We start from the raw sequence: 57,671 nt of genomic DNA, 5'->3' as shown, positions 1-57,671 counted from the left end.
CCACTTCCGCCTGCTGTTATATCATGTAATCCGTAAGGAGCTAATAATTTTTTCCAACTTTGTAATAATTGAAGGTTCTTGTCATTAGCATCTATAGAGAAACCTCTAGGTGTGTGACCTCCAGAATCAGATTCTAAAGCACCAATATGATTTTCGTTGTTCAGTTTTGCTAAACGTGCATATTCTGTAGCACCACGTAAACCGTTTTCTTCGTTCATGAAAAATACAATACGAATAGTATTTTTAGGTTTAATGTTGTTCTTTTTTAATAAGTAAGCAACTTCTAATGATTGTACAATTCCTGTTCCGTCATCATGAGCGCCATCACCTAAATCCCAAGAATCTAAATGCCCACCAATAACCATAATTTTATCAGGGTTTTCACTTCCTTTAATTTCTCCAACAACATTGTGTGACGGAGCGTCTGGTAGTGTTTCACAGCTTTGTTTTAAGTAAAACTTAAGTGTTGGATTCTCTTTTAAATGCTTGCTTAAGTTTTCGGCAGCTCTTGAGCTAATTGCAGCCGAAGGAATATATTCTGATTTAGGAATGTCTCCATACCCCATTGATCCGGTATGAGGATAATCATCTATTCCGTTTGTCATTGAGCGAACGATAACTGCTTTTGCGCCGAATTTACCAACAGCTGCTGCTCCGCCAAAACGCTGACCGACACATCCGCCGTAGGCTTTAAAAGTGTGAATTAAAGTATTGTCAAAAGCACCATTAAAGAAAACGATTTTACCCTTGGCTTTATCTCCTAATTTTTCAGCCTCTTCTAAGTTTTTTACTTCGATAACTTCTGCTGTAATTCCGCCAGTTGGTGTTGCAATAGAACCTCCTATAGCACAAACAGGAACATTAATTTCTACTCCGTTAAAGCTATAATTTGCAACTTCTTTTTCTCCACGAACCCAATGCGGTACCATAACAGGTTGTAGCCAAACAGAGTCTAAACCAACTTCGTTCATTAATTTTTCACTCCAAACAACAGACTTTGCTGCTCCTTCTGAGCCGGATAAACGGCTACCTACATTTGTAGTTAAGTCTCGTAACCATTCGTACGATTTTCCTTCGGTTAAGGCGGCGTTGAATAAGTGTTTTATTTGAGTTGAATCTATTTTTTCTTCAGTAGAAAAAACATTAGAAGTTAAAGGTGTTTCTTTTTTTTCTGTATTACAAGAAATTACAAACAACCCTGAAATTAATAAGAGAGATAATTTTTTCATTTATGACACTGTTTTAAAGTGCCATAAATGTAAGTTTTATATTTTTAATCGTAAAGTGATCGTAAAGATTTTGATTTGTAGTTGTTTACTTTAAATTAAGCCTAACTATTCTTTGTAAATAGTTAGGCGTAATTATATTTAGATTGTTTTTTTAGAAAAGAGAATCAAATTTCCAAGTTAAACCTCCCATTGCTTGGAAACCTTGTACATTAAAATTATTAAATCTTTGGTAACTGTTATTTAGCGCATTATTAAGGTTTAAAAACACAGAAAACGAGTCGTTAAAATGGTATCCACCATTAAAGTTAATGTCAAAATAACCATCTAAGTCTATAGTTGAGAAATTTTGCGAAGGCAATACTTCGTATAATTTTCCTTTTCGTTGGCCGACAAAAAAGAAGTTAGCACCTGCAAACCATTTTCTTGTTTTATACGTTCCGAAAAGTTCTCCTTTTATTTTTGGAGCGTTCCATGCTTCAAGCTCATTAGTTAATGTAAACTTATTAAATTGACCGTTTAAGCCTACACTTAAGTTTTTAATTCCGTCGAAAGCAATTTCACCAAAGAAAGATACTTGTTTAATATCGTCGTATGTGGTGTTAAATGAGTTTCCGTAATCATATCCGAAGAAAGAAAAAGCATCTGTTCCTGCAATATTATTTCCGTTAGATTTTGATTGGTTTAAAGCAAAAAAAGCATTGTTTTCAATATCGGCATAACTTGCTTTTAAATTATAACTAAACTGAAAATCTAACTTTCCTCTTATTCCTGCAAAGAGATCGTATTTCTTGTTGGTTTGCTGTATGTTTTGAGTAGGAGAGACGTACGGATTTTTTGTTGATAATGATTTGTAAGTGTTTGTTTCTAAATCTCCTGAAGCACCAATAAAAACGCTTGCAAAATCGTTTACAATAGGATAAGAGATTTCTAAATCAGGATACACAAAGAAATTTGTATCGTTATTCTCTAAATCTAAAGAGACATACGTTTTTGCTCCTATTTTTATAGCTAAATCTTGTACTTTAAAATTATACGTTGGGTGAATACCTGCAGTAGCAAAACTATGTTTTAACTCGGTTTGAGTTTCGTAGTTTTTTTCAAATTTAGTTCCTAAATAACTTAATGTTGTGTTTATATATAAATCATTTAACTGACGGTGAAAATTATTTAATGGAAATTTAAATTCCGCATTTGCATCAATTAAAAACTCATTACTACTTAATGCATCTGTAAAAAATGAAATACTACCATTTGCTTCAGTAAGATTAGAATCATCGAATTTAATGGTCCCAAAAACCTTAAAGTAAGTATAGGCTTGTTCTTCTTCAATATTGCTAATAGTAGCGTTAGTAAAAGGTATGTTTGTTGGTAAACCATACCAATTGTGCTTGTTTCGTTCAGCGCTTATACCTGTTTTCCAATTTAAATAACGTTCTTGTTGTGCATAAAATAAGTTTAAACTCATATCGTAATATGTACTACTAAGAGCTGTGTTTTCAACAGGGTCTGCAGATAGAAGAAATTTTAAATGCGCTCCGAATTCACTATCGTAACTTTCGTTTCTTCTAACATAAGCTTCCAAAAAAGGAGTTATTTTATTACCGAAACCAACAGATAAGTAATTAGGATATAATAGTTCTCTTTTACCTAAATCTACTTTTTTCATCACACCACTTTTTGGAATAAAAGTAGAGGCAACAGGGACTGAAAATATTTTGTATTCTAATTCTTTTTTCTGTGTTTCTTTTGTGTGTTTTATAATAGGTTTTTGCTTTATTTTAAAAGCATCGGTAATTTTAGGAACGTATGATGTAACTACATTAACTACCTCTGTTTTTATAATAGTGTCATTTGCTTTTTCTGTGGTTTTCTTTTCTTGTGCATTTGCAATTGATATTGCAAATAAAACAAATAAACCTAAGTGTTTCTTCATTGATATAATCATTGAACTCTTTTTTGTATTTAACAAATTTTAGTTTTGGGTAGTTACCGATTCGTTTGTTTTTGCTTCTTTATTTTTTATAGAACGAAGCTCGTTTGTAGCTTCTTCTGTAACATCTTTGTATTGCGTAAAGTTTTTAATAATGTTTTCTAAGATGTAGGTTGCTTGGTAAGCATCTTTTAAAGCATAATAATTTTTAGCCATTACAATGTAACTTTTAACTCCCCAGTATTTGTAAGAAGAATAGTTGGCTATTAAATTTTGCACTGCTTTGTTAGATGCTTCATAGTCTTTATTTTCATTTAAAAAGAATGCATTATAGTACAAGCTTTCAGCTTTTAGTTCGCCAGTAGCTTTTTTACTAACTTCATTAAAAAACTCTTCAGCGGTTAAAAAGTCATTGGTTTTAAAAGCGGAACGCGCATAGATTATTTTAGCATCTTCAGCAACGTTTGTATCTATTTTATCGGTTCCTAAAACCTTTTCGGCATAGGTAATAGCGTTGGCATATTCTTTTTTATTATAATACCCTTTCATTAAATTACTTTGCGCAAATATTATGTTCTGCGGATAATTAGCTACGGTTTCTAATTGCTTTAAAAGTTGTATTCCTTTATCCCAATTTTCTTCTTCTAAATAGATATTAGAAAGTTTGGCTAATGATTCTTCAGAAAATTCACTTTTATTTTGATCTACAACATAGGTGTAGTGTGGTACTGCATTTTTAAATTGCTTGTTGTTATTATACGATTGCGCTAAATAGAAATGAGATTTTAAAGCATGTAATCCGTTAGGGAAAGTTAAAAGATATTTATTGAATCCTTCAATGGCTTTTGCGGTATCGTTTTCTAAAAACTTGTTTTCTGCAGATTGATAAGTAGCATTGTCTAATTCTGCATCTGTAACATTTATAAATTTTACGTTTTTAACCCAAACAGCATATTCATCTACTTTACCAATATCAATATATACATTTTTAACATTGGTAACAGCCTGTTTTGCTTCTTTAGAGTTAGGGTGCTTCGCAACAACTTCTTTATATTTTTCTAAAGCTTTTTTATTTTGATTACTGTTATAGTACAACAATCCTTGACGTAACAGCACATTAGGAATATAGTTGCTATTAGAATGTTCAGATAATAAACGATTGTACGTTTTTTGAGCTTTTACAGCATTGTTTGTTGCAGTATAGGTTGTAGCTAACTGAAACAAAGCATCATCTTGTAGTTGAGAACCTCCGTAATCGTTAACAAGCGTTTGTAAGTCTTTTATTTTTGAGTCATTTTGCCCCATAAATCCATAACTCATCGCAGTTTGGTATTGGGCGTAATCTGCACCTACACCGCCTTCGTTAATTACTTTTTTATAAGAGTTAATTGCTTTTAAGTAGCTTTTAGAAGCATAAAAAGAATCACCTAATCTATTTGAAGCATCATCATTTAAATTATTGTCATCTAATTTTATCGCTAAAAATTGTTGAAAATGTTTTGCAGCATTTTCATAGTTTTTTTGTTTAAAATAAGTGTAAGCAATATTATAATCTAATTTTTTTGTATCTTCTAAATCTTTATTTGTAATTAATAAAAAACTGGTTAAGGCTTTGTCATAATTACCTAATAAGTACTCTGTTTCAGCTAACCAAAAATTCCCTTTATTATTAATTACGGAGTTTGCAGAAAGAGTTGCTTTGTAAAAATAAGGTTTAGCAGCAGCTAATTTATTTTCATTAAATAATTGAATACCTCTATACAACGATACTTCATTTGCAATGTTGTCGTTTTCTACAGACTTTACACTACTTAAATAATCTAAAGCGCCTTGGTAGTCTTGTTGATGTAAATAAGAGGTAATTAATAATTCGTTTATTTCAGATGCATTTGGTGAGTTTGGATATTTTGCTAAAAAACCTTTTAAAACATCCGGAACACTCTCATAAGGGTTTCCTTGTTCGTAACTCAATTTTGCATAACTTAACGAAGCACTTTCAGTTATTTTAAGATCAAATTCCATTTCGCTTGCATTTTTAAATGCATTTAAAGCTGCTGGTTTTTTTTGCAATTCTAAATAACATTCACCTAAATGATAGTAAGCATTCTGAGCAACTTTATTGTTACCGCCAATAATTTTATTAAAATTACCAATAGCCTCTTCATAGTTTTTTTGCTGATAATAAGCGTAACCTAAATAATAATAATCGGTATTAGTCCACTTCCCATTTTTACCTTCATAGGCTGTTAAGTAAGGAATTGCCTGATCGTATTTTTTAAGATTAAAATAGCTCTCACCAATTATTTTAGAAACCTGAGAAATTTCTTTTTCATCTTTTGATTCTTTTAAAAGGTTTTCTCCAATTTTCACAGATTTATCAAAACGCCCAGCTTTAAAACTAATATCTAAAATATAGTAATTTGCTTTTGCTTGGTAAGTAGCATCGTTTGCTAGCTGACTTAAATTATCTTCGGCTTCACCAAAATTTTCTTGTTTGTAAGCAATATACCCGAAGTAATAACGTGCATCATTACCATAAATAGGGTTTCCTAACAAGGTTTGAAAACGAGATTTGGCATCTTTTAAATAATTAGATACCAATAAAGCATAACCCATTTTATAATTTAACTCATCTCTTTCTGGTTGACTTAATAACTTGTCATTTACTTTTTGATACCATTTTAACGCGTGTGCAGCTTTTCTGTTAGCAAAATAATAGTTACCCACATTTATAAAAGCCTTCTCTTTTTTGTTATTATAAGGGTGGTTTTCTACAAATTCTAATACTTTATCATCTGCATTGTCTTGTGTTAATTTTATAGCACACATTGCATCATAATAATCGGCATCAGCTTTTCGATTTTCATGTTGATTAGCATTTCTAGAAACTTCACTAAACAGTTCTTGCGCAGCGGCGTAGGCTTTGTTGTTGTAAAGTTTTATAGCTTTGTGGTAATCAGATGTAATTTCTGAATTAATAGCAGACTCTTGTGCCGTTATGGTTATTGAAAAAGCGATTAAAAATAGTGAAAAACAACTTTTTTTTAAACAAATAAATCTCATATATCTTAGTTCTCTAAAAGGTATAACGCACCTTTTCTGTTTTTGTTGGTAAACAATGCATCAAAAATAAGAAATGTTATAGAATTAAGTAATAAAATTTTAGATTTGTAAAAACGAATCGATATATGGAAAGACCTGTTTTACATCTTGAAAATGCTGATATTTATCAGCAAGACAACTTAGTATTATCAAAAATTAACTTCAGATTAAATAAAGGTGATTTTTATTACTTGATAGGAAAGACAGGAAGCGGAAAAAGTAGCTTGTTAAAAACCTTGTATGGCGATTTGCGTTTACAAAGAGGTTTGGGTGAAATTGTAGGTTTCGATTTAAAGAAAATGAAAGAGAATGATATTCCTTTTTTAAGGAGAAAATTAGGGATTGTTTTTCAGGATTTTAAACTTTTAAATGATAGAAACGTTTTTGAAAACTTAGAATTCGTTTTAAAAGCTACTGGATGGAAGGATAAAACCGAAATGAAAGATAAAATATACGAGGTTTTAGATAAAGTAGGAATGAAAGAAAAATACTACAAAAAAACATTCGAACTTTCTGGAGGTGAACAACAACGAGTTGCAATTGCAAGGGCATTGTTAAATGATCCTGAGTTAATTTTAGCAGATGAACCTACGGGTAATTTAGATCCTAAAACATCGCTTGAAGTAATGAATTTATTAAATGAAATTCATAAAAGCGGAAAAACCATATTAATGGCTACGCACGATTATCAGTTAATTGTAAAGTTTAAGCAAAAAACTCTTAAGTGTGAAGGCGGAGAGTTGTTTGAAGTACAACAACAACAAACAGTTTAGTTTTAAATAAAAAACCCACTTCACGAATGAAGTGGGAAAATTGCTATGAAAAACTATGAAAAAGAAACACTACTAAATGCTTCCTTATAATTAAAGACGCTATCTTTTAAAGAACCTTACACGTTTGTCATAAAATTTAAATTTTTTTTAAAATAAAACCCTGAGTAGTTAAAATACTCAGGGTTTATATATTAAAGAGCTTAAAATTATTTTACAAATTTAAAGCAGTATTGTTGTTTTTAACAGCTTCTGCAGATGCAGTTAAGTGTACTTTTTCAGCATCAGATAAATTAATCTCAACGATACTTTCAATTCCGTTTTTACCTAAAACAACAGGAACTCCGATACATAAATCAGACAAGCCATATTCACCATCTAATAAAGTAGAACAAGGGAATATTTTTTTGGTATCACAAGCAATAGCTTGTACCATACCAGAAACTGCAGCACCTGGTGCATACCAAGCAGAAGTACCTAATAAACCAGTTAATGTAGCACCACCAACTTTAGTATCTTGCATAACTTGCTCTAATCTTTCTTCTGATAAAAATTCAGAAACAGGAACAGAGTTACGAGTAGCTAAACGCGTTAAAGGAACCATTCCTTTGTCAGAGTGACCTCCAATAACCATTCCATCAACATCAGATATAGGAGCGCCTAAAGCTTCCGCTAAACGGTACTTAAAACGAGCAGAATCTAAAGCCCCACCCATACCTATAATTCTGTTTTTAGGTAATCCAGTGGCTTTGTGTACTAAATAAGTCATTGTATCCATTGGGTTAGAAACCACAATGATAATAGTGTTAGGAGATTGTTCTACTAAGCTAGCCGCTACCGACTTTACAATACCAGAATTGATACCTAATAATTCGTCACGAGACATACCAGGTTTACGAGCAATACCAGAAGTAATTACACAAACGTCAGACCCTGCAGTTTTACTATAATCTCCTGTAGTACCTGTTATTTTTGTGTCAAAACCATTTAAAGAAGCTGTTTGCATTAAATCCATTGCTTTACCTTCAGCAAAACCTTCTTTAATATCTACTAATACAACTTCTGATGCGAAATTTTTAATAGCAATGTACTCTGCACAACTTGCACCTACAGCACCTGCTCCTACAACTGTTACTTTCATTTTTTTTATATTTTTAATTGTGATGAATTAATTTAAGTTGCACAAAAATAACGATTTGACTATGGATATAAAAACAAAACCCCATTGAAATTTCAATAGGGTTTTGTAGGTGCTTAGTTGAGATTATTTTTTAGACATCATTTTTGTGTATTCTAAAATATATTCACTAAAATATCTCCATTTAATATCTTTTAAAGGATACTTTTTAACAAACTCTTCGCAATCTCCAAAAAGCTTTTCGTATCTAACATCTAATTCTCTTTTATGCATCCAGTAAATAACACCGTCTTTCTTAATGTAATATGACTTAGCAAGACCTCCTGCAACATTAAATCCAGCAAAACCAAGCTTTGTTGTTTCTTTAGCAAAAGGATCACCAAAAACTTCTAAATACTTACTAAACGTTGGGTTGATTAGCTGCATCATATATTCTCTTTTTTTCTTTTTATTTTTTAAAGAAACTTCTTGGTTTTTAAAATATATATATCCTTGGTTAATAATTTCGTTATCTAAATCTGTTCTTTCCCATTGTCTTACATCATAAATGTGTCTAAAAGATTTAGAAAATTTTTCTATACCTCCAGGAAATAAATACATTTCTTTTATTTGGTCAGAATCAAATTTTAACTTTTTCCCTGTTTGTTCGTCTTTAATTTTTATGTAATAAATCTGACCTTTTTTTCTGTCGACATCTTTTTTGTACCCTTCTATTCTTTTTCCATCTTTTAAAACAACAACTGAAAGCTTTTTACCTGAATAACTATTATATACTTTGTCAAAAAGATCTTTCCCTTCTAATTTATCAGAAGTTTCGTTTTGAGCATTTGTAATGAGGCTGCAAGTCATAATTAATAAAATAAAAATTTTTCTCTTCATAATTTTTGTGTGTAAATTAATTTCAGATTCGAAAGTATAAAAATAAAAAAGAATCTTATTTATAAATAAGATTCTTTTTTTGATGTTTATTTTATGAATAAATATTATCTAAAGCTAAAAGCGATACCTGCGTTTACAGAATTATATTCTTGCATTGTATAACTTCCAAATATTTTAAAGAAACCTAAGCTTAAGCGAGTTCCTATAGTTGCATTAAATCCACTAGTACTTGTGCTTAATGATAATGGGTTTTTACCAAGGTCTTCCCTAACAATAACTGAAGGTATGGTTGAAGACTCATAGTTGGCAACAAAGCTGTCACCTTTTAAATCTAAATCAGTACTTCCTCCGTTGTATCCAACTCCTCCATAAAAATTAATAATAGGAAAATTAATAGAAGCAATTGCTTGAACAGTATACGAGTTTAATTTAAACTGAGTGATACCATTTCTAACCTCTATATTACCATCTACATCACCTATTGTGTAATCTACATTCATATTAGTGTATGCAGCTAATAAAGAAACATGTAAAGGCAGTTTATCTAAGGGGCCAAACCAACTTGTAATTTCTTTTTTTAATCCAATACCAAATAAGCTACCCTTAACATCATCAGAACCAACTTCTGGTACATAACGAACCATTGCTTCTAATTTAAAAGGAAGTCCTAAACCAACTTGTATAGAAGGTGCAGGTACAGCACTGGCAGGTAAATCTTCTTTTACTCCGTTAGGCATTGTAAAATCAGCAGAAACTGTTTGTCCGTTTACCGTAGTTTCATATCTTAAATCAGCATGTGTAATATCTTCACTCCCCGCAACGGTAGGAGATGAGGTAACACCGTTTGTAACTGTTGTGTTACTTGATAGGTTTAACTTAGCAATGTTAAAAATTTCATCTTTTGAAGGAATAAAAGAAATGTTAGCTCCTATTGTTATATCGAAACCAAATTTTTTATGAACCTTAGCGGTATGGTACCAACCATTATTCATGCTGTAAATAAATCCTTTCATGGCAGGGTTTAAATAAGCGTTCGTTAATTTTGCAGCATCTTCTTTTGCTAAAAGAATTGATTCTAATTCTTGTGCTTTTACGTTTAAGGCTAAAGTTAAAAGAGTTACTATAGATAAAATTATTTTTTTCATTTTACTAAGTTATTAATTAGTTTGAAGCAAATGTATGAAAAAAGCTCAATCTTTTAAGATTGAGCTTTTTATAGTTTTATAATAAAAAAATGTTATACATCGATATTTGCATATTTCGCATTACGTTCGATAAAATCTCTACGTGGTGGTACTTCATCTCCCATAAGCATAGAGAAAACTCTGTCTGCTTCTGTTGGGCTGTCAATAACAACTTTACGTAAAGTTCTAAATTCTGGGTTCATGGTTGTGTCCCATAATTGGTCTGCATTCATTTCTCCAAGACCTTTATAACGCTGTACGTTTACAGAGCCTCCCATGTTTTTAGCAATAACATCACGTTGGTTATCATCCCAAGCATATTCTCTTTTTTGTCCTTTTTTTACTAAATATAAAGGAGGTGTTGCAATATAAATATAACCTTGCTCTACCATTTCTCTCATATATCTAAAAAAGAAGGTTAATATTAAGGTAGCAATATGCGAACCATCTACATCGGCATCACACATAATAACTACTTTATGATAACGAATTTTAGATAAGTTTAAAGCTCTTGGGTCTTCTTCTGTTCCGATAGAAACTCCTAAAGCCGTAAACATGTTTTTGATTTCTTCGTTTTCAAAAACTTTATGTTGCATTGCTTTTTCAACATTTAAAATCTTTCCACGTAGTGGCAAAATAGCTTGAAAATTACGATCTCTACCTTGTTTTGCTGTTCCACCTGCCGAATCTCCCTCAACTAAGAAAATTTCACATTGTGCTGGATCTGTTTCAGAACAATCTGATAATTTACCAGGCAAACCACCAATACTCATTACGGTTTTACGCTGCACCATTTCACGTGCTTTACGTGCTGCATGACGAGCATTGGCTGCTAAAATTACTTTCTGAACAATGATTTTTGCATCATTAGGATTTTCCTCTAAGTAGTCCGTTAACATTTCTGAAACTGCTTGAGAAACAGCAGCGGATACTTCTCTGTTACCTAATTTTGTTTTTGTTTGTCCTTCAAATTGTGGTTCTGCTACTTTTACAGAAACAATGGCTGTTAATCCTTCACGGAAATCATCACCAGCAATTTCAAATTTTACATTTTTAAGTAATCCAGATTCGTCAGCATACTTTTTTAAAGTGTGTGTTAAACCTCTTCTAAAACCAGATAAGTGTGTTCCTCCTTCGTGCGTATTAATATTATTTACATAAGAATGTAAGTTTTCTGAATACGAAGTGTTGTAAACCATGGCAACTTCTACAGGGATACCATTTTTTTCACCTTCCATAGAAATGATCTTGGCAGTTAACTGCTCACGAGTAGAATCTAAATATTTAATAAATTCAGGTAAACCTTCATCAGAATGAAATACTTCCGAAATAAAATTACCTTCATCATCTGTTGTTCTCTTATCCGTTAAGGTAATTGTAATCCCTTTGTTTAAGAATGATAACTCGCGCATACGAGTTGCCAATGTTTCGTAATTAAAGTCTGTAGTTTGCTTAAAGATTGATTTGTCTGGTAAAAAAGTTACAATCGTACCTGTAAAATCAGTTTCGCCTATTGTTTTAACAGGGTATAAGGCTTTTCCTTTAGAGTACTCTTGTTGCCAAATTTTACCTTCTTTATGAACTGTTGCTGTTAAAAGGTCTGAAAGTGCGTTTACACAACTTACACCAACACCATGCAATCCACCAGAAACCTTATAAGAATCTTTATCGAATTTACCACCAGCACCAATTTTTGTCATTACAACTTGTAATGCAGAAACGCCTTCTTTTTTGTGAATTCCTACAGGAATACCACGACCGTTATCTTTGGTTGTAATAGAGTTGTCTTCATTAATTGTAACATCAATTTTATCACAATAACCTCCCATTGCTTCATCAATAGAGTTGTCTACAACTTCGTAAACTAAGTGGTGTAAACCACGAATACCAACATCTCCAATATACATTGAAGGACGCATTCTTACATGCTCCATTCCTTCAAGCGCTTGAATACTGTCAGCTGAATAATTATGTTTTTTTTCTTCGCTCATGATAAGTGAATTAATTAAGTTTTAATTTTAATAAACAGTCTTTAGAAAGGAAAGTTTAACCTAACAAACTTACGTTTTTTTAAGGTGAATTAAAAGGTTTTAAGCGTTTGATAATGATTTTTCATGAGTTTAAGGAAGGTTGAAAAAAAGGGCTTAAAATGACTATAAAGTGCTTTAGTGTTAGTTTTTGTTTTTTTTAAGGTTGAATAAAAATATGTTTAAACAGAAAACCTCGCAAAAGCGAGGTTTTTGAATTGTGATTTTCATAAAAAAGATCTTTTAGCGCAAATTAATGGTCTTTTGAGCAACAGAAAGTCCTTCTAAAGAAATAATTACTTTGTGAATTCCTGGTGTTATATTTTTTCTGTCCACCTCTATAAATGAAACAACATCTAATGGTTCATTTTTATAATCTATAGTTAATTTACTGCTATATGTATTAGCTGTGCCTTTAGCACCTTTAATAATAACGATATTATTTTTAGAGTCTAAAACTTTTATGGAAATTCGTTTTTTTCCTTTATTAGCTATTTCATTTTTTAAAACATGAAAACTAATTTTAAAAGCATCTATTTTATTTTTATTTGTCGTTGTTGTAAACTTACTATTATTTCTTTTTCTCATAGTAAGCACTTCAACAATATTTAGTTTTAATAATTTAGCTTTATCAACTTTAGTAGCTAAAGAATTAATTTTAGTTGACAGTTTTTTCGTTAAATGCGTTTTTTTTGCAAGTGCTTTTTTGTCTTTTTTTAAGTCGCTATCTAATTCATCTACCGAATCTTTTAGGTTGATGATTTTATTAATTTCTAAAATTACTCTTTTAGATAATTTCTTGTTTTTTGCGCTTAATTTTTTGTAGTTGGCGGTTGTTTTTTCTAGCTTTTGTTCTAACTCTTTTTTTTCTTCAATGGATTTTTTAAGTCTAGAGCTTACCATTTTGTAATCGTAGTTTTTATTAAAAGCATAGGAAAAGGAGAGTGCTGTTGCTATAAATAATAATACAAGTAAAATTTTCTTTTTAATTTTTTGTGTACTCATTTTCTTTAGGGGGATTAGTTTTTAGAAAATATGCCTAAATATAAATAACTAACAATTATAAAAAAAATAAATAGTTGATTTTCATTTATTTATAGTGATGGTAAATATTTTTTAAACTAAGAAAGAAGGATGTTGTACGTTAATAACGTAAAAACCTCGCTTTTTTGCGAGGTTTTTTTGCTTTGTAATAATAAATTATCACGATAATCTAATTACTAAATCTTCAGAGTTAACCATTACTCCAGATTTTAAAACGATTTGTTTTATAGTTGTATCTTCTGTAGCTGTAATTGTAGTTTCCATTTTCATAGCTTCAATAATAAATAAAGGCTGGTTTTTAACCACTTTTTCACCTTCTTTTACTAAAATAGCAGATAACATTCCTTGTAATGGAGCGCCTATTTCTTTTGAATTACTTTTATCAGCTTTAGCGTTAATGATCTTATTTACTTTTATAGATTCATCTTTTATTTGCACTGCTCTTCCTTGACCATTCACTTTAAAATACACGGTAACCATTCCGTCTTCATTTGGTCTTCCAACAGAATCTAGAGTAATTAATAAAGTTTTTCCTTTATCTAATTCAACAACAATTTCTTCGCCTCTTTCCATTCCGTAAAAGAAATTCTTGGTTGGTAGGTTTAATAAACTATCGTATTTTAAATGTTTATTAAAAGTATCCGTAAATACTTTTGGGTATAATTTATAAGATAAAAAATCTGTAAAATCTATAGGCCTGCTTAAGTCGTTTTCAAATATTTTTTTAAAGTCATTATATTCTTTGTCGATATCTAAAGGCTCAATATGAGCATTTGGTCTGTCTGTGTATGGTTTTTGATCTTTTAAAATTAATTTCTGAAGATCTTTAGGAAATCCGCCAACTGGTTGTCCTAAATCTCCTTTAAAGAAACTAACTACCGATTGCGGAAAAGAAATTGTATCACCACGTTCTAAAACATCCTGAACCGTTAAGTTATTACTTACTAAATACTGTGCCATGTCACCAACTACTTTAGAGCTTGGTGTAACTTTTACAATATCACCAAAAAGGTGATTTACATCGCCATACATTTTGGTAATTTCATGAAAACGATCTTCTAATCCTAATGCTTGTGCTTGTGGTTTTAGATTTGAGTACTGACCACCCGGAATTTCATGTTTAAAAACTTCACCAGAACCTGATTTTAAACCAGATTCAAACGGATAATAATATTCTCTTACTGTTTCCCAATAGTTAGAGTACTCGTTTAAAGAATCAATATTTAAATTACTTTCTCTATCATTAAATTTCATCATTTCTACAACCGAATTAAAATTAGGTTGTGATGTTAACCCTGATAATCCGCCAAGGGCGACATCCACCACATCAACTCCGGCTTCAATAGCTTTTAAATAAGTAGCTGATTGAATAGACGATGTGTCGTGTGTGTGTAAATGAATAGGAATATTTACTTCTTGCTTTAATGCAGAAACCAACTCGAAAGCTGCATACGGTTTTAATAAGCCAGCCATATCTTTAATTGCTAAAATATGTGCACCGGCATTTTCGATGTCTTTGGCTAAAGTGGTATAGTATTTAAGGTTGTATTTTGTATTCTTCGGATTTAAAATGTCGCCTGTATAACAGATTGATCCTTCTGCTAAACCATTCGTTTTATTACGAACATGCTCGATGCATGGCGCTATAGATTTCATCCAATTTAAAGAGTCGAAAATTCTAAAAATATCTACACCTTTTTCCCAAGATTGTTGCACAAAACTTTCAATTAAATTGTCAGGATACGCTGTGTATCCAACTCCGTTAGAACCTCTAATTAACATTTGAAGCAATACGTTTGGCATCGATTTACGTAACAATTGTAAGCGTTCCCACGGATTTTCTTGTAAAAAACGCATACAAACATCAAAAGTTGCGCCTCCCCAAACCTCCATACTAAAAATACCTGGGTTGTTTTTTGCGTAACCTTCTGCTACTTTTAACATATCAAAAGTTCGCATTCTGGTAGCTAATAAACTTTGATGTGCATCTCGCATCGTGGTATCTGTAAAATGAACTTTCTTTTCATTTTTTAACCACTGAGAAAATTTTTCAGGACCTAATTCTGTTAATAAATCTTTTGTTCCTTTAGGGAAGCTAGCATTTGCATCAAACTTAGGAACAATAGGTTTTACGAATGTTTTTGTTGGATCTATTTTTTTAACGTCCGGATTCCCATTTACAATAACGTCTCCTAAATAAGTAACTAATTTCGTAGCCCTATTTCTTGGAGCTTTAAAAATAAATAAATCAGGTGTTTCTTTGATGAAATTAACAGTTACTTCTCCTTTTCTAAAGGTTTCATGTTTTAGAATGTTGTCAAGGAAAGGCATGTTTGTTTTTACACCTCTAATTCTAAATTCGGCTAAAGCTCTACGAACTTTTCTACAAGCACCATCTAAAGTTCTGCTATTTGCTGTAACTTTTACAAGCATCGAATCGAAAAATGGCGAAATAACTGCGCCTTGATAAACACTACCAGCGTCTAAGCGAATTCCGAATCCAGACGCACTTCTGTAAGTCGTAATTTCTCCGTAATCTGGTTTAAAATCGTTTTGTGGGTCTTCAGTTGTAATTCTACATTGCAGGGCATAGCCATTTACTTTTACGGCTTCTTGGTTTGGTATTTTTATTTGTTGATCAGCTAGTTTATATCCACCAGCAATAAATAGTTGAGTTTTTATTAAATCTATATTTGTTACCACTTCGGTAACCGTATGTTCTACCTGAACTCTTGGATTTACTTCAATAAAATAGATGGCGTCATCATCGTCAACCAAAAATTCTACAGTACCAATATTATTATAATCAACAGCTTTACAAATATCGATAGCATATTTATAAAGCGCATCTTTTATTTCTTGTTTTAAATCAAATGACGGCGCAAATTCAATTACTTTTTGATAGCGACGTTGCACAGAGCAATCGCGTTCGAAAAGATGTACTGTGTTTCCGAAATTATCGGCAACAATTTGAATTTCTATGTGTTTCGGATTTTCTACAAATTTCTCCAAAAAAACGGTGTCATCTCCAAATGCATTTAGTGCTTCACGCTTACTTTCGTTAAAAGCTCTTTTTAATTCGTCGGCTTTTCTAATAACACGCATTCCTCTTCCGCCACCACCAGAAGCAGCTTTTAACATAATTGGATAGCCAATTATTTCAGCTTCACTTAAAGCAACATCAATATTTATTAAAGGCTTTTCGTTACTTCTTATTACGGGAATGTTATTTGCAACAGCAACCTCTTTTGCTGTAATTTTATCTCCTAAAGATTTTAATACAGACACTTTGGGTCCAATAAAAATAATACCATTATCCTCACACTTCTGAGCAAGATCTGCATTTTCAGATAAAAAACCATAACCAGGATGCACTGCATCGGCACCACTTTCTAATGTAACTCTAATAATTTCATCAATATTTAAATACGGTTTTAGCGGCGCATTATTTTCTCCTATTTGATAAGACTCATCTGCTTTATATCTGTGTAATGAATATCTATCTTCAAAGGTGTAAACACCTACTGTTTTAACATTGATTTCTGTACAGGCTCTAAAAATTCTGATAGCAATTTCTCCTCTGTTTGCGACAAGTACTTTTTTTATTTTCATTCTTTTTATGATGTGTTTAGAAAGCGGTTAACGAACGTTCGCTATAAATGTAATAAATGCTAATGAGATTATCAATTAATTTTTGAATTAGAATATTATAGTTTGTTAACTGTCAACTTAAAAACTGATTTTAGTACGCGTCGTCATGTACACTCATTATTGCTCTTCCCGATGGTTCGTTCATGTTCTTAAAAGCCTCATCCCATTCTAATGCAATTTTTGTGCTACAAGCAACACTTGGCTCTTGCGGAACACTTAGTGCAGCGGTATCACTAGGAAAATGGGCTTCGAAAATAGTTCTGTAATAAAACTCCTCTTTGTTTTGTGGCGTTTGTATCGGGAACCTAAATTTAGCATTTGCCAGTTGCTCCTCTGTAACTTCTTTATCTACTACTTCCTTTAAAGTATCAATCCAATCATAACCTACACCATCAGAAAATTGTTCTTTTTGTCTCCAAGCAACACTTTCTGGCAACATATCTTCAAATGCCTTTCTAATCACCCATTTTTCCATACGTTCTCCGTTAATCATTTTGTCTTTCGGATTGATACGCATAGCAACATCTATAAATTCTTTATCTAAAAACGGCACACGACCTTCAATTCCCCAAGCCATTAAACTTTTGTTAGCTCGTAAGCAATCGTACATGTGTAATTTATCTAATTTACGAACCGTTTCTTCGTGAAATTCTTGTGCATTTGGTGCTTTGTGAAAATATAAATAGCCTCCAAAAATTTCATCGGCTCCTTCTCCAGATAATACCATTTTAACGCCCATCGATTTAATAACTCTCGCCATTAAATACATTGGTGTAGAAGATCGAATAGTAGTTATGTCGTACGTTTCGATGTTATAAATTACATCTTTAATAGCGTCTAATCCTTCTTGAATAGTGAACTTTATTTCATGGTGTACTGTACTAATATGATCGGCAACTTTTTGAGCTGCCGCTAAATCTGGTGAGCCTTCTAATCCAACAGAAAAAGAGTGTAATTGAGGATACCAAGCTTCCGATTTATCGTCTGATTCTATTCTTTTTTGCGAATACTTTTTAGCAATTGCTGATATTACAGAAGAATCTAATCCGCCTGAAAGTAAAACACCATAAGGCACATCACTCATTAATTGTCTGTGTACAGCAGCTTCTAAAGCTTCTTTAACTTCTGCAATACTAGTTTCGTTTTCTTTTACAGCTTCGTACTCTGACCATTCTCTTTTGTACCATTGTACAAATTTTCCGTCTTTACTCGACATATAATGCCCTGGAGGAAATAATTCAATTTTAGTACAAACACCTTCTAAAGCTTTTAATTCAGAAGCAACATAAAAAGTTCCGTTTTGATCCCAGCCAACATATAAAGGAATAATCCCCATATGATCACGAGCAATAAAATACTCATCTTTTTCCATATCGTACAAAGCGAAGCCGAAAATTCCGTTTAAATCATCAATAAAATCAACACCCTTTTCTTTATACAATGCTAAAATTACTTCACAATCAGAAGCTGTTTGAAACTCATAAGAACCTGTAAGATTTTTAGCTAATTCTCTGTGGTTATAGATTTCTCCGTTTGCGGCTAAAATTAACTTTTTATCAGCACTAAATAACGGTTGTTGTCCAGAAGCGGGGTCAACAATTGCCAAACGCTCATGTGTCATGATAACTTTAGTATCACTATAAATTCCGCTCCAATCTGGCCCACGATGTCTAATTTTTTTAGACATTTCTAATAGCTGAGGTCTTAAACTCTCAGGAGACTCTTTTAAATCAAACGCACATACAATTCCACACATAATTTTATATTTTTATTCCTCAGTTAAATTGAGGTTTTTAGTTCTTATTTATATTGCAAATTACGGTATTTTGTTTTTTTTTATAAATAGTTTTGTTTGAAATGATTACATATGTAATTTATTTGTGTTGTTTTTTTAATTTTAATTAATAATTTTAACTACTTTGTTTTTTTTTAGATATAAAAACAACTGAGAGTAATTTTTTGGTTGCAATTTCATTGTGTTTTGGTAGTTGTTTTTTATAGGTTATAAATATATAAAGCAAATAAGATTTTAATTGAATTAGATGTGGTTGTTTGATAATTAATTAACTTTACGTTCTATTAATAAAAAAAAGTTTTATGAAAAAGTTATTGGGTAGTTGTTTTTTTTTGTGTGTAATTTATAGTTGTGGTAAGTCAGAAGATCAACAAGAAGATGTTCTTTTAACGTCAAATATAGAAGTTTATGAAGAAGGTTTAATAGACGATAGCTTAGTGTTGGCTGTTGAAAACGGAGCAGATAAATCTTATTTATTAGACAAAGCAGGAAATAAAATTAAAACTTGGGATTTCGATTTGAAATTAGGTAATGATTTAGAAATTATGTCTGATGGGAAGTTGTTGGGTATGTTTAAGGTTGATGATCCTGCTTTTTCATTTGGAGGTGGCGGCGGAATCATTAGAGTTCTAAATATTGACGGAAGTGTTGATTGGGAATATAAATATGCAACAGAAAATCATTTAGCACACCATGATGTCGAAATGTTACCAAACGGGAATATTATTTTTCTTGCTTGGGAAAGAATAACGAAATCAGAAGCTAAACTAAATGGCGTTGAAACAGAGGGAGATATATTTCCAGAGGTGTTGGTTGAGGTAAATCCAAATACAAACACTATAGTATGGGAATGGCATAGTTTTGATCATATAATACAAGATAAATTGCCTAGTAGTACATTGACATATGGTGTGTTAAGTGAGAATCCTCAGAATATTAATATTAACTATTATTCTATAGATAATGGTGATATTATGCACGCTAACGGAATAGATTATGATGCCGAAAAAGACGTAATTTATATTAGTGTTAATTATTATGGAGAAGTATGGGTTGTCGATCATAGTACAACATTACTTGAAGCAAAAACGAGTTTGGGAGGTAATTATGGCAAAGGAGGTGATTTGTTGTATCGTTTTGGTAATCCTAAAGCTTATAACAGTGTTTTTGGTGAACGCATGTTTTCTAGAAATCATTTTCCTAATTTTTTAGAAAAAAATATACCAGGAGCAGGCAATGTTTTGGTTTATATGAATGGAAATGATGTAGGTCAGTCTACTGTTTATGAATTAAAAATGCCTGAAGTTTTTGAATTAAAAACCGAAGAAAGTAATGAACCAAATGTGGTTTGGAGCTTTACTGATTCGGAGTTATTTTATGGTAAAATTTCTGGAGCAACAAGATTGAAAAATGGTAACACATTAATTTGCGAAGGAGATTATGGTTTTTGGGAAATAACTCCAGAGAAGGAAGTTGCATGGAAGTATAATGGAGGTAAGGTTTCTTTTTGGAGAGGTTATCCATATACTTGGGATTCTCCAGAAATCAAAAGTTTAAAATTAAAAAAATAATTTTGCAGAATCAAAAATCTGTCATACATTTGTGGTATAATGATGAAACAAAACAACATATGGTGGTGGAACTCTCTTAATAGTTAAGTGAGAAGATACCTATATGTATATACTATAAAGGAAAGGCTTATCTCACGATAAGCCTTTTTTGTTTTTTAACAATTAAATTATTGTCTCCTCGAGCGCAGTCGAGAGGTTATAGACAAGAAAAGAGATTAAATTGGTCTCGACTGCGCTCGACCTGACAAGTTAATATGGAAAAAATAAAATTTAACACAATAACAAAAAGTAAAATTTCTGATACAATAACACCTGTAGGTTTGTATTTGCGTTTTAGAGATAAATATGCTAACACTTTATTATTAGAGAGTTCAGATTACCATAGTAAAGAAGAAAGTTTTTCTTTTATAGCTATCGAACCAGTGGTTACAATGAAGGTTGAGGATCATAATTTTACTGTTTCTAAACAAGGAAAAACAATTTCAGAAAGTAAAATAGATAAGAACTTTTACAGCTTGTTTGATGGTTTTTCAAAGTCGATCGCTTTAGATTGCCCCCCAGCACTAAAATCATTTAACGGTTTATACGGATATTCAACCTATGATAGCGTTCAATATTTCGAAAACATACAGTTAAATGTAAAAGATGCGCCGTCTAAGATACCTGTAATGCAATACAGTTTTTACCGATTCATTATAGCAATCAATCATTTTAATGATGAAATGACGTTGATTGAAAATATTGAAGAAGGAACAGAGTCGAGAATTTCAGAAATAGAAACTATAATAGAAGCGCAGGCTTTTAATACACAAAAATTTGAAATTAGCGGAGAAGAAACCTCAAATTGTACCAATGATGATTTTAAAGAATATGTAGTAAAAGCAAAAGCACACTGTAAGCGTGGCGATGTTTTTCAGTTGGTATTATCACGCCAGTTTCAACAAAAATTTAAAGGAGATGAATTTAATGTGTATCGAGCATTACGTTCTATAAACCCGTCGCCATATTTATTTTATTTCGATTATGGTTCTTTTAAATTAATGGGATCTTCACCTGAAGCTCAAATTAAAATAAATGAAGGAAAAGCCATTATAAATCCAATTGCCGGAACTTTTAGGCGTACCGGAGATATGGCAGAAGACATAAAACTAGGTAAGCAATTATCCGAAGATAAAAAAGAAACTGCAGAACATGTAATGTTGGTAGATTTGGCAAGAAATGATTTGAGTAAACATGCCGACAATGTAAAAGTTGAGGTGTTTAAAGAAGTGCAATATTTTAGCCACGTAATTCATTTAGTATCTACCGTAAAAGGGAGTATTACAGGAAACCCGATAGAAATTGTAGGAGATACTTTTCCTGCCGGAACTTTAAGTGGAGCACCAAAATACAAAGCGATGCAATTAATTGATACTTACGAAAATCAATCTCGCGGATTTTATGGTGGGGCAGTCGGAATCATCGGTTTAGATGGTTCGGTAAATCTTGCCATCGCAATTCGCTCTTTCGTTAGTAAAAATAACGTACTGTATTATCAGGCAGGCGCAGGAATTGTAATTCATTCCGACGAAGAAAAAGAATTGCAAGAAGTAAATAATAAATTAGCAGCACTAAAAAAAGCGTTGACTTTAGCTGAAAATATTTAGGGCGTTTTAACAGGCTTTCCACTACATCTTTTTATTGAAAAAAATAAAAAGGATGCCGTTTCAATCCTTAACGCAAAAATAAATTTTAAGTTTTTACAACGAAGTAATCTCTTAATTAATAAACAAACAGATTGCCACAGCAAAAGAATAAATTTGCTTGGCAATGACAACTAGAAAAAAATGAAAATATTAATACTAGATAATTACGATTCGTTTACCTATAATTTGGTGCACATGATAGAAGATATTACAGGTAATTTACCTGATGTGTATCGAAATGACGAAATTTCTGTAACTGAAATAGATAGGTACGATGCCATTATTTTATCACCAGGACCTGGAATTCCTGATGAAGCGGGTATTTTAAAAGAGGTTATAAAACAATACGCAGGTAAAAAACCTATTTTTGGTGTTTGCTTAGGTTTACAAGCAATTACAGAAGTTTTTGGAGGAAGTATAGAAAACATGGGAGAAGTTTTTCATGGCGTTGCCACAGAAATGGAAATTGTGAATAAAGAGGCTGTTATTTTTAAAGGAGTTCCGCAAAAATTTCAAGCGGCAAGATATCATTCTTGGATTGCTTCAAATGAAAACTTCCCATCAGAAATTAATATTACAGCTGTAGATGAAGATGGCGGAATTCAAGCAATTGAACACAGTGTATTTAATATGTCGGCAGTACAATTTCATCCTGAGTCAATCTTAACAGAAGTTGGTGAGCAGATTGTTAGAAATTTCTTAGATAATATTAAAAAGTAACGTCATTACGAGTACAACGAAGTAATCTCTTAATAGATAAACAGGTTGCCATAGCAAATTATCATTTGCTTTGCAATGACAAGATTAAATTATGAAACAAATATTAAACGATTTATATCAGCATAAAAAATTAACAAAACAACAAGCAAAACAAGTTTTGATTGATATTGCTTCGGGCAAATTCAACGAAGCGCATTTGGCTTCTTTTATGACCGTTTTTATGATGCGCCCTATTTCGGTTGACGAGCTTTCGGGTTTTAGAAATGCGTTGATAGAATTAGCCATAAAAGTAGATTTTTCTGAGTATAACACCATTGATATTGTTGGTACAGGTGGCGACGGAAAAGATACTTTTAATATTTCTACCTTAACGTCTTTTATTGTTGCTGGTACCGGACAAAAAGTGGCAAAACATGGTAATTATTCGGTGTCATCTCAATCAGGTTCGTCTGATATGTTAGAGAGTTTCGGATATGAATTTACCAATGATGAAGCTGTTTTAAAATCGCAATTAGAGCAAGCTAATATTTGTTTTTTACACGCACCAAAATTTCACCCGGCAATGAAAGCGGTAAGTGCAACTAGAAAAGCATTAGCGTTAAAAACATTTTTTAACATGTTAGGTCCGTTAGTAAACCCTAGCTCACCTAAAAATCAATTATTAGGAACTTTTAATTTAGAAGTTGCCCGTTTGTATAATTATATTTTACAAGAAGAAAATAGAAATTACGGTATTGTTCACGCTTTGGATGGTTATGATGAAATATCTTTAACAAGCGGTTTTAAATTGTTTACCAAAAATGGAGAACAATTAATTAATCCAGAAGATATAGGGCAGAAAAGGACAGAACAATCAGCTATATTTGGAGGAGAATCTGTTGCTGATGCCGCAAAAATATTCAAAAGTATAATTGAAGGAAACGGTACCGAGGCACAAAATAGTGTGGTGTTAACAAATGCAGCATTTGCCTTAAAAATTGTTGATGACAAGAAGAGTTTTCAAGAAGCTTACGAAGAAGCAAAAGATTCTTTATTAGGATTAAAAGCATATCAAACATTAAATAAACTAGTAAATATATAATGTCTACTCGAGCGCAGTCGAGAGGTTTTAGATCTCGACTGCGCTCGACCAGACAAATTTAAAATAGAAATGACAATACTCGATAAAATAATAGCGTTTAAAAAAACAGAAATAGCCAAGATTAAAGCAGAAGTTCCTGTAAGTAAATTGGTTGAAAGTCCGAATTTTAAAAACGCACCGTTTTCATTAAAAAAAGAGCTATTAAAAGTAGGTTCAACAGGTATAATAGCTGAATTTAAACGTCAATCTCCTTCAAAAGGAATCATTAACGATAAAGCTACTATCTTAGAAGTTACGGAAGGTTATTTAGATGCAAATGTAGCAGCACAATCAATTTTAACAGATACTTCTTTTTTTGGTGGAACCATGGCCGATTTATTGGAGGCTAGAACGGTAAACCAGTTACGACCAATTTTAAGGAAAGATTTTATTGTTGACGGATTTCAAATTGTTGAGGCTAAAGCAATCGGTGCAGATGTTATCTTATTAATTGCAGCTTGTTTAACAAAGCAAGAACTTAAAAATTACGGTCAGTTAGCAAACGATATAGGTTTAGAGGTTTTGTATGAAGTTCATACACAAGAGGAATTAGATAAGATTAACGATTTAGATAATAAGATTATCGGAATTAATAATCGTAATTTAAAAACTTTCGAGGTAGATTTAGAACATTCTATAAAACTGGCTAGTCAAATACCAAATACAGCAATTAAGGTTTCTGAAAGCGGAATTTCTGATCCAAGAATTATAACAGGATTAAAAGAACATGGTTTTCAAGGTTTTTTAATTGGTGAAACTTTTATGAAAACCGATAATCCGGGATTAGCTTGTAAAGAATTCATTGATCAAATACGATAACTATGAAACTGAAAGTTTGTGGAATGAAATACATAGAAAATATCCAACAAGTTGCAGAGTTGCAACCTGATTATTTAGGGTTTATTTTCTATGAGAAATCAAAAAGAAATTTTGAAGGTATCATTCCTGATTTGCCAAAAGAAATAAAAAAAGCAGGTGTTTTTGTAAATGAAATTCCAGAAATAGTAGTTTCATTAGTAGAAGAGTATGGTTTAAATATGGTGCAGCTTCATGGCGATGAATCACCAGATTATTTACAAAAGTTAACAGCAGTTTTTAAAGAAAGTATTGCAGAAAAACATCAAAAGGCAAAATACAAAATGCCTGAGCTGGTGAAAGTTTTTGGAATTAAAGATGCGTTTGATTTTGATACTTTATATCCATATTTAGAAATGGTTGATTATTTTTTGTTTGATACAAAAGGAAGAGAACGAGGAGGAAACGGAATTACTTTTAATTGGCAGGTTTTAGAGAATTATCCTTTTGAAAAACCATTCTTTTTAAGTGGCGGAATTGGACTAGAAGAAACATCAGAAATTAAAAAATTACAAGCAACAAACTTACCTATTTATGCTTTAGATGTAAATAGTAAGTTTGAAAGTGCACCCGGAATTAAGAAAGTAAAAGAATTAAAAAAATTTAAAAATAACGTTTTTGCAAACTCGCAATAACAGAATAACAGAAAATATGAAATCAAAATTTCACCCAGATAAGAATGGATATTTTGGACAATTTGGAGGGGCTTTTATTCCTGAGTTATTACACCCAAATGTAAAAGAATTAAAAGATAATTACATTCAAATAATAGAATCTAAAGAGTTTCAAGAAGAATATAAGTCTTTGTTAAAAGATTATGTTGGTAGACCAACACCATTATATTTAGCAGAACGTTTATCTGAAAAATACGGTGCACATATTTATTTGAAAAGAGAAGACTTATGTCACACAGGAGCGCACAAGGTAAATAATACCATTGGGCAAGTTCTAATTGCTAAGAAATTAGGTAAAACCAAAATCATTGCGGAAACTGGTGCAGGACAGCATGGTGTTGCAACAGCAACAGTTTGTGCATTAATGGGCTTAGATTGTACTGTTTTTATGGGTGAAAAAGATATTGTTAGACAAGCACCAAATGTAGCAAGAATGAAAATGTTAGGAGCAAAAGTTATAGCAGCGACTTCTGGTTCAAAAACATTAAAAGACGCTACAAATGAAGCGATAAGATATTGGATTCAAAATCCAGAAACGTTTTATTTAATTGGTTCTGTAGTTGGCCCGCATCCACATCCTGATATGGTTGCTCGCTTACAGGCGGTAATTTCTGAAGAGATGAAATGGCAATTAAAAGAAAAGACTGGGAAAGAAAATCCGGATACTATTATTGCTTGCGTTGGTGGAGGTAGCAATGCCGCTGGAGCTTTTTATCATTATCTTGATGACGAAGATGTTGAGCTAATTGCTGTTGAAGCTGCTGGTTTGGGTGTTAACTCTGGTGAAAGTGCTGCAACTTCTCAATTAGGAGAAGTAGGTGTAATTCACGGAAGTAAAACTATTTTAATGCAAGATGAATATGGCCAAATTGTGGAGCCGTATTCAATTTCAGCAGGATTAGATTATCCCGGAGTTGGTCCTTTACATGCTTATTTACATGAATCAAAACGAGCGAAATTTATGAACGCAACTGATAAAGAAGCGTTGGATGCAGCTTATGAATTAACAAAAATAGAAGGTATTATTCCTGCTTTAGAAACAGCACATGCTTTGGCTGTTTTACCTAAAATGGATTTGAAAAAAGACCAAGTTGTAGTTATTAATTTATCTGGAAGAGGAGATAAAGATTTAGAAACATATATCAAGTATTTAGAAGATTAAATTTTAAAATCGTCGTTACGAGAAGGAATAACGAAGTAGTCTTTTTAGGAGATTACTTCACTACGTTCGCAATGACAGAATGAAGTATAAAACATGAATTCAATAAAAAAAGTTTTTCAAAATCAAAGTCAAAATTTATTATCTATTTTCTTCACGGCAGGTTTTCCGAAGTTAGATGACACTGCAAAAATTGTTGCTGATTTAAGTAATAGTGGTGTAGATTTTATAGAAGTAGGTTTGCCTTATTCAGATCCTTTAGCAGATGGTCCGACGATACAAAATAGTAGTTCGGTTGCGTTAAGTAACGGAATGAATCTTGATGTAGTTTTTGAGCAGTTATTAGCCATAAAGGATACAAATAAAACGCCATTAGTTTTAATGGGATATTTGAATCAGATTATAAAATATGGTGAAGATAAGTTTTGTAAAAAAGTAAAAGAAACAGGAATTGATACTGTAATTATTCCGGATTTACCAATGATTGAATATGAAAATCATTATCAGGAATTGTTTAAGAAATACGAAATAACAAACGTGTTTTTAATTACGCCAAATACATCTGAAGAAAGAATTCGTAAAATTGATTCGTTAACAGAAGCTTTTATTTACGTAGTAGCATCAGCTTCAATTACTGGAGCAAAAGGGGAGATTTCATCACAACAAATCGATTATTTTAATCGAATTAATGCCATGAAATTACAAAGTAAATTAATTGTTGGCTTTGGTATTTCTGATAAGAAAACATTTACAACGGCTTGTAAATATATGAATGGAGCAATTATAGGTTCGGCCTTTGTTAAAGAACTAGATGCAAACGGAATTGCAGGAGTTGGCAATTTTATAAAATCAATTAAAAAATAATATATCTTATAAATATAAACCGCCTATTGTTTTTAATAAGCGGTTTGTTATTTTACAAAGATGTTAATCTTCTGTTGTTAGTTAATAGCAACAACTTCAAGATCAAAAATAAGTTCTTTACCAGCTAAAGGGTGATTACCATCAATAATAACACTCTCTTCTTTAACTTCAGTAATAACTAAGTTGAATTCTTGTCCGTCAGGAGATTTAGAGACAAGTCCCATACCTACTTGAGGAGCCATATCCTGAGGAAGATCAGTTTTATTTACTTCCTGAATCAAATTTTCGTTAACATCACCATATGCTTCCTCTTTAGCAATTGTAATGGTTTTCTTTTCGTTTAATTTCATATCAATTAAACCTTTTTCAAAACCAGGTATTAATCGTCCTTCTCCTAAAGTAAATTCTATAGGCTCTTTTCCTTCAGAACTATCAAAAATTTGTCCGTCAGATAATTTACCTGTGTAGTTTACTTTAACTGTGTTGTTTTCTTTTACTTGACTCATACTTATGATTGTTTAATTTAAAAAAATACTCCTTTACATAATTCTTATGCTGTAAGTATTTTAATATCTTATACTAGTAACCACTAAAACCAAGCCAAAGCTGAAAAAGCAGCATTTTTTTTAGTTATAAAATATATTATCTATAATAAGAGAGAACTAAAATATTATTATTATTTGCCTTACTAAACGCTGTAAGTGTTGTTTTTAGGGTTATTAATTAGTTGTAACTTCAATAACACCATTTGCGCCTCTAACACCGTAAATAGCTGTGTCAGTTCCTTTCAATACTTTTATACGTTTTATGTCAGCGGGTGAGATGTTTGCAAAAATCTCTTGTGCTACTTGCATCTTGTTTACAACAAATAAAGGTATTGTAGATCCATTAATAGAATTAGATCCTCTAACCGTAATTGTTTTATTAATTACGGTTACACCAGGAACTTGCCCATTTATATAATCATAAATGTCTTTGTATTGAAATGAAGACATTGAGTTTTGGACGATTACATTTGATGGTTTTTGAATTGTAACATTAGCGCGTTGGCTTTTTATTATAATTCGATTGTATTTTTTTCCATCATAATTTATAGTATTGATTCCATGAAGAGGAGAAAAGGCCGTCATTTTTTTTATATTTTTTTTGCTTGTGCCTTTAAATATTCCTTTAGAATCTGTTTTAGAAGTTTGTTTTACATCATCAAAGAGGACAACAGCGTTTGGAATAGGGTTGTTATTACTATCTTTAACGACAATAAATACATTTTTTTCTTGTTGAGAAAACACTGTGTTAGATAAAGATAGTGTTAAAATTAAAAGGAGATTGATAGTTTTCATGATTGTTTTTTTTATAAAGATATGGATTAATTTCTTTTTTTTTTTGAAAACACTGTTAAAAAGTCTTAAAGTTTTCTGATAATAATACGAATACTTTAATTTCGTTTACATAAAAATAATCGGATGTCTAAAAAAAATCTATTTCTACTCGCAATGCTATTTAGTTTTGGTGTTGCAATTTCTCAAAATTCTTTAATTCGAAAACCTGCTATTAGTAATGATGGTTCAAAAATGGCATTTAGTTATTATGGAGATATTTGGATGTACAACTTAAATAGTAAGCAATCAAAAAGATTAACAATTCATAAAGGATATGAAAGTAATCCCGTGTGGAATATTGATGATACCGAAATCGCATTTTCATCAAACAGAAAAGGAAATGACAACGTATTTATAACGTCTCTTAACGGTGGTGTGCCAAAACAACTAACGTATTATCCAACGACGAATATTCCTACAGATTGGACATCAAAAGATGCCATTGTATTTACAACAGGAAGAGTTTATCGCGGTCCAGAATGGGATAAACAAATGTATACCGTAAATGAAAATGGCGGAACACCAGAACGATTATTAACAGCTTACGGTGAGTTAGCGTCAGTTTCTCCTAACGGAAAATTAATAGCGTTTACCAAAGGAGCTTGTCGTATTGCTCGTGAAGACTATTCGGGTTCTGCACAAAGAGATATTTGGATTTATAACACAGATACCAAAAAATACAATCAAATTACCACAAGTAACAAAAACGACCATTCTCCTAAATGGGATGCTGCCGGAAACTTATATTATATCGGCGCAAAGAGTGGACGCTATAATGTATATAAACAAGTCATTTCATCAAACGGAACGGCTAATGGAAACGCAACCCAATTAACATCAGAGAAAAAAGATGGAGTTAGAGAGTTTTCAGTGAGTAGTAACGGAGCATTTATTTACTTAAGTGGTGTAAATTTATTTAAGGTTGAAGATGGTTTGGCACAAAAAATAACCTTAAACCTTTCTTCGGATAATCGTTTTGAAGAAGAGATAACAAAAACAGTTACAAACGGAATTAGTAGTTACGCAGTTTCACCTAACGGAAAAAGTATTGCACTTGAAATTAACGGTGAAATTTTTGTAAAAGAAAACAATAAAGAAAAGAAACGTTCTAATAACGTAAGTAAGCATTTATTTAGAGATCGTAATCCGCAATGGATAAATGATAAAACAGTTGTTTTTTCTTCGGATAGAGGCGGGGTTTATCAATTATATAGCGCAGTTTCTACAGATACATTAGTTGGTTTACATCGTAGTTTAAAAACAAAGGTGACGAAATTAACGAATCATAAAGAAGATGTAATGGGATCATTAGTATCACCTGACAGAAAAAAAATTGCCTATCAAGTTGGTCGCGGAATTTTAATGATTGCTGATTTAAAAGATGGAAAGATTATTAAGGCCAAAGAATATTCAAATTCTTGGGCAGCTGCCGAAGGTGTTTCTTGGAGTCCGGATAGTAAATACATTGCATATTCTCAAGAAGATTTAAATTTTGATAGCGAAATATTCATTCAATCGATTGCTGATAAATCTAAAAAAATGAATGTTTCTATGCATCCACGAAGTGATGCAAATCCGGTTTGGAGTGCAGATGGTAAAAAATTAGCATTTTTATCAAACAGAAGCGGAATGAACTATGATGTTTGGATGGTTTGGTTAGATAAAACGGATTGGGAGAAATCGAAAATTGATCACGAAGAAGGAAGTTATTATCCAGCGGAAAAAGAAAAAAAAGAAGATAAGTCTGACAAAAAGGATAAGAAAAAGAAGAAAAAAATAGTTGTTGTTAAAATAGATCAAGATAAAATTTACGATCGTTTAGTACAAGTAACTTCTTTACAGGATAATGAATACAGTCCGATGTTTAGTGCCGACAGTAAATTTATTTATTTTTCAGCAACAGATCCTGCAAGTAAAAAAAGAAGCACTTATAAAGTAAAGTGGGATGGAAGCAAGCCAAAAGCGATTAAAAGTGTAAGCGGTGCAAGAGGAATATCAGAAAATAAAGGGAAAGTTTATTTTACTTCAAGAGGAAGTTTAAATCAGTTAGATACCAAATCAGATAAAGTAACGAAGCTACCACATTCTGCAACTTATACTAAAAATAGTAAAAAAGAATACGAGCAGGTTTTTGAAGAAGGTATTAGAGTGTTAACAGCTGGCTTTTACGATCCAGAATTTCACGGCTATGATTGGAGTAGCTTAGTAAAAAGATACAGACCTTGGGTTTTATCAGCAACAACACATCAAGATTATACATATATGTATAATTTATTGTTGGGGCAGTTAAATGCGAGTCACATGGGATATAGAGGCTCAGCTCCTAAAACCATAAACGACAAAGTAGGTTTACTAGGTTTAGATGTAATAAATACGAAAGGCGGCGTAAAAGTGAATTATATTTTAGAGAATACGGTTGCTGATAAATCGAAAAGTACTTTAAAAGTAGGTGATGTTATTACTGCTGTAAATGGAAATGAAATAGCTAAAAACACTAACTTTTATCAGCTATTGAAAAATACACAAGGTAACGAAGTATTATTGAGTTTAAAGAACGGAAAAGATGTTGTGTTAAGACCGCAACGATCTATTAGAAGTCAACAATATGAAGCTTGGATAACGTCTCGTAAAAAATTAGTTGACGAATACTCAAACGGGCAATTAGGATATATTCATATTCAGGGAATGAATATGCCAAGTTTCGAGCGTTTTGAACGTGAGTTAAAAGCAAGTGGATACGGAAAAAAAGGAATTGTAATTGATGTACGTTATAACGGTGGTGGTTGGACAACCGACCGATTAATGGCTGTTTTAAATGTAGATCAACATGCGTATACGGTACCGAGAGGCGCTGCTAAAAGTTTAAAGAATAATAAGAAATTCAATAAAAATTACCCTTTTAACGAACGTGCAATTTTGTCGGTAAATACAAAGCCAGTGGTTGCTTTGTGTAATGAAAATAGTTATTCGAATGCTGAGATTTTTTCACATGCATTTAAAAACTTAGGTTTAGGTAAATTAGTAGGACAACCGACATTCGGAGCCGTAGTTTCTACAGGATCTGCAAGATTACAAAACGGATCTATTCGTATGCCGTTTAGAGCTTGGTTTGTGAAGAAATCAGGAAAGAATATGGAGAATGAAGCACCTGCAGTTCCAGATTATTTAGTGAAAAATGCTCCGGGTTGGAAAGAAAGAGGAGAAGACGCTCAATTACAAAAAGCAATTGAGGTTTTATTACAAGATTTAAAGTAACTGTTCGTTATCTATTATAAATAATGTTGAAATAGCACTAAAAACAAAATGAAGCATAGAAATTATTTTCTATGCTTTTTTTATGATTATTTTTGCAATATGATGCAGCTTACAGAAATAGACTTACTTGTAAAATTAAAAGCAAACTTTGGTTACGATAGCTTTCGGTTACAGCAACAAGCAATTATCGAAAATGTTTTAAACAATAAAGACACTTTGGTAATTATGCCAACTGGTGGAGGAAAATCGATATGTTTTCAATTACCAGCATTGTTTTTTGAAGGTATAACCGTAGTTGTTTCTCCGTTAATAGCCTTGATGAAAGATCAGGTAGATAGTTTAAAAGCAAACGGTATCGCAGCTACTTATTATAACAGTAGTCAATCATCCGAAGAACAACAACAAGTTTTTGATTCGGTTATAAATAAAACTGTAAAGCTGTTGTATGTTGCTCCAGAAAGTTTATCGTTGCTTCAAAATATTTTAAATCCAAATTACGTTAGTTGTATTGCGATTGATGAAGCGCACTGTATTTCTGCTTGGGGTCATGATTTTAGACCGTCGTATAAACAATTATCGTTCTTAAAAAAAACATTACCAAATGTACCTATTGTGGCGTTAACCGCAACGGCAGATAAAGCTACTCAAGAAGATATTTTAGAGCAATTAGCAGTTCCGCATGCTACTAAATATGTAAGTTCTTTTAACAGAGAAAACATCAGTTTAGAGGTGCGTCCTGCAAACGATAGAGTTCAGCAGATTATTAAATTTATTAATAAAAAACCGAATGAAGCTGGTATTGTGTATTGTTTAAGTAGAAAGGCTACGGAACAATTAGCAGGTAAATTAAAGCAGCAAAATATAAATGCGAAAGCATATCATGCAGGATTAAATTTTGAGGAACGCGCCAAGAATCAAGAAGATTTTATTAAAGACGAAGTTCAAATTATTTGTGCAACGGTTGCATTTGGAATGGGAATAGATAAGTCGAATGTGCGTTGGGTAATTCATTATAACATGCCCAAAAATATCGAAGGATATTATCAAGAAATAGGTCGTGCTGGGCGTGACGGATTACCAGCACAAGCATTACTTTTTCATAGTTATGCGGATGTAATTCAGCTGCGTCAGTTTATTGCAAATACAAGTAATAAAGAAGTTCAGGAAGCAAAGTTAGATAGAATGAAGCAGTTTGCAGAAGCAACTGTGTGTAGACGAAAAATATTGTTGAGTTATTTTGGAGAACTGATTGAGAAAAATTGTGGTAATTGTGATGTTTGTAAAAATCCGGTACAGTTTTTCGATGGAACAATTATAGCGCAAAAAGCTCTTTCTGCTATTTATCGTCTGCAAGAAAAAGAAGCTATGGGAACGGTTATTGATGTTTTACGTGGCGCAAAAAATGCGGCGGTTTTAGATAAAAATTATCAAAATTTAAAAACATACGGAATAGGAAATGATATTTCTTGGCAACACTGGCAACATTATATTATTCAATTGATAAATCAAGGGTATTGCCAGATAGCATTTCACTTAAACAATACGTTACACTTAACAGATTTTTCTAAAAAAGTACTTTTTGATAAAGAAAAAATTCAACTAACAACTCCAGTAGAAATCAAATCTACTGAAAAAGCTATCAAAGCAAAAGGTAAAAAAACATCTAAATCAGTCGTAAAAGATACTTTATTTGAACGTTTACGTAAACTACGATACAGAATTGCTCAGGAAGAAAATATTGCTGCATATTTAGTTTTTAGTGATGCTACTTTACGTGAGTTAGAAAATGAGCGTCCGCAAACAGATAATGCCTTTTTAGCAATTAGTGGAGTAGGGCAGCGTAAATTAGAAGTGTATGGTGGCGAATTTATGGAAGAGATTAAAATTTTTGTAAAAGAGAAAAAGAAAGGAAAAAAAGATACAACACTCGAAACTTATAATTTATACAAAGAAGGTTTTTCGATTGATGAAATAGCAGATAAGCGAAACTTAAAAGCACAAACTATATTTTCGCATTTATCTAAATTGTATTTAGAAGGTAAAGATGTGAGTTTAGATGAATTTATTGATGCGGCAACTATTAAGCTAATAGCAAATGCTAAAAAAGTATTAAAAAACGAACCCACTTTAAAGCCTTATTTCGAGTTTTTAGGAGAGAAGGTTCCATACGAACAAATACGAATTGGATTGACGATTTTACAGAAGAAGCGATAAGTCTTTTTAGTTGTGTTTTGTGTAAAGTAATTGTGAATATAGCACGAAATAAAACGTCAGTTCGAGTAATTTTAGTGCAGTAAAACTCAATTAAAATGTATCGAGAACTAGTAAGTACCTTCTCGACACAAAATTATCTTCCATTTGCATTCCAACAATTTCACTCGAAGTGACGGGTGTTTATCAGTTGTTTTTTGCTATAAAATAGTTAGATTATTTTATGTCAGTTCGAGTAATTTTAATGTAGTGAAACGGAATTGAAATGTATCGAGAACTAATGAATAGCTTCTCTATACAATATTGTTTTATATTCTAATAACTATATACATAATATACTTTAGCTATTCTTCATTTTTTAAGTCTTCCATTTCTATAATAACTGCATCTAATTTAGAAATTAATCCGGCATATAAAATTTTAGTTGAAATAGTATAAACGACTCTTCCAATAATTGAAACGACAACAGCAACTAGTAACCCGACGGCTATAATTTTTAAGAATGAAGTATCCGAAGAAATAAATTTAGATAAAAAATTTTTTTCTTTAATAGTAAAAGCAAGAGCAAAAATTGACAAAACAGCTAGCGGTATTGCAAATACAAATAGCTTTTTAGTGGCTTTCATTATTATATTTATAATGCTTTTATATTTTTTTAAATATGTTAGGTTGTCAGATGTAACATCAATAGTTTTAAATTTTTTCAATAAATTGTTATTAAAAAAATAGAGACATAAAATTAAAAAAGCACCGTAAAACCCAATAATTGCTTCAGAAAATAGTGTCATACCAATAGCAACTATTATGGCCATAGGAATTAATCCTTTGTTATCAATTTCGTAAGTTCTTTTAATTTTTGCAATTATTGATTTTGATTTTTGATTGTATAAATTATTTATTTTTGGGGCAATTAAAGTTTCTTCTTTAATGAAGGCTTCATTCCATATTTTTTCAATTGATTTTTCCATCTAATATTACTTTTAATTGTTTTTTAATTCTGTTAATACGAACGGCGATATTATTTGAGCTCGTTCCAATAATTTCTGCAATTTCTTTGTGCGGATTTTCTTCTAAATGCAATAAAATTACCGCTCTGTCGACTTCAGATAATTTTTTAATAGCATCGTACAACAAGTTTAAACTTTCGTTTTGAAAAGCAGTGTTTTTCTCAGATTCTTCAGTAAGAATTTCAATAGTATTATGCTTGCGTTTATTCTTTTTAGAAAGCGTTAAGCAAATATTTAAGGTTATTCGATAAATCCAAGTACTCCATTTAGATTTTTTTTGAAAAGCATCTCTGCTTTTCCAAATTTGTAAACAAGCTTCTTGATAAAAATCTTCAAAATCTTCTTGAGAGTCCGTATAAGCTCTACATATTTTAATTATAATACCTTTATGAGGTACAATAGATGTTGTGTAAAAATCGTTACTCAAAATTGTGTTTTATTAATTAGTATTCGCTTGATTAAAAGTATTACAAGATAATTGATAAAATTTAAATATTTTATTTTCAATAATTATTGAAAGTTTAATAATTAGTTGTATATTTGCCTTATGAATTTAGATGACGCAAAATTAAAATACATTCATACTTGGGGAAGTTTAGCTACAAGTTGGGGAATTAATAAGACAATGGCGCAAGTACACGCCTTATTGTTAGTGTCAACCAAACCAATGTCTGCAGATGCTATTATGGAAACTCTAAAAATATCTAGAGGAAACGTAAATATGAATGTAAGAGCATTAATTGATTGGGGAATTGTAAGTAAAGAGTTTGTAATAGGAGAGCGTAAGGAGTTTTTTGTAGCTGATAAAGATATTTGGGAATTGTTTAAGCAAGTTACTAAAGAGCGCAAGAAAAGAGAGATTGAACCTGTTTTAAAAGTTTTAGACGAGTTACAAAACGATGTAAATGATAACTCTGAAGATGCAATGGAGTTTAAAAAAGTAATGAAAGATTTAGCTACCGTAACAAATACAGTTAATACTATTCTTGATAAAACAATTAAGGCCGATGAGCATTGGTTATTATCAAACTTTACCAAAATGATAAAAAAGTAAAAAAATTTAAAATAAAACTTTCAAATATTCCTGAAACTATGAAAATAAGTATCTCAATAATGACATGGATTAATAGAGTTTTAATGATTCCGTTTTTAATGCTCTTAATTTTATCAATTATAGAAAAAGACCTACTCTCTTTAGCAGCTATTTTAGCCTTTGTGATAGGAGTTTTTCAGGTGTTTTCATTCTTGTTTACCTTATTTTATTCGGGTAGTATTAACAAGTTTGAACGGAAATTAATGTTTATTTATGGTATAGCAGTTGTACTTTATTTTGGTGCTTGTTTTTTTGTTGGTGAATATAATGCCAATAAGAATCATATTGTTTATTACATATTATGCGCTATACCAGTAATCTTATCAATTCATTGGACTTATATTTTAGAAATGATAAAAAAAGAAATATGAGTCAATTCACATATATAATATACCTATTGCTATCAAGTGCAATTGTTCTTAGGGTAGGAGAGGCTTGTTATAAAAACGGACAAGTATATATTCTAAATTATTTTCCTGATAGAATCAATTTTGGAAACGGTATAAATAATCTTTTAAGAATAGCTTATTATTTATTAAACATTGGTTTAATCGTTTGGAGTTTAAATACAATGAATCAAATAAATAGTTTAGAAGAAGTAATATTAGAAATAACAAAGAGGTTGAGTTATATGATTCTTATAATTGCCTCACTCCATTTTATCAATATTTATACAGTTTATTTAATTCACAAACACTTTAAAAATCAATAACTATGAACACTTCATTAGAATTAGTCGCCTACATTATTTATTTACCAATAGCAATAGGATTAACAACGTTTGTATCATATCATCTTTTTAAAAATAGTAAAATATTTATGCTAGATATTTTTCATCAAAAGGTAGAGATTGCAATGGCTACAAATAAACTTTTTAAAATTGGTTTTTATTTATTGAATGTTGGTTTTGCGCTACGTATTTTAGAAATATATAGTTTATCTAGTTATAAAGATTTGGTAGAAACTTTAAGTGCTAAAATAGGAGGGTTCTCTATTTATTTAGGAGTTGTAATGATATTTTTTATCCTCTTCTTTTTAAAAGGAAGAAAAGCAAGTAAACAAGCTGCTTTAGAAATTGAAAATAAATAACAATTAAAATAGATTCTTTTAACAGAAAAAAATCAGCTCAAATACTTGAGCTGATTTTTTATTTTAAATTTGAAATAATTAAATTATAATGCAGCAATAATATCTAAAGGCTCTGCTCTTAATTTATAATCTTCTGTAATAAAACTATAGGTTATTTTTTTGTCGGTTCCAATAATATAGGTCGCAGCAATAGGTAACTCATTCGAATCATTTCCTTGGCTTTCTAATAAATCTATTCCGAATTTCTTATACAAAGTAGCTAATTCTTCTGGTAACTTATAAGTTAAACCTAATGACCTTGCTAGTTCGTTATTCTTACTTGTTAAAATTTCGAAATCTAATTCGTTTTTCTCTTTAATAGTAAGTGTATTATCTGGTGTTTCAGGTGTAATAGCAACTAATGTTGCATTTTTCTCTTTAATTTGAGGCACTATATCTTGTAATGCTTTTAAAGCAAGATTACAATAAGGACACCAACCACCTCTATAAAAAGTAAGCACCACTTGTCCTTTTTTAAGAAGTTCTTCAAGAGATGTTAATTCTCCCTTTGCATTCGGTAAAGAAAAATCAGGAAAATGGTCCCCTTTTTTTGTTGCATTTTTTATAATATCGGTATCTTCTAGTTTTTTAATACCAGTTTGCATGATTTTTTTTGCTTCTTCTGGCATATTTTTCGCACTATTATCAGCGTGCTCTTTTAATTGATCTGTAAGGTTCATGAATTTATTTTTTAAGTTGGTCTGTTTTTTATCGGAAACATTACAAATTATAGGAGAAAAGGAACCTAAAAAAATCAATAAAAAAACCTCATAAATTAATATGAGGTTTATAGTTATTTGTAAACATTGTTTGCTTACATATTTCTTCTATACTGTCCACCAACTTTAAATAAAGCTTCAGTAATTTGCCCTAAAGAACAAAATTTGGTAGCTTCCATTAACTTATCAAATAAGTTTTCATTCTGAACCGCAGCTTCTTGTAAAATTGCCAATTGTTCTTGCACTTTTCCGTCGTTCGCTTTGTTTAAAATGCTTTTTGTTTTTATTTGATATTGCTTTTCTTCTTCCGTTGCACGGATAACTTCTGCAGGTTGTACTGTTGGAGAACCTTTAGAGCTTAAGAAAGTATTTACACCAATAATTGGGAATTCTCCTGTGTGTTTCAATGTTTCATAATACAAGCTTTCTTCTTGTATTTTAGAACGCTGATACATCGTTTCCATCGCTCCTAAAACACCACCACGTTCGGTAATTCTATCAAACTCTAACAATACTGCTTCTTCAACTAAATCGGTTAACTCTTCAATAATAAAAGCACCTTGAATTGGGTTTTCATTTTTAGTTAAACCTAATTCTTTATTAATAATTAACTGAATTGCCATTGCTCTACGTACCGATTCTTCAGTAGGTGTCGTAATTGCTTCATCATACGCATTGGTGTGTAATGAATTACAGTTGTCGTTAATAGCATATAAAGCTTGTAATGTTGTACGGATATCGTTAAAATCAATTTCCTGCGCATGTAAAGAACGACCAGAAGTTTGAATATGATATTTTAACATTTGTGCTCTTGAATTAGCACCATATTTATGTTTCATGGCTTTTGCCCAAATTTTACGAGCAACACGACCAATTACCGAATATTCTGCATCGATTCCGTTAGAGAAAAAGAACGATAAATTTGGTCCGAATTTGTTAATGTCCATCCCACGAGATAAGTAGTATTCAACATAGGTAAATCCGTTTGATAATGTTAACGCTAACTGTGTAATTGGGTTGGCACCAGCTTCGGCAATATGATACCCAGAAATTGATACTGAATAAAAATTACGAACTTGTTCTTTAATAAAGTATTCTTGAACATCTCCCATTAAACGCAGGGCGAATTCTGTAGAAAAAATACACGTATTTTGTGCCTGATCTTCTTTTAAAATATCAGCTTGTACAGTACCACGAACTTGTGCTAAGGTTGTTTTTTTAATTTCTGCATATACATCCGCAGGTAAAATCATATCACCTGTTAAACCTAAAAGCATTAATCCTAACCCGTCATTTCCTTCAGGTAATTTGCCTTGATAAACAGGTCTTTCTAAATCTTTTGAATCGTAAATTTCTTTGAATTTTGCTTCAACTTGTTTTTCTAACTTGTTTTCTTTGATGTATTTCTCACAATTCTGATCGATAGCAGCATTCATGAAAAAACCTAACAACATTGGTGCAGGCCCATTAATTGTTAAACTTACAGATGTTAAAGCATGCGTTAGTTCGAAACCAGAAAATAATTTTTTGGCATCATCTAAGCAGCATATAGAAACTCCTGCGTTACCAATTTTACCATAAATATCAGGTCTTACTCCTGGGTCATTACCGTATAAAGTAACCGAATCGAAAGCAGTAGATAAACGCTTTGCAGGCATTCCTAAACTTACGTAATGAAAACGTCTGTTCGTACGTTCTGGACCTCCTTCACCAGCAAACATTCTTGTTGGATCTTCACCTGTTCTTTTAAACGGATACAATCCTGCAGTATACGGAAACTCTCCTGGAACGTTTTCTTGTAAATTCCAACGTAATAAATCTCCCCAAGCTTGGTATTTTGGTAAGGCTACTTTCGGAACTTGTGTATGTGATAAAGTTTCACTGTGTGTATCTATATTTATAACTTTATCTCTTACTTTAAAGCTATAAACAGGGTCTTTATATTTTTTTACTTTATCAGCCCAGTTTAAAATAATTTCCCAGTTATGAGGATCAAGATTTAATTTTACTTTGTCGAATTGAGCTATTAGTAATTTCAAGAACTCTTTGTCATCTCGAGCGGAGTCGAGAGACAGAATCGCATCAGCATCTAATCCAATTTTAGAAATGGCAACATTCGAATTTGTAATAGATTCGATAGTTTTATAAATACCATATAATTTCTGAGAAACGATAACCTGACTATCTACTTTTTTATCATAAGCCCTGTTGCTTTCTGATATTTCAGATAAATAACGAACTCTACTTGGCGGAATTACAAATATCTTTTCAGACATTTCTTTGGTAATTTCCATCTTCGATTTTAAATCAACTCCAGTTTTTTCAATCAATTTATCCATAATACGTTTGTATAGCGTATTCATTCCTGGATCATTAAATTGAGAAGCAATGGTTCCGAAAACCGGCATGTCATCCATATGAACATCCCAAAGGTTGTTGTTACGCATGTATTGTTTCTTTACATCACGGATGGCATCTAAAGCACCACGTTTATCAAATTTGTTAAGAGCCACTAAATCAGCAAAATCAAGCATGTCGATTTTCTCCAACTGCGTTGCTGCTCCAAATTCAGGTGTCATTACATATAATGATGTATCAGAATGTTCTATAATTTCGGTATCCGATTGCCCGATACCAGAAGTTTCTAAAATAATTAAATCAAACTCAGCAGCTTTTAAAACTTGTACTGCTTCGTTTACATATTTAGATAATGCTAAATTAGATTGACGTGTTGCTAACGAGCGCATGTATACACGATCGTTATTAATTGCATTCATACGAATACGGTCCCCTAATAAAGCACCTCCTGTTTTTCTTTTTGATGGGTCAACAGAAATTAAACCAATTGTTTTTTCTGGAAAATCAATTAAAAATCGACGAACTAACTCATCAACTAAAGATGATTTTCCTGCTCCACCAGTTCCGGTAATTCCTAAAACCGGCGTTTTAGAATTTTTATTTTTTTCATGAATTGCGGCTAAAGTTTCTTTTGCTACTTCAGGGAAGTTTTCTGCCGAAGAAATAATACGTGCAATGCTTCCGATTTCTTTATTGGCTAAATGATCAATTTCATCGTTTAAAACATCACCAATTGCAAAATCAGAAGTTTTAACTAAATCGTTAATCATTCCTTGTAAACCAAGTTCACGACCGTCATCAGGAGAATAGATACGGGTAATTCCATAATCCATCAATTCTTTGATTTCTTCAGGAAGAATTACACCTCCACCACCACCAAAAATTCTGATGTGGCTAGCTCCTTTTTCTTTTAATAAATCATACATGTATTTAAAATACTCATTGTGTCCTCCTTGGTAAGATGTAATTGCAATGGCATTTGCATCTTCCTGAATAGCACAATTAACTACTTCTTCAACACTTCTATCATGCCCAAGATGAATTACTTCTACTCCTGTAGATTGAATAATTCTTCGCATAATATTTATGGCAGCATCATGGCCATCAAATAATGCAGCAGCAGTTACAATTCGTACTTTATGTATAGGTTTATAGGGTGTTATTTGTTCCATTCGTAAATTTTATAAAAAATTGGTTGTGCAATTTACGAATTTCTTAAAAGATATAAGAATTGTTTATGGATTATAAATAGTTAAGAAAAGCCCAAAACTTTCTTTTTTCTATATAGTATAAATTATTTTCATTTAGATAAGCTTCACGTTCAAAGCTTAAATTTTTGTAGGCTTTTAATTTGTCTTTATATTTTAAAAATTTAATAAACCATTCTATAAAATAGAATAGAAAAAAGAAGATGATAAAAAGCTCTCGCTGTTGCTCTAAATGTATTTTTTCGTGATTTACAAGTTCAGCATTATGCTTTAAATCTTTTCTTTTTAAAAAGATAAAAGGATATAAGGTTACACCAACAAACCCTTTAGGTACCATGCGTTTAGAAACGAGAATCATCAATAATTATGAGAAATTTATACGTAAAAATACTCATTTATATCGTAACTATTTATGAAGTAATCTTATTTAGAAGTGATTTTAGAATCGGGTTCCTATTTTTTTTGTCCCAAACTACCGATAATGTGGTGCGTTGCGGAATGTTTTTCAGTTCAATGAATTTCACCTTCATGTCATACCCGTGTTGTAAGGATTTTGGAACAATTGATAAGCCAAAATTATTTTCTATTAGTTTGTAAATAGATGCAGCATGAATTGTATTGTGTGTAACAAGGGGAGTAAAATTACTATCATCGAAAATTTGCATTACTTTTTCAAAATAAGACGGACTGTATGAGGCATCAAAGAGAATGAAAGATTCATTTTTTAATTGATACAATCCTTTAAAATTATTTTCATTTACAGGATGATTTTTAGGTAAAACCAAACAAAAGGATTCTTTTACAACAGATTTTATAGCAAGTCCTCTTGGTACACGATCTAGCCTTACAAAACCTACGTCAATATCATTAGAAAGCAAACTGTCTATCTGTTTTTTATTGTCCATTTCCTTTAATCCGAACTGAACATTGGGGTGTTCTTTTTTAAAATCAACTAATAAATTTGGAATAATATTTTGCATTGCAGAACCTACATAACCAAAGTTTAAATGCCCGTCTTTTCCGTCTTGTAAAAGTTTAGCATTTTCAAAAGCATGGTTGAGGTTTTTTAAACTCTGAGTAAGTTCGGTTTTGAGATATATACCTGCTTCGGTTAATGCTACCTTTCGATTATGACGAATAAATAATTGAATTTCTAAATCCTCTTCCATTTGTTTTATCTGTCTACTCAAACCTGGTTGAGAAATAAAGAGTCTTTCAGCAGCTTTTCGAAAGTGTAAATCTTCAGCAACAGCTAAAAAATAACGGATATGTCTTAATTCAATTTGATTACTCATAGTTATTAAATGATGATTATTTAAGTCTTATTGGTTATCAAAAATAAAAATAACTTTGTTAAAAAGATAATAGAAACCGATGTTTAAATACGGAATAGATAAATTAACTGTAAATAAGGTAATTGCAATTGCAGAAGGTACTTTAAAAGCGGTGATTACGAGCGATGCAATTAAGGCAGTAAATGAATGCAGAAGAAAGGTAGAGGTAATGGCAAACTCTAATGTTGCTACTTATGGTATTAATACAGGTTTTGGTCCTTTATGTGATGTGCAAATTACGCCTGCAGAGACAAGTAAATTACAAGAAAACTTATTAATTACACATGCTGTTGGTGTAGGGAATCCTATTGATAAAAAATTATCTAAAATTATGATGATTTGTAAAGTGCATGCACTTTGTCAAGGTTTTTCGGGTGTACGATTAGAGTTAATAGAACGTATTATTTATTTTATAGAAAATGATTTATTGCCAATTGTGCCAGAACAAGGATCGGTTGGAGCATCGGGAGATCTAGCGCCGTTATCGCACTTGTTTTTACCATTGTTAGGTGAAGGAGAATTTTGGCAAGAAGGTGAAATCATTCCAGCAAAGGAAGTCTTGAAAAAGCACAATTTAGCACCGTTAACTTTAATGGCTAAAGAAGGTTTAGGATTAATTAACGGAACGCAATTTATTTTAGCCCATGCTATTTTAGGGTTGAATAAAATGGAGTATGTATTAGATTTAGCAGATGTTGCCGGAGCAATGACATTAGAAGGTTATTCAGGAAATGTGTCGCCATTTAAAGATGAGTTACATCAAATTCGTCCGTTTAAAGGGAATTTAAAAGTAGCAGAACGCATGCGTATGTTATTAAAAGATTCTGAAAATGCTGACGATAATAGTTTCCCAAGAGTGCAAGATCCATATTCAATACGGTGTATTCCACAGGTACATGGAGCGTCTAGAAACGCGTACGCGCATTTGTTTGAATTAGCCGAAATAGAAATGAATTCGGTTACCGATAACCCAATTGTATTAAGTGAAACAGAGGCAATATCTGGAGGTAATTTTCATGGTCAGCCATTAGCGATGGCATTAGATTATACCTCAATTGCAGCATCAGAGTTAGGAAATATAGCAGACAGGCGTTGTTATTTATTATTAGAAGGAAAACACGGTTTGCCAAGATTGTTAACAGCAGCAGGTGGTTTAAATTCAGGGTTTATGATTCCGCAATACACTACCGCAGCTTTGGTTACAGAAAATAAATCGTTATGTTTTCCGCCTTCGGCAGATAGCGTTCCAACTTCATTAGGACAAGAAGATCATGTTTCTATGGGAAGTATTTCAGGAAGGAAGTTCAATCAGATTTTAGGAAATATTGATAAAATTTTGGCAATTGAATTAATGTATGCTGCACAAGCGATGGATTTTAGAAGACCCAATACGTTTTCTTCAATAATAGAAGAAAACTTTAAAATAATTAGAAATAAAGTAGATAAATTAGAAGAAGATCGTGTACTTAAAGATGATATTAATGCATTGATAAGTATGGTTAAAAATCAAGAATTTACAGTTCGTTAAAAAAAGAAATTATGATGTCATTTAAAAAACAAATAAAACAAGGTATTCCAAGCGAGTTACCAGAAATGCCAGTTTATGATTCTTCAATAAACAGAGCGCCAAAACGTAAAGATATTTTAACGGTTGAAGAAAAAAAATTGGCATTAAGAAATGCTTTGCGATATTTTGATAAAAAACATCACGAAGTTTTATTACCTGAATTTGCTAAGGAATTAGAAGATTATGGTAGAATTTACATGTACCGTTTTCGTCCTACTTATAAAATGTATGCGAGAGATATTAAAGAGTATCCAGGGAAATGTACTCAGGCAAAAGCAATCATGTTAATGATTCAGAATAATTTAGATTATGCGGTGGCGCAACATCCACATGAATTAATAACTTATGGTGGTAATGGAGCTGTTTTTTCTAACTGGGCACAGTATTTATTAACCATGCAATATTTGTCTAAAATGACAGATAAACAAACGTTAACTATGTATTCAGGACATCCGATGGGATTATTTCCATCACATAAAGATGCACCAAGAGTGGTGGTTACAAACGGAATGATGATTCCGAATTACTCGAAACCAGATGATTTAGAAAAATTCAATGCGTTAGGCGTTTCTCAATATGGGCAAATGACTGCTGGTAGTTACATGTATATTGGCCCACAAGGAATTGTACACGGAACAACAATAACCGTTTTAAACGGATTTAGAAAAATAAATAAAGAGCCAAAAGGAAACTTATTTGTTACTGCAGGTTTAGGTGGAATGAGTGGAGCACAACCAAAAGCTGGTAACATTGCTGGTTGCATTACGGTTTGTGCTGAGGTAAATCCAAAAATTACGCAATTACGCTTAGATCAAGGTTGGATTGATGAAAAAATTACTGATTTAGACATACTAGTAACAAGAGTAGAGAAGGCAAAAGAGAGTAAAGAAACAGTATCACTAGCTTACTTAGGCAATATTGTTGATGTTTGGGAAAAGTTTGATGAAGCAAATGTTCATGTAGATTTAGGTTCAGATCAAACATCATTACATAATCCTTGGGCAGGAGGTTATTATCCAGCAGAGATTTCATTTGATGATGCCAATGAAATGATGGCAAATGAGCCTGAGTTGTTTAAAGAAAAAGTGCAAGAAACATTACGTCGTCATGCAAAAGCTATTAATAAACATACAGCTAAGGGAACTTATTTCTTTGATTACGGAAACGCTTTTTTACTAGAAGCAAGTAGAGCAGGAGCAGATGTAATGGCAGAAAATCCAACAATTGGAAGAGAGTTTAAATATCCATCTTATGTACAAGATATAATGGGACCAATGTGTTTCGATTATGGCTTTGGTCCTTTTCGTTGGGTTTGTGCCTCTGGGAAATCGGAAGATTTAGCAAAAACGGATGCAATTGCATGTAAAGTTTTAGAAAAGATAAAAAAGAATTCACCAGAAGAGATTCAGCAACAAATGGCTGATAATATTCAGTGGATTAAAGGAGCTCAAGAGAATAAATTAGTGGTGGGTTCGCAAGCACGTATTTTATATGCAGATGCAGAGGGGCGCACAAAAATTGCAGAAGCTTTTAACAAGGCAATTAAGAAAGGTGAAATAGGAAATGTAGTATTGGGACGTGATCATCACGATGTTTCTGGTACCGATTCACCTTATAGAGAAACCTCTAACATTTATGATGGTTCTCGTTATACGGCAGACATGGCCATACAAAACGTAATTGGCGATAGTTTTAGAGGTGCTACTTGGGTTTCTATTCATAATGGAGGTGGAGTAGGTTGGGGTGAAGTTATTAACGGAGGATTTGGCATGCTTCTTGATGGTTCTAAGAGTGCATCAAGACGCTTAAAATCAATGCTTTTCTGGGATGTTAATAACGGAATAGCAAGAAGAAGTTGGGCTAGGAATGAAGAGGCTGTTTTTGCTATAAAACGAGCAATGAAAGCCGAAAATGACTTGCAGGTTACCCTTCCTAATTTAGTAGATGATGCATTATTAGATAATTTATAAATCCTAAGAAAATGAAGATATCAAAATTACTTTTTTTGCCAATCATCGCTTTAATTATTACGTCATGTAGTTCTGTTAAAGTAACAACAGATTATGATACGAAAGTAGATTTTAATCAATACAAAACTTTTGCTTTTTATAAAAAAGGAATCGATAAAGCCGCTATTTCAGACTTAGATAAAAAACGAATCATGCGCGCTGTTGAATCAGAATTGATGGCAAAAGGAATGACAAAATCAGCCACTCCAGATATTTTAGTGAGTCTGTTTACAAAGTCGCGTGAAAAAATCAATATAAACGATAATATGTACGGCGGATTTTATTATCCATATTATTACGGTATGAATCGTATGAGTGTTTCTCAGTATACAGAAGGAACATTGTTTGTTGATTTATTAGATGCGAAAAAGAAAGAGCTAGTTTGGCAAGGTGTTGGTACGGGAGCGTTAAAGACGAGTAATGTTGAAAAAAGAGAAGCTCGCGTTAAAGAATTTGTGAATGAAATAATGGCTAAATATCCGCCAGAAAAAGGAAGAAAATAAATAATTTTTCCATAAAAAATAAAGAGATACATTAAATCAACAGTTAATAAATACTGATTTAATGTATCTTTTTTTGATATTTGTACTATGAGAAATGAAATTTTAAGGGCAACTCCTGATGAGTATTATATTAACGAAGACGGATATAGGGTTTTTAAAGAAACCTATCACTTAAGGCGAGGTTACTGTTGTAAAAGTGGTTGTAAACATTGCCCATATAGTTATGATAAAAAAACAGATAGCTTTCAATAAAAAATTTAAATAATGTGACAATTACAAATTAATTGTTTCTAAAAGATATATTAAATCAAACAAACATGAAAAAAATTATAGCATTAGCATTTGTTGTTTTACTTACAGGATGCGCAGAATTACAGAAAGTTGTAAACCAATTACCACAAAGCGGCGCATTGTCACAGCAACAAATAGGAAACGGTTTACGCCAGGCATTAGATAACGGAATCGAAAATCAGGTTTCTAAACTAACAGCAAAAGATGGTTTTTATAGAAACAAACTAGTAAAAATTCTTTTACCAAAAGAATTACAAGCGGTAGATAAAGGGTTGCGTAAGATTGGTTTAAGTAATTTAGCAGATGAAGGTTTAAAAGCAATTAACAGAACAGCAGAAGATGCCGTTAAAACAGCAACGCCAATTTTTGTAAACGCAGTTAAAGAAATAAGTTTTAATGATGCTAAAAACATCTTATTAGGTGAGCAAAATGCAGCAACAATTTATTTAAAAGGAAAAACAAATACAGCTTTATACAATCAATTTAATCCGGTCATTAAAAATTCTTTTGCAAAAGTAGGTGCAGATAAAATTTGGTCGAACTTAATTAATAAATACAATAGTATCCCTTTTGTTAAGAAAGTGAATCCAGATTTAACAGATTATGTTACAGGAGAAGCTTTAAAAGGTGTTTTTACGATGATAGCTGTCGAAGAAAAAGGTATTCGTGAAAAAGCAGGTTTGCGTAATACAGCTTTATTACGCCAAGTATTTGCATTGCAAGATTAGTAAGTTATTTATCTTAAAAAAATCTAGTAAAAAAAGCCTCACAAATTTGTGAGGCTTTTTTTTAGAACAGTAAAAATATTTTTTTTTAAAGTAGGTTGTTTTTATATGGTTGTAATTCAAATATTTATGTATATTTATGAACAGCATAACCAAATTTAAAATGTCAAGAATTAATCAACTACAAACATATAGGAAGCACCTAGAAGAAAGGTATCGTAAATTGGTTGAAAGAGCGAATGATTATAAGTATGAAGACGAATGTAAAAGTGATCGATCGGCTTTTAAAGCAATGCAAGTGTTAGAGAAGTTAAATAGAGTTAAGTATTTAGATAAAGATTCATCAAGTTATATTGTGTAATTCTTTAAAATAATCAAAAGACTTTAACAGCCTGCTACCATACCACGAAAACATTTCGCCATCAACTAAAATAACTTTAGCGCTCTTACAGTGTCTTTTTAGTTCTTCAATATGTTTTTCTTTAAATGGATATGGTTCCGATGAAAGTAATATTAAATCAGGGTCACCATTTTTAACAAGCTCCTGTAAATCTATTTCTGGGTAACGCTCCTTATTAGTGTAAATATTATGAAACTTATTTAGCTCTAAAAGGTGGTTGATAAAGGTGTTATTTCCTGCAACCATCCAAGGTTTTCTCCAAATAAAATAAGCTACTTTTCTAGCTGTTTTAGTTTTAGTAAATAATTGAAAATCATTCAATTTATCGTTTAATTCTTTCGTTATTCTATTTGCTTGAGTTTCACAAGAAAGAATTTCTCCGTATTGAAGTATTAGCTCTTTTGAGTCGTTAAGTGTAAAAATATCAGAAACATGTGTTGGTGCAATTTTCTCACAAGCTTCTACGATTTCTCTGGTGTTCTCTTCTTTATTACAAAGAATAATATCAGGCTTTAAAGCCTTAATTTCATCAATATTTATGGTTTTTGTACCACCAACAACTGTTTTGCTTTTTCTTAAATAAGTTGGATGAACGCAAAATTTTGTAACACCAACTATAAATTTTTCTAAACCTAAATCAACCAATAACTCAGTTTGACTAGGAACTAAAGAAATTATTCTTTTTGGAGTTTCTGGTAATTCAAAAACTCTATTCATTTGGTCTTTGAACTCCATATTTTTAGTTTAAGATAGCACTCATTTGTAACTGTAATTCTGCTGCTTTTTTAGCAGCTTCATTTGCAAATTTTTCGTTGTTAGATGCGTAAATAATTCCGCGAGATGAGTTTATTAACAAGCCAATATTTTTGCTCATTCCGTATTTACAAACATCCTGTAGATTTCCGCCTTGTGCGCCAACACCAGGAACTAGTAAAAAACTATCAGGAACAATTTTTCTAATTTCTTTAAAGTATTCGGCTTTGGTGGCACCCACAACATACATTAAGTTTTCTGAGTTTTTCCAGTTTTTTGATACCTTTAAAACTTCTTTATATAATTCATTATTATTAACGCTTAGCGTCTGGAAATCGAATGCACCTTGGTTAGATGTTAGTGCCAACATAATGGTATGTTTATCTTTAAAAGCTAAAAAAGGCTCTACAGAATCTTTTCCCATATAAGGAGCCACTGTAACTGAATCGAATGCTAAATCTTCAAAAAAAGCTTTTGCATACATCGTTGAGGTATTGCCAATATCACCACGTTTTGCATCCGCAATGGTAAAAATTTCAGGATGCTTTTCGTTTAAGTATTTTATTGTTTTTTCAAGAGATTTCCAACCTTTTATTCCGTAAGCTTCATAAAAAGCAGTATTGGGTTTGTAGGCAACACATAAATGGTGAGTAGCATCAATAATTGCTTTGTTAAAGGCAAAAATAGGATCTTCCTCTTTTAATAAATGTGGTGGTATTTTGGTTAAATCGACATCTAGACCGATGCATAAAAACGATTTTTTTCTTTTAATTTCGTTAACTAATTGTTGTGTAGTCATGTGTTGTTGTAAAAGTTACGCAAAAGTACACTTTTTTAACACTTTCTTTTATCTTTGTTATATATGTTTCAATATGTAATTAATAAAATTTTCTACGGATTCTTAACTTTATTTGGAGTCGTTACAGTTATTTTCTTTTTGTTTAATGTGTTGCCAGGTGATCCGGCAAGAATGATGTTAGATCAGCGAGAAGATACTGAACAGCTACAGAATATACGACAAAAGTATGGTTTTGATAAACCGGTATTTACACAGTATTTGTATTATTTAAACGATGTTTCGCCGTTGTCGTTACATAGCAGTAACACTGACGATTATACTTTTTTATCCGAAGGAAAATATACTGCTCAAAAATTATTTACGATAGGTAAAGTGAATCTGGTGATTAAATATCCGTATTTAAGACAATCATTTCAAAAAAACGGAAAGAATGTATCCGAAGTAATTGCAGAAACATTACCAAATACCGCAGTTTTAGCAATTTTTGCAATTGTAATAGCGTTGCTGTTAGGAATCGTTTTAGGCATTTTATCAGCCTTATATAAAGATACTTTTTTCGACAGAATTATAGCAGTAATAAGTACATTAGGTATGAGTGTGCCGTCTTTTTTCTCGGCAATTTTATTTGCTTGGTTTTTCGGATTTGTATTGCATGAATACACAGGTTTAGAAATGACAGGTAGTTTGTATGAAGTTGATGATTTCGGAGAGGGAATGCGTATTCAGTGGAAAAACTTGTTGTTGCCAGCAATTGTATTAGGTATTCGTCCGTTAGCGGTAGTAATACAATTAATGCGTAACTCGTTGTTAGAAACGATGAATCAAGATTATATAAGAACCGCCAAAGCAAAAGGATTAACCATGTATCAGGTAATTCGTAAACACGCGTTAAAAAATTCGTTAAATCCAGTAGTAACTGCAATTTCTGGTTGGTTTGCATCGATGTTAGCAGGAGCCGTTTTTGTGGAGTATATTTTTAACTGGAATGGCTTAGGTAAAGAAATAGTAAACTCGTTAAACACGTTAGATTTACCTGTAATTATGGGAAGTGTGTTAGTTGTTGCAACATTATTTATATTGATAAATATATTGGTTGATGTTATTTACAGTTGGTTAGATCCACGAATTAAATTAAACTAAAATGAGAATATTTTTATTTTTGATAGCACTTTTAACGCTCAATAGTTGTGCTGTTTTTCAGCCTAAGTCTTTTAATAAAGAAGTTTTAGATGAAAAATTGGTAACAACAGAAAGAGATTCTATTACATTAAGAACAGTTTTGACAAACAATAAAGGAACGAAACAATTTGTGCAAATTTTTGCAACGTATTGTCCGGTAAGTCAAGATAGTTTTGATAATGTTGCTGCGTTGCAAAAAGAAAATCCATCAATTAAATATGTTTTTTTGTCAGTAGATCATTCTTATTTCGACTGGAAAAGAGGACTTGAAAATTTGAGTATAAAAGGTCAGCATTATTACATTCCGAAGAAGGGAAAAGGAAAGTTAGGAGCTTTTTTAAACTTAAAAACAATTCCGAGGTTTATGATTATTGATGAAAAAGGAGATATTAAACTTTTTAAATCATCAAATGTGTCTAATAAAATTAAAAATAAGATTAAATAGTATGAAAAAAAGTATCGTATTCGTTTTTATAACAATGCTGTTAGTAAGTTGTTCTGTTGAAAATCCTACGGAGTTTTCTGAAAAAGCACTAAGTGATGTTTTTACTTCTATAAATAACGAAGAAGTAAAGTTTAAAGAAATTTTAGAAAAAAATAAAGGTAAAAAAATAGTGATTGATGTTTGGGCTTCTTGGTGTAAAGATTGCCTTGAAAATTTACCAGATGTTAAAAAACAGCAAGAAGAAAATAGTGAAGTTGCTTATTTATACCTGTCGTTAGATAGAGATTTAGATTCTTGGAAAGAAGGAGTTAAAAGATTGGAGTTAAAAGGGCAACATTATTTTATGAAATCTGGTTGGGAAGGTAGTTTCGGGAAGTTTTTGGCGCTAAGTTGGATTCCTCGTTATTTAGTGATTGACGAAGAAGGAAAAATAGCAGTTTTTAACAAAACAAAGATCACGGATAGTGCAATTATTAAGGAGTTAAAAAAATAACGTATTTTTAGCTGTTAAATTTCACCAAAATTTTAAATAAAATTATGAAAAAAATTATTTATGTATTCGTTTTTGTTTTACTTGCATCATGTAATGGGAAGAAACCAGCTGCTTTTTCACAAGATGTTTTAAATGAGAAGTTTTTAACATTAGATGAGGAATCAATCACGTTTAAAGAGATTTTAGCAAAACATAAAGGGAAAAAAATAATGTTCGAGCTTTGCGCGTCATGGTGTGCTGAGTGTATTTCTGGAATACCAGATATAAAAAAATTAAAAGCAGAAAATCCTGATGTTGTTTTTGTATTCTTATCAATAGATAAAACAGTCGAGCAATGGAAAAAAGGAAAAGAACGATTTTTTAATATAGAAGGTGATCATTACTTTTTACCAGCAGCTCTTAAAGGTGGCTATGCAAAAGGTTTAGGAATAAAAGATGTGCCAAGTTATATGGTTGTAAATGAAAAAGGAATTACAGCTTTGGGTCATGTAGCAGAATCTATCGATCCGAGGATGAAAGCGGCATTAAGTAAGTAGTAAAAACATAAATTATATAGTAATTTTGAGAAAAAAAATAGTTGCAGGTAACTGGAAAATGAATAATAACCTTGATGAAACTAAAACGTTAATCAAGCAGATAAAAAAAGGAATAAAAAAGCAAATAGGTGATGATACCCGAGTAATCATTGCACCTAGTTTTGTGAATTTGAATACCGCAATTAAAAGAACTAAAAAATCTGAAATTGAAGTAGCAGCACAAAACATGCATCAATCTAAAAATGGTGCTTTTACAGGAGAGGTTTCTGCAGATATGTTAACTTCTTTAGGCTTAAATTTAGTGATTCTTGGTCATTCTGAGCGCAGAGAGTATTTTGGAGAAACAAATGAGCTTCTTGCTAAAAAAGTAACCACAGCGTTAGAAAATAATTTAGAAACAATTTTTTGTTTTGGAGAGGTTTTAGAAGATCGAAAATCAGAAAATCACTTTAAAGTTGTTGATAATCAGTTAAAAGAAGGATTGTTTCATTTAAAAACAGCAGATTTTTCTAAAATCATATTAGCTTATGAACCAGTTTGGGCAATAGGAACAGGAGAAACAGCATCGCCAGAGCAAGCACAAGAAATGCACGCTTTTATAAGAACAACTATAGCGAACGAGTATGGAGGTGAAGTGGCTGAAAAAATTTCAATTTTATATGGTGGTAGTGTAAAGCCAGCAAATGCAAAAGAAATTTTTTCTAAACCAGATGTTGACGGAGGATTAATTGGAGGAGCAGCTTTAAAAGCTGATGATTTTGTAGCTATAATTAAATCAATTTAATGGATAATATTTATATAGAGTATGTTTTTGAAGTATCACCTAAAGAACCAGCAACAGAAATTTTAATAGCTGAATTAGGTGAAGTTGGTTTTGAAAGTTTTGTAGAGAATGAAAACGGAGTTACCGCATACATTCAGAAAAACGATTGGAAAGAAAATTTATTAGAAAACGTTTTTATTTTGAAATCAGACGCATTTTCAATCAATTTTAAACACAACGAAATCGAACAAACAAATTGGAATGCCGAGTGGGAGAAAAATTTTAATCAAATTCAGGTTGACGACTTGGTAAGCATTAGAGCACCATTTCATGAAAACCCTAATTTAAAGTACGATATCGTTATAGAGCCAAAAATGAGTTTTGGTACAGGTCATCATGAAACAACACATATGATGGTACAACATTTAATTAATTTAGATGTAACCAACAAAAAAGTGTTAGATATGGGCTGTGGAACCGGAATTTTAGCAATTTTTGCTGAAATGAAAGGTGCTAATCCAATAGACGCTATAGATATTGATGCTTGGTGTTACGAGAATTCGTTAGAGAATGTTCAGAGAAACGGGTGTAAAAACATTACCGTTTATGAAGGAGATTCTTCTCTTTTAACGAATAAAGAGTACGATATTATTATTGCAAATATTAATCGTAATATTTTACTGAGTGATATGAAAATATATGCAAGTTGCTTAAATAAAAACGGCGTTTTATTGTTAAGTGGATTCTATAAAGAAGATATTTCTATTATAGATGCCGAGGTTTCTAAGCACGGTTTAACATTAAATAAAACAATTAACAGAAATAATTGGGTAGCTTTGCAGTATCAAAAAATAGCGTAGATGAGTACAATAGAAAAAATACAAGAAGAGCTAGATGTCTTAATTCAGGAAACAAAAAAGCACGAAATTATTTTACATAATGACGATGTAAATACTTTTGATCATGTAATTGATAGTTTAGTAGATGTATGTGACCATACTTTAGAACAAGCAGAACAATGCTCTTTTTTAGTTCATTACAAAGGTAAGTGTGCCGTAAAAACAGGCGAATATAAAGAGTTAGAGGCTATGTGTTCTAAATTATTACAATTAGGTTTATCTGTAGAGATCGTTTAGTATGGAAAATGTTTTTAGATACTATGAATTTTCTGATTTTATAAAAGACGAATCGGAAGCTTTTTCAGGAAATGAAATATGTTTTACGATATTAAATGAAGAACATTTTTTGATTTTCGAAAAAAATAAAGAAACCTATAATTTATATGTTTCTAAGTATAAATCAAAAAAAGAAGTTGGTTTAAAACCACCTGAAATATTAGAATTATTGATAAATGATTACGATAAATCATTGCCAGAACATCGCATAATTTTAAGAAAATATCTAGATTAAAACCTCAAAAAAAACTTTTTTGAGGTTTTTTTGTTTTAATGTGACTTTTAAAAAAAAAAAGTGGTGTCTTACTAATTATAGTTTGTATAAGATAGCTTTAATGTGGTATAAGTATGGTGTTAAGGTTTAAAAATAGTAATAATTAGTTTTTTTTATAAGTTGGTTTGATTAAAAGTCTTAAGAATTAGTTTAAGACTTTTTTTTAAACGTTAAAAAAAGCATAAAATTTTGTTTTTTTTTGTTATATTTGTTAGTAAATATAGTTTTTAAATTACAGGTTGTTTTTAAAAAAATAGGTTAGAGAGTACTAAAATAAGTAAGTAATTATTTATTTTAGTTTTTTTAAACCAAAAAGTATTATTTATCGTATATATTATAGTGTAATGCAAAGCACTGTTGGAGGTTATTATAATTTAAATTGCGTTTTTATGAAAAAAAATTACATTTATTCTTCGAAGAATGTATTGCCTATGTTTTTTGTTTTTTTATTCGCTACTATATTTTCTTATGGTAGCCCTATAGATCCTATTAAAGTTACAAACGCTAATTGGTGGGAAGGGTATTTCGATAGGTTAATACCAAACACACCATCAGTAAATACTTCTTTAAGAAGTAATTCTTCGGCAATGTTTGCTGTGACTGCTTTCGATTTAGATACAGGTTCTCCAGGGAGTAACTATGCTATCGATTATGTAGATTCCAATAATTATGTCGTGTTAGCTAATAGCCCTAATCTACAAGCTAATGTTAATGTTTCTCAAATAATAATAACTATAACAGGGGTTTTAGATGGTGATTTTGAGAATTTTTCGGTTTTGGCAGATGACTTTACTAACTTAGCTAACTTTGTACCAAGTACTCCTAACGGATCTGCATTTGTTATAACAGTAAATGGAGTTTCTTTTGAGGTTCAAAAAATAGCAGCTAACCAATATCAAATAAGACCTTTTGCAGGTGGTTTTTATATAAATACACCACCAGCTAATTTTCAAGCACTTTTAAATAACCGACTTTATTACAGAAATACTTCATCTCCTTACCCTACAGATGGTACAAGAACAATTAATTTTACTGTAACAGATCAGGGGGGGCTACAAGAAATGCAAACACTACAATAGGGGTGTTTACAACTCGTAGAATTTTTGATGATACAAATTCCGTGAGCGCTAATAATACGGGTACTATTTCTGGTAATGTTTTAACAAATGATTCGACAAGTCAAGGGGTATTACAGGTAGAGGATATTAATTTGTATCAATCTTTTGTGGGTGTTACATATACAACTCTTTATGGTAGTATTATAATACAGGCTGATGGTAGTTATATATATGATGTTGATGAAACAAATACTACGGTTACTGGTCTAAAAAATGGTGAAACAATACAAGATATTTTTTCATATACAGCAATTGATAATGTTGGCTCAGATACAGGTATTCTTTCCATAGATATTAATGGAGTTACAGAGCCACCAGTAGCTGAAGATAATTTTGATACTATTACAGTAGATGTTAACAATACAATTAACGGAAACGTTATTACAGATGATGGTCCTGATGGGGCAGACGCTATTGATAGAGGATTATCACAGTTAATTTGGGAAAGTCAATTTACCAATGGAGAAACAGTTAACGGAAAATCTAAGACCATTACAGGAACAACACTAGATTTTACGACACTAGATGTTAATAATATTGGGACAGTTAATAACCAGATAGTTACTTTTGGAACTAATGGAGGGCATTCGGGGTATTTATTGTATAACATAGATCCAGCAACAAATATACCTGGTGCAACTACAGATTTGGTTATCGATTTTGATAAACCAGTATTTAACTTGGGTTTTTTATTAGTAGATATTGATTATTCACAAGGTGATACCTGGCAAGATCGAATAAGAATAGAAGGAACAACAGCCGCAGGTACTGTTATATCTTCTTTTAATTATGTAACGACAGAAGATGTTATTGCTACAGGGAATCCTACTTTTTATGGAACGGGATCTGCACCAGAAACAGAAGCAACAGGAAATATAAATGTTTTTTTTACAGAACCAATAGATCAATTAAAACTTAGTTACAGTTATGGGCCTAACGTAACAGCAGTAGATCCTGGTGGTCAAATAGCAGGTGTTTCAGATATATATTGGCAAGACGAAGCATCCGTTACTGTAATTGTGTTAGAGGGTAATGCAGTTCCACCTACAGGTTTAACTTATGTAGGCACATATGGTACAATAACAATAAACCCTAATGGTACATATACGTACGTTTTAGATACAGGTAATCCTGCGGTTAGTAGTTTATTAGTAGGACAAACATTAACAGAAACGTTTAATTACTTAATATCAGATACATTTACATCAGATGATGCTAACTTGATTATAACAATTAATGGTAGTGCTTGTACAGTTTCTGCAGCTTCTAGTACAGAAACAGTATGTATAAACACAATTTAACAAATATTACTCATAGTACAGCAGGTGCTACAGGTATTTCTAATAACGGTGTTTCGGGAGCAAATGGTTTACCAGCAGGAGTAAGTGCTTCATGGGCTTCCGATGAAATAACTATTAGCGGTACACCAACTGCATCAGGAACTTTTAACTATAGTATTGAGTTAACAGGTGGTTGTAATCCTGCGGTTAATGCCATAGGAACGATAACGGTAACACCAAACAATACAGCAGCCGCGGCAAGTACAACGCCA

Annotated in this window: 52 protein-coding genes (1 of these 52 running past the window's edge); 32 read left to right on the top strand and 20 right to left on the bottom strand. The window is 31.6% G+C overall.

Features of this window, described 5'->3' with window-relative positions; genetic code table 11:
• From P2G10_RS10205 to P2G10_RS10195, 3 genes are all read right to left on the bottom strand, one after another.
• Positions 1-1,229: the 5' portion of a M20/M25/M40 family metallo-hydrolase gene (locus tag P2G10_RS10205; RefSeq protein WP_275316463.1), read on the bottom strand. The gene continues 208 nt to the left of window position 1, outside the view; only the first 1,229 of its 1,437 coding nucleotides appear in the window; the start codon lies at positions 1,227-1,229; its stop codon lies beyond the left edge, outside the window.
• Positions 1,230-1,380: 151 nt separating this feature from the next.
• Positions 1,381-3,162, bottom strand: coding sequence for a hypothetical protein (locus tag P2G10_RS10200; RefSeq protein WP_275316462.1), 1,782 nt, complete (start codon positions 3,160-3,162; stop codon positions 1,381-1,383).
• A 39-nt stretch (positions 3,163-3,201) separates the two neighbouring features.
• Positions 3,202-6,222 (bottom strand): tetratricopeptide repeat protein, encoded by a 3,021-nt coding sequence (locus P2G10_RS10195; RefSeq protein WP_275316461.1) that lies wholly within the window; start codon positions 6,220-6,222, stop codon positions 3,202-3,204.
• A gap of 125 nt (positions 6,223-6,347) precedes the next feature.
• Between P2G10_RS10195 and P2G10_RS10190 the strand changes: the two genes are divergently transcribed.
• On the top strand, positions 6,348-7,034 hold the full coding sequence (locus P2G10_RS10190) for a cell division ATP-binding protein FtsE (protein ID WP_218771317.1): 687 nt from the start codon (positions 6,348-6,350) through the stop codon (positions 7,032-7,034).
• A gap of 211 nt (positions 7,035-7,245) precedes the next feature.
• On the opposite strand, the gene mdh is transcribed toward P2G10_RS10190, so the two are convergent.
• The 7 genes from mdh to asnB all read right to left on the bottom strand — a co-directional run bounded on the left by mdh (position 7,246) and on the right by asnB (position 18,710).
• On the bottom strand, positions 7,246-8,172 hold the full coding sequence (mdh, locus tag P2G10_RS10185; protein WP_218771316.1) for a malate dehydrogenase: 927 nt from the start codon (positions 8,170-8,172) through the stop codon (positions 7,246-7,248).
• A 123-nt stretch (positions 8,173-8,295) separates the two neighbouring features.
• Entirely contained in the window at positions 8,296-9,048 is a 753-nt protein-coding gene (locus P2G10_RS10180; protein ID WP_218771315.1) for a hypothetical protein, read from the bottom strand.
• A 104-nt stretch (positions 9,049-9,152) separates the two neighbouring features.
• The gene (locus P2G10_RS10175) at positions 9,153-10,193 is read right to left on the bottom strand and encodes a DUF6588 family protein (protein WP_275316460.1); all 1,041 of its coding nucleotides are present in this window, start codon (positions 10,191-10,193) and stop codon (positions 9,153-9,155) included.
• A gap of 92 nt (positions 10,194-10,285) precedes the next feature.
• The gene (gene gyrB / locus P2G10_RS10170; protein WP_218771313.1) at positions 10,286-12,223 is read right to left on the bottom strand and encodes a DNA topoisomerase (ATP-hydrolyzing) subunit B; all 1,938 of its coding nucleotides are present in this window, start codon (positions 12,221-12,223) and stop codon (positions 10,286-10,288) included.
• A gap of 279 nt (positions 12,224-12,502) precedes the next feature.
• Complete coding sequence (locus P2G10_RS10165) at positions 12,503-13,264, bottom strand: hypothetical protein (protein WP_218771312.1); 762 nt, start codon at positions 13,262-13,264, stop codon at positions 12,503-12,505.
• A 198-nt stretch (positions 13,265-13,462) separates the two neighbouring features.
• Positions 13,463-16,915 carry a pyruvate carboxylase gene (locus tag P2G10_RS10160; protein WP_275316459.1) on the bottom strand — a complete coding sequence of 1,151 codons (3,453 nt, stop codon included), beginning with the start codon at positions 16,913-16,915 and terminating at the stop codon, positions 13,463-13,465.
• A gap of 130 nt (positions 16,916-17,045) precedes the next feature.
• On the bottom strand, positions 17,046-18,710 hold the full coding sequence (gene asnB / locus P2G10_RS10155) for an asparagine synthase B (protein ID WP_275316458.1): 1,665 nt from the start codon (positions 18,708-18,710) through the stop codon (positions 17,046-17,048).
• A gap of 341 nt (positions 18,711-19,051) precedes the next feature.
• Between asnB and P2G10_RS10150 the strand changes: the two genes are divergently transcribed.
• The 8 genes from P2G10_RS10150 (at position 19,052) to trpA (ending at position 27,397) form a co-directional block, all read left to right on the top strand.
• Entirely contained in the window at positions 19,052-20,320 is a 1,269-nt protein-coding gene (locus P2G10_RS10150) for an aryl-sulfate sulfotransferase (RefSeq protein ID WP_275316457.1), read from the top strand.
• Between the two features lie 254 nt (positions 20,321-20,574).
• Positions 20,575-21,966 carry an anthranilate synthase component I family protein gene (locus P2G10_RS10145; protein ID WP_275316455.1) on the top strand — a complete coding sequence of 464 codons (1,392 nt, stop codon included), beginning with the start codon at positions 20,575-20,577 and terminating at the stop codon, positions 21,964-21,966.
• Between the two features lie 180 nt (positions 21,967-22,146).
• Positions 22,147-22,725, top strand: a complete 579-nt coding sequence (locus P2G10_RS10140) for an anthranilate synthase component II (RefSeq protein WP_275316454.1) — start codon at positions 22,147-22,149, stop codon at positions 22,723-22,725.
• A 91-nt stretch (positions 22,726-22,816) separates the two neighbouring features.
• Positions 22,817-23,806: an anthranilate phosphoribosyltransferase gene (trpD, locus tag P2G10_RS10135; RefSeq protein WP_275316452.1), complete on the top strand. Its 990-nt coding sequence runs from the start codon at positions 22,817-22,819 to the stop codon at positions 23,804-23,806.
• A 69-nt stretch (positions 23,807-23,875) separates the two neighbouring features.
• Positions 23,876-24,664: an indole-3-glycerol phosphate synthase TrpC gene (gene trpC, locus P2G10_RS10130; RefSeq protein WP_275316451.1), complete on the top strand. Its 789-nt coding sequence runs from the start codon at positions 23,876-23,878 to the stop codon at positions 24,662-24,664.
• Between the two features lie 2 nt (positions 24,665-24,666).
• Positions 24,667-25,335 carry a phosphoribosylanthranilate isomerase gene (locus P2G10_RS10125; protein WP_275316450.1) on the top strand — a complete coding sequence of 223 codons (669 nt, stop codon included), beginning with the start codon at positions 24,667-24,669 and terminating at the stop codon, positions 25,333-25,335.
• A gap of 16 nt (positions 25,336-25,351) precedes the next feature.
• Positions 25,352-26,536: a tryptophan synthase subunit beta gene (trpB, locus tag P2G10_RS10120; protein WP_275316449.1), complete on the top strand. Its 1,185-nt coding sequence runs from the start codon at positions 25,352-25,354 to the stop codon at positions 26,534-26,536.
• 93 nt (positions 26,537-26,629) lie between these two features.
• Positions 26,630-27,397 carry a tryptophan synthase subunit alpha gene (gene trpA / locus P2G10_RS10115; protein WP_275316448.1) on the top strand — a complete coding sequence of 256 codons (768 nt, stop codon included), beginning with the start codon at positions 26,630-26,632 and terminating at the stop codon, positions 27,395-27,397.
• Between the two features lie 77 nt (positions 27,398-27,474).
• On the opposite strand, the gene P2G10_RS10110 is transcribed toward trpA, so the two are convergent.
• Positions 27,475-27,903: an FKBP-type peptidyl-prolyl cis-trans isomerase gene (locus P2G10_RS10110; RefSeq protein WP_275316447.1), complete on the bottom strand. Its 429-nt coding sequence runs from the start codon at positions 27,901-27,903 to the stop codon at positions 27,475-27,477.
• Between the two features lie 213 nt (positions 27,904-28,116).
• Entirely contained in the window at positions 28,117-28,737 is a 621-nt protein-coding gene (locus P2G10_RS10105; RefSeq protein ID WP_218771300.1) for a TonB-dependent receptor plug domain-containing protein, read from the bottom strand.
• A 123-nt stretch (positions 28,738-28,860) separates the two neighbouring features.
• On the opposite strand from P2G10_RS10105, the gene P2G10_RS10100 reads away from it, so the two are divergent.
• Complete coding sequence (locus P2G10_RS10100) at positions 28,861-32,031, top strand: S41 family peptidase (RefSeq protein ID WP_275316446.1); 3,171 nt, start codon at positions 28,861-28,863, stop codon at positions 32,029-32,031.
• 99 nt (positions 32,032-32,130) lie between these two features.
• A complete protein-coding gene (gene recQ / locus P2G10_RS10095; protein ID WP_275316444.1) occupies positions 32,131-34,245 on the top strand; it encodes a DNA helicase RecQ in 2,115 nt (704 codons plus the stop codon).
• A 341-nt stretch (positions 34,246-34,586) separates the two neighbouring features.
• Here the strand turns inward: recQ and P2G10_RS10090 are convergent, their stop codons facing one another.
• Positions 34,587-35,210, bottom strand: a complete 624-nt coding sequence (locus P2G10_RS10090; RefSeq protein WP_275316442.1) for a hypothetical protein — start codon at positions 35,208-35,210, stop codon at positions 34,587-34,589.
• Positions 35,194-35,676 carry an RNA polymerase sigma factor gene (locus P2G10_RS10085; protein WP_275316441.1) on the bottom strand — a complete coding sequence of 161 codons (483 nt, stop codon included), beginning with the start codon at positions 35,674-35,676 and terminating at the stop codon, positions 35,194-35,196. Before P2G10_RS10085 ends, P2G10_RS10090 begins: the two co-directional genes overlap by 17 nt.
• A 120-nt stretch (positions 35,677-35,796) precedes the next feature.
• On the opposite strand from P2G10_RS10085, the gene P2G10_RS10080 reads away from it, so the two are divergent.
• From P2G10_RS10080 to P2G10_RS10065, 4 genes are read left to right on the top strand one after another with little or no spacing between them, the layout of a single operon-like run.
• Positions 35,797-36,303, top strand: coding sequence for a GbsR/MarR family transcriptional regulator (locus P2G10_RS10080; RefSeq protein WP_275316440.1), 507 nt, complete (start codon positions 35,797-35,799; stop codon positions 36,301-36,303).
• A gap of 38 nt (positions 36,304-36,341) precedes the next feature.
• Positions 36,342-36,713, top strand: coding sequence for a hypothetical protein (locus P2G10_RS10075; RefSeq protein WP_275316439.1), 372 nt, complete (start codon positions 36,342-36,344; stop codon positions 36,711-36,713).
• Complete coding sequence (locus P2G10_RS10070) at positions 36,710-37,054, top strand: hypothetical protein (RefSeq protein WP_275316438.1); 345 nt, start codon at positions 36,710-36,712, stop codon at positions 37,052-37,054. The genes P2G10_RS10075 and P2G10_RS10070 overlap by 4 nt, the downstream gene beginning before the upstream one ends.
• Positions 37,055-37,056: 2 nt before the next feature.
• Positions 37,057-37,431, top strand: coding sequence for a hypothetical protein (locus P2G10_RS10065; RefSeq protein ID WP_218771293.1), 375 nt, complete (start codon positions 37,057-37,059; stop codon positions 37,429-37,431).
• Positions 37,432-37,514: 83 nt separating this feature from the next.
• Here the strand turns inward: P2G10_RS10065 and P2G10_RS10060 are convergent, their stop codons facing one another.
• The 4 genes from P2G10_RS10060 to P2G10_RS10045 form a co-directional block, all read right to left on the bottom strand.
• Positions 37,515-38,150: a peroxiredoxin-like family protein gene (locus P2G10_RS10060; protein ID WP_275316436.1), complete on the bottom strand. Its 636-nt coding sequence runs from the start codon at positions 38,148-38,150 to the stop codon at positions 37,515-37,517.
• A 134-nt stretch (positions 38,151-38,284) separates the two neighbouring features.
• Positions 38,285-41,719: a methylmalonyl-CoA mutase family protein gene (locus P2G10_RS10055; RefSeq protein ID WP_275316435.1), complete on the bottom strand. Its 3,435-nt coding sequence runs from the start codon at positions 41,717-41,719 to the stop codon at positions 38,285-38,287.
• Positions 41,720-41,789: 70 nt separating this feature from the next.
• On the bottom strand, positions 41,790-42,092 hold the full coding sequence (locus tag P2G10_RS10050; protein ID WP_275316434.1) for a hypothetical protein: 303 nt from the start codon (positions 42,090-42,092) through the stop codon (positions 41,790-41,792).
• A gap of 73 nt (positions 42,093-42,165) precedes the next feature.
• Complete coding sequence (locus P2G10_RS10045; protein ID WP_275316433.1) at positions 42,166-43,050, bottom strand: LysR family transcriptional regulator; 885 nt, start codon at positions 43,048-43,050, stop codon at positions 42,166-42,168.
• A 79-nt stretch (positions 43,051-43,129) separates the two neighbouring features.
• On the opposite strand from P2G10_RS10045, the gene hutH reads away from it, so the two are divergent.
• The 6 genes from hutH (at position 43,130) to P2G10_RS10015 (ending at position 48,545) form a co-directional block, all read left to right on the top strand.
• Positions 43,130-44,617, top strand: coding sequence for a histidine ammonia-lyase (gene hutH / locus P2G10_RS10040; RefSeq protein WP_275316432.1), 1,488 nt, complete (start codon positions 43,130-43,132; stop codon positions 44,615-44,617).
• 14 nt (positions 44,618-44,631) lie between these two features.
• A complete protein-coding gene (locus P2G10_RS10035) occupies positions 44,632-46,626 on the top strand; it encodes a urocanate hydratase (protein ID WP_275316474.1) in 1,995 nt (664 codons plus the stop codon).
• Positions 46,627-46,637: 11 nt separating this feature from the next.
• Positions 46,638-47,168, top strand: a complete 531-nt coding sequence (locus P2G10_RS10030; RefSeq protein ID WP_218771287.1) for a DUF4136 domain-containing protein — start codon at positions 46,638-46,640, stop codon at positions 47,166-47,168.
• A gap of 87 nt (positions 47,169-47,255) precedes the next feature.
• Positions 47,256-47,420 carry a DUF5522 domain-containing protein gene (locus P2G10_RS10025; RefSeq protein WP_218771286.1) on the top strand — a complete coding sequence of 55 codons (165 nt, stop codon included), beginning with the start codon at positions 47,256-47,258 and terminating at the stop codon, positions 47,418-47,420.
• Between the two features lie 65 nt (positions 47,421-47,485).
• A complete protein-coding gene (locus tag P2G10_RS10020; RefSeq protein WP_275316431.1) occupies positions 47,486-48,187 on the top strand; it encodes a DUF4197 domain-containing protein in 702 nt (233 codons plus the stop codon).
• 160 nt (positions 48,188-48,347) lie between these two features.
• On the top strand, positions 48,348-48,545 hold the full coding sequence (locus P2G10_RS10015) for a Lacal_2735 family protein (protein WP_275316430.1): 198 nt from the start codon (positions 48,348-48,350) through the stop codon (positions 48,543-48,545).
• On the opposite strand, the gene P2G10_RS10010 is transcribed toward P2G10_RS10015, so the two are convergent.
• Together P2G10_RS10010 and pyrF are read right to left on the bottom strand one after the other, a co-directional pair.
• Positions 48,528-49,319 (bottom strand): ABC transporter substrate-binding protein, encoded by a 792-nt coding sequence (locus tag P2G10_RS10010; protein ID WP_275316429.1) that lies wholly within the window; start codon positions 49,317-49,319, stop codon positions 48,528-48,530. The genes P2G10_RS10015 and P2G10_RS10010 overlap by 18 nt on opposite strands.
• A gap of 4 nt (positions 49,320-49,323) precedes the next feature.
• Complete coding sequence (pyrF, locus tag P2G10_RS10005; protein WP_275316428.1) at positions 49,324-50,136, bottom strand: orotidine-5'-phosphate decarboxylase; 813 nt, start codon at positions 50,134-50,136, stop codon at positions 49,324-49,326.
• A gap of 63 nt (positions 50,137-50,199) precedes the next feature.
• Here pyrF and P2G10_RS10000 point away from each other — a divergent pair, with 63 nt between their 5' ends.
• The 11 genes from P2G10_RS10000 to P2G10_RS09950 form a co-directional block, all read left to right on the top strand.
• Positions 50,200-51,276: an ABC transporter permease gene (locus tag P2G10_RS10000; protein WP_275316427.1), complete on the top strand. Its 1,077-nt coding sequence runs from the start codon at positions 50,200-50,202 to the stop codon at positions 51,274-51,276.
• A 1-nt stretch (position 51,277) separates the two neighbouring features.
• Complete coding sequence (locus P2G10_RS09995; RefSeq protein ID WP_275316426.1) at positions 51,278-51,760, top strand: TlpA family protein disulfide reductase; 483 nt, start codon at positions 51,278-51,280, stop codon at positions 51,758-51,760.
• 1 nt (position 51,761) lies between these two features.
• Complete coding sequence (locus P2G10_RS09990; RefSeq protein ID WP_275316424.1) at positions 51,762-52,253, top strand: TlpA family protein disulfide reductase; 492 nt, start codon at positions 51,762-51,764, stop codon at positions 52,251-52,253.
• A gap of 44 nt (positions 52,254-52,297) precedes the next feature.
• Positions 52,298-52,789 carry a TlpA family protein disulfide reductase gene (locus P2G10_RS09985; protein ID WP_275316423.1) on the top strand — a complete coding sequence of 164 codons (492 nt, stop codon included), beginning with the start codon at positions 52,298-52,300 and terminating at the stop codon, positions 52,787-52,789.
• A 25-nt stretch (positions 52,790-52,814) separates the two neighbouring features.
• On the top strand, positions 52,815-53,573 hold the full coding sequence (tpiA, locus tag P2G10_RS09980; protein ID WP_275316422.1) for a triose-phosphate isomerase: 759 nt from the start codon (positions 52,815-52,817) through the stop codon (positions 53,571-53,573).
• Positions 53,573-54,412, top strand: coding sequence for a 50S ribosomal protein L11 methyltransferase (gene prmA, locus P2G10_RS09975; protein ID WP_275316420.1), 840 nt, complete (start codon positions 53,573-53,575; stop codon positions 54,410-54,412). The genes tpiA and prmA overlap by 1 nt, the downstream gene beginning before the upstream one ends.
• Entirely contained in the window at positions 54,413-54,688 is a 276-nt protein-coding gene (locus tag P2G10_RS09970; protein ID WP_218771276.1) for an ATP-dependent Clp protease adaptor ClpS, read from the top strand.
• 1 nt (position 54,689) lies between these two features.
• Entirely contained in the window at positions 54,690-54,962 is a 273-nt protein-coding gene (locus P2G10_RS09965) for a hypothetical protein (RefSeq protein ID WP_275316419.1), read from the top strand.
• Between the two features lie 428 nt (positions 54,963-55,390).
• Positions 55,391-56,080, top strand: coding sequence for a hypothetical protein (locus P2G10_RS09960; RefSeq protein ID WP_275316417.1), 690 nt, complete (start codon positions 55,391-55,393; stop codon positions 56,078-56,080).
• 2 nt (positions 56,081-56,082) lie between these two features.
• Positions 56,083-57,420 (top strand): VCBS domain-containing protein, encoded by a 1,338-nt coding sequence (locus P2G10_RS09955; RefSeq protein ID WP_275316416.1) that lies wholly within the window; start codon positions 56,083-56,085, stop codon positions 57,418-57,420.
• Positions 57,402-57,671 (top strand): hypothetical protein (locus tag P2G10_RS09950; protein WP_275316415.1); only part of this gene is annotated, 270 nt, incomplete at its 3' end. The genes P2G10_RS09955 and P2G10_RS09950, both read left to right, overlap by 19 nt.

The sequence above is a fragment of the Tenacibaculum bernardetii genome (assembly GCF_029125915.1).
Taxonomy (GTDB): domain Bacteria; phylum Bacteroidota; class Bacteroidia; order Flavobacteriales; family Flavobacteriaceae; genus Polaribacter; species Polaribacter bernardetii.
Note: the sequence above shows the minus strand (reverse complement) of the source record. Positions and strands in the feature narration are given on the sequence as shown.

Bases quoted from the DNA above. Each gene is read 5' to 3' on its own strand.
- hutH (WP_275316432.1), top strand. From the start codon at position 43,130: ATGTTTAAATACGGAATAGATAAATTAACTGTAAATAAGGTAATTGCA.
- P2G10_RS10030 (WP_218771287.1), top strand. From the start codon at position 46,638: ATGAAGATATCAAAATTACTTTTTTTGCCAATCATCGCTTTAATTATT.
- P2G10_RS10150 (WP_275316457.1), top strand. From the start codon at position 19,052: ATGAAAAAGTTATTGGGTAGTTGTTTTTTTTTGTGTGTAATTTATAGT.
- P2G10_RS10075 (WP_275316439.1), top strand. From the start codon at position 36,342: ATGAAAATAAGTATCTCAATAATGACATGGATTAATAGAGTTTTAATG.
- P2G10_RS10160 (WP_275316459.1), bottom strand. From the start codon at position 16,915: ATGAAAATAAAAAAAGTACTTGTCGCAAACAGAGGAGAAATTGCTATC.
- P2G10_RS10125 (WP_275316450.1), top strand. From the start codon at position 24,667: ATGAAACTGAAAGTTTGTGGAATGAAATACATAGAAAATATCCAACAA.
- P2G10_RS10165 (WP_218771312.1), bottom strand. From the start codon at position 13,264: ATGAGTACACAAAAAATTAAAAAGAAAATTTTACTTGTATTATTATTT.
- P2G10_RS10190 (WP_218771317.1), top strand. From the start codon at position 6,348: ATGGAAAGACCTGTTTTACATCTTGAAAATGCTGATATTTATCAGCAA.
- trpD (WP_275316452.1), top strand. From the start codon at position 22,817: ATGAAACAAATATTAAACGATTTATATCAGCATAAAAAATTAACAAAA.
- gyrB (WP_218771313.1), bottom strand. From the start codon at position 12,223: ATGAGCGAAGAAAAAAAACATAATTATTCAGCTGACAGTATTCAAGCG.
- P2G10_RS10015 (WP_275316430.1), top strand. From the start codon at position 48,348: ATGTCAAGAATTAATCAACTACAAACATATAGGAAGCACCTAGAAGAA.
- P2G10_RS10090 (WP_275316442.1), bottom strand. From the start codon at position 35,210: ATGGAAAAATCAATTGAAAAAATATGGAATGAAGCCTTCATTAAAGAA.
- trpB (WP_275316449.1), top strand. From the start codon at position 25,352: ATGAAATCAAAATTTCACCCAGATAAGAATGGATATTTTGGACAATTT.
- P2G10_RS10180 (WP_218771315.1), bottom strand. From the start codon at position 9,048: ATGAAGAGAAAAATTTTTATTTTATTAATTATGACTTGCAGCCTCATT.
- P2G10_RS09965 (WP_275316419.1), top strand. From the start codon at position 54,690: ATGGAAAATGTTTTTAGATACTATGAATTTTCTGATTTTATAAAAGAC.
- P2G10_RS10175 (WP_275316460.1), bottom strand. From the start codon at position 10,193: ATGAAAAAAATAATTTTATCTATAGTAACTCTTTTAACTTTAGCCTTA.
- pyrF (WP_275316428.1), bottom strand. From the start codon at position 50,136: ATGACTACACAACAATTAGTTAACGAAATTAAAAGAAAAAAATCGTTT.
- P2G10_RS10080 (WP_275316440.1), top strand. From the start codon at position 35,797: ATGAATTTAGATGACGCAAAATTAAAATACATTCATACTTGGGGAAGT.
- asnB (WP_275316458.1), bottom strand. From the start codon at position 18,710: ATGTGTGGAATTGTATGTGCGTTTGATTTAAAAGAGTCTCCTGAGAGT.
- mdh (WP_218771316.1), bottom strand. From the start codon at position 8,172: ATGAAAGTAACAGTTGTAGGAGCAGGTGCTGTAGGTGCAAGTTGTGCA.
- P2G10_RS09990 (WP_275316424.1), top strand. From the start codon at position 51,762: ATGAAAAAAAGTATCGTATTCGTTTTTATAACAATGCTGTTAGTAAGT.
- P2G10_RS10010 (WP_275316429.1), bottom strand. From the start codon at position 49,319: ATGGAGTTCAAAGACCAAATGAATAGAGTTTTTGAATTACCAGAAACT.
- P2G10_RS10000 (WP_275316427.1), top strand. From the start codon at position 50,200: ATGTTTCAATATGTAATTAATAAAATTTTCTACGGATTCTTAACTTTA.
- P2G10_RS10025 (WP_218771286.1), top strand. From the start codon at position 47,256: ATGAGAAATGAAATTTTAAGGGCAACTCCTGATGAGTATTATATTAAC.
- P2G10_RS10200 (WP_275316462.1), bottom strand. From the start codon at position 3,162: ATGAAGAAACACTTAGGTTTATTTGTTTTATTTGCAATATCAATTGCA.
- P2G10_RS10110 (WP_275316447.1), bottom strand. From the start codon at position 27,903: ATGAGTCAAGTAAAAGAAAACAACACAGTTAAAGTAAACTACACAGGT.
- P2G10_RS10065 (WP_218771293.1), top strand. From the start codon at position 37,057: ATGAACACTTCATTAGAATTAGTCGCCTACATTATTTATTTACCAATA.
- trpA (WP_275316448.1), top strand. From the start codon at position 26,630: ATGAATTCAATAAAAAAAGTTTTTCAAAATCAAAGTCAAAATTTATTA.
- P2G10_RS10195 (WP_275316461.1), bottom strand. From the start codon at position 6,222: ATGAGATTTATTTGTTTAAAAAAAAGTTGTTTTTCACTATTTTTAATC.
- P2G10_RS09995 (WP_275316426.1), top strand. From the start codon at position 51,278: ATGAGAATATTTTTATTTTTGATAGCACTTTTAACGCTCAATAGTTGT.
- recQ (WP_275316444.1), top strand. From the start codon at position 32,131: ATGATGCAGCTTACAGAAATAGACTTACTTGTAAAATTAAAAGCAAAC.
- P2G10_RS10050 (WP_275316434.1), bottom strand. From the start codon at position 42,092: ATGGTACCTAAAGGGTTTGTTGGTGTAACCTTATATCCTTTTATCTTT.
- P2G10_RS10100 (WP_275316446.1), top strand. From the start codon at position 28,861: ATGTCTAAAAAAAATCTATTTCTACTCGCAATGCTATTTAGTTTTGGT.
- P2G10_RS10140 (WP_275316454.1), top strand. From the start codon at position 22,147: ATGAAAATATTAATACTAGATAATTACGATTCGTTTACCTATAATTTG.
- P2G10_RS10045 (WP_275316433.1), bottom strand. From the start codon at position 43,050: ATGAGTAATCAAATTGAATTAAGACATATCCGTTATTTTTTAGCTGTT.
- P2G10_RS09970 (WP_218771276.1), top strand. From the start codon at position 54,413: ATGAGTACAATAGAAAAAATACAAGAAGAGCTAGATGTCTTAATTCAG.
- P2G10_RS10035 (WP_275316474.1), top strand. From the start codon at position 44,632: ATGTCATTTAAAAAACAAATAAAACAAGGTATTCCAAGCGAGTTACCA.
- P2G10_RS09985 (WP_275316423.1), top strand. From the start codon at position 52,298: ATGAAAAAAATTATTTATGTATTCGTTTTTGTTTTACTTGCATCATGT.
- trpC (WP_275316451.1), top strand. From the start codon at position 23,876: ATGACAATACTCGATAAAATAATAGCGTTTAAAAAAACAGAAATAGCC.
- P2G10_RS10055 (WP_275316435.1), bottom strand. From the start codon at position 41,719: ATGGAACAAATAACACCCTATAAACCTATACATAAAGTACGAATTGTA.
- P2G10_RS10020 (WP_275316431.1), top strand. From the start codon at position 47,486: ATGAAAAAAATTATAGCATTAGCATTTGTTGTTTTACTTACAGGATGC.
- P2G10_RS09960 (WP_275316417.1), top strand. From the start codon at position 55,391: ATGAAAAAAAATTACATTTATTCTTCGAAGAATGTATTGCCTATGTTT.
- P2G10_RS10145 (WP_275316455.1), top strand. From the start codon at position 20,575: ATGGAAAAAATAAAATTTAACACAATAACAAAAAGTAAAATTTCTGAT.
- prmA (WP_275316420.1), top strand. From the start codon at position 53,573: ATGGATAATATTTATATAGAGTATGTTTTTGAAGTATCACCTAAAGAA.
- P2G10_RS10060 (WP_275316436.1), bottom strand. From the start codon at position 38,150: ATGAACCTTACAGATCAATTAAAAGAGCACGCTGATAATAGTGCGAAA.
- P2G10_RS10070 (WP_275316438.1), top strand. From the start codon at position 36,710: ATGAGTCAATTCACATATATAATATACCTATTGCTATCAAGTGCAATT.
- P2G10_RS10105 (WP_218771300.1), bottom strand. From the start codon at position 28,737: ATGAAAACTATCAATCTCCTTTTAATTTTAACACTATCTTTATCTAAC.